The organism is Pseudomonas sp. AC239, from assembly GCF_979258545.1.
Genome location: NZ_OZ409864.1, coordinates 4,698,676 through 4,753,219 on the forward strand (window position 1 = coordinate 4,698,676; position 54,544 = coordinate 4,753,219).

Consider the following 54,544-nt stretch of genomic DNA (forward strand, 5'->3'; position numbering starts at 1 on the left):
TGAAGCTCAATGGCTCACCGGCGTTGTTGACGAGTTGATCGCCGTCCGGTTTCCAGCCGGCCTGCTCGAGCAAATCAAGCGCTTGCAATTGCTTGTCACGGATGATCCCGCTGCCATCGGTCTTCGGCGCTTCGAAGACTTGAGTGAACACTTCCTCAGGAATCTGATCGCGCAGCGGTTCGAGGATTTTCAGTTCCTGTGCGTCGGGCAACTGTCTAGCGGCGAGGTCGGTGTTGGAGAAGTAGCTCTGCTGGCGGATATACACGTTGCGCATCATCTGCCGGTTGCTCCACTCGAAATCCCAAAGCATCGCCAGTGCCTGGCGCACGCGACGGTCCTGGAACATCGGCTTTTGCAGATTGAACACGAAGCCCTGGGCGGATTGCGGCGCTTCAGTGGCGAGGTGGGCTTTCTGCAAACGGCCATCGCTGAGGGCCGGGCTGTCGTAGCCGATCGAATAGCCGGTCGCGGAAAACTCGCGGTTGTAGTCATAGGCACCGCCGCGCAGGACCTGACGAGCGACATCGGTGTCGCCGAAATACTCGATACTGAAATGGTCGAAGTTGTACAGACCGCGACTGACCGGCAGGTCCTTGCCCCACCAGTCGCCATTGCGTTCGAAGGTGATGCTGCGCCCGGAGTCGACCTTGCCGACCCGATACGGCCCGCTGCCCAGCGGCGGTTCATAACCACCGCCGCCGGCGAAATCGCGACTCTTCCACCAGTGTTCGGGAAACACCGGCAGGGTCGCGATATCCAGCGGCAAGGTGCGGTTTTCGTTGCTTTTGAAGTCGAAGCGCACGGTCAGTGGGCCTTCGATTTCAACGCCTTTGACGTCGGCGAACTGGGTGCGATAGCGCAGGCTGCCCTGGGTCATCAAGAGATTGTAGGTGTAGCGCACGTCTTCAGCGGTGATCGGTTTGCCATCGGCAAAGCGCGCCTTCGGATTGATGAAGAAACGCAGCGAAAGACCGTCGTCCGAGCGCTCCATCTGTTGTGCGACCAGACCATAGACGGTGTATGGCTCGTCCAGTGAGCGCTGCGCCAGTGGAGAGTAAAGGAGCCCGTCGATCTGTGTTACACCGATGCCTTTGTCTATATAGGGCAGCAAATGGTCGAAGTGTCCGATTTCGATCGCCGAGCGACGCATTGTCCCGCCCTTCGGCGCTTGCGGATTGGTGTAGTCGAAATGGCTGAAGCCGGCGGGGTACTTCGCCGGTTCGCCGTAAACGGTCAGTGCGTGTTGCGGCGCAGCGACTACACCGGCGGCACCCGTGAGAAGGGCGAGGGCGGTGAGCATCAGTGTGGGAAAAACCAGTCGCATCGTCAGCCTTGGAACGGAAAATCGATAAGCGCAAGTTGTACGCGAGCCGCGCGCCACTCGCCAGCCGTATATGTAACTGAAACACAACGGCCCACCAGAAGGCGGGCCGTTGTAGCAATCGGACGACGAATCAGTCCTGACGGCTGGTGACTTCCAGCAGGTGATAACCGAACTGGGTTTTCACCGGGCCTTGCACGACGTTGATCGGCGCGCTGAAGACCACGGTGTCGAATTCCTTGACCATCTGGCCTGGACCGAACGAACCCAGATCACCGCCCTGACGGCTGGACGGGCAGCTGGAGTTGGCTTTGGCGACTTCAGCGAAATCGGCGCCGCCTTCGATCTGGGCCTTGAGTTCGTTGCACTTGTCTTCGCTGGAAACCAGGATGTGGCGGGCAGTGGCTTTAGCCATGGGAAATTCTCCGAACTGTTTCAATAAAATGTGGAGCCTACCGGAATCAGTGGGCGAATTCTCGGCAAAGTTCCATTCTGCGTCCCTGACTCTATTCAAAGATCCGCCGCACGCAGGCGCCGGGCATGCTCGACGTACAGTTCGATCGGATCGGGTGAAGAGATCTTCGTGCCCGCAGTTTTTCGCAGGCTGGCCAAGTGATCCATCGGATAATCGGAGCGGATCACATGGCCGAGGTGAGCGCTGAAGCGTCCGACAAAACCGTCATTTTGCTGGGGTTCGGTGGTGAAGTATTGCGACAGGACCCGGCATATGCCTTGGACCGGATCCAGTGCTGGCTGCGTCGATTGCGGAACAACTCCACTCCACGAGTAATAACGCACGCCGTTGACTTGCTCGGCACCGTGGCCTCCCCAGGTTTGCGGCAGACCCTGTGGGAACTTGTCATTGAATTGGCCAACGCCAACGGTAGTCAGCGCATTGAGTGCGGCGAGCGCATTCTGCGGTAACGCCACGCTGCCGCTAAGCAAGCACAGAAGATCGGCAAATTGCGTCGCAACATTTTGCGCAACCACTTCCGGCAGCTTGCCGGGGACCAGCGCCTTGCGCAGAAAGTCGGCGAGCTCCGAACCATGATTCGGGCCGCTGACGGAGGTAACTGAAGCGACGAGGTCTGGTGCAAGCGCTGCAGCATAGCGTGCAGCCAAGGCGCCCTGACTGTGTCCTATAAGGTTGACTTTCCTGGCGCCTGTGCCTCGCAGCACGCAGGCAATCTGTGACAGCAATTGCTCACCCCTCATTTCGTTGTCGTGAGTGGCGCAAAGGTGTGGAACAAACACTCGACAGCCGGCCGCTTTCACCGCGGACTTGACGTCATGGAACAGCTCGAAATGACCGATACGCTCGAACCCGAACAGACCGTGGACCAACAGGATGGGATAACGAGTTGTAGCATTCCGTTGCATGTTCTTACCTTTTTCGTAGAAGTTCATCGGGAAATCACCGGGCCACTCTAAAACACTCATCCCGTTGAAGAAGTACGAAGAAGCTTCACTTCGTGTTTGAAAATGGACTACGAGGTGTACGAAATTTCGGAGACCTGTGAAATCCGAATCGGAAGTTCGCCGGGTCGTTTGTCGTCATAACTGCGCGAACTCCTCAGTTGCCTACTTTGCTGGTAGCGGTTACGCCGTCGTCGCGGTGTATTCGGCTGACATCCAGAACATCCAAAGAAGTCCTCAATGTAGATGTCAGTGTCGTCGTTCGGAACGGCACGCTTTCCAGGGAGTGGAGACGAAAATGAACAGCCATGAAGTCGAGTTTTGCTGGCGGATGCGTCAGCCGGCAGTTGCCAAAATGTCTATCGAGCCTCTGATGGCGCCAACGATTGATGGGTTGGAGGGCAGCGTTCTGGAGCCTTCGTTGGCCAGGGCCGTTGTTCGCATTTCTCCTTATGCCAACATGCATTGTGGTGATCAGTTGACGTTGAGCTGGGAGGGGCTCGATATCGAAGGCTTCGCCTATCAATACGAGAAGGTTCGATTTGTCAGCCAGGCTCAGGTTGGCAGAGAAGTCATCTTCGTCATCAAGGGCATGCATGTGGCTGCGCTGGATGGTGGTTCGCTCGAGGTTTACTGGACACTTCAAAGTGCGTCCGCACCCAACGCAGTGGAGTCTGTTCGCCTGCAACTGTCTGTGGGAGATGTCCGCGCGCAACTGTTGGCACCGCAGATAGAAGGCTCGGTAAGCGGAGCGCTGGAGCCGTCGCGAGTGACCGAGGGCACATTGGTTACGTTGCAGCCCTACGCGAGAATGTCGGCGGGGGACCGGGTGATGTTGTCCTGGCACGGTGATACCTCGCCCGAGATCTTTACCGACACGTTGAACGTGGAGGCCTACGTCGTTGCACAAAATCTGTCGTTCTGGGTACCGGGCTGCTATATCGAAGCGCATCGCGGCGGTGAGGTCGTCGTCGCCTACCGTGTCGAACAACCCTGTGGAACGGTTCGCACCTCGGAGCCAGCGAAAGTTTTCATCGGGCCGGCGGTGCGTGCTCGGCTGGCTGCGCCGGATGTCGTTGAAGCGATTGAAAATGTGTTGTCAGTGAAGGATTCGGTAGACGGGGTTTCCATTCTCATTGAGGACGCGCAAGTGCAGGAGGATGAGCTGGTCTATCTCAAGCTTGACGGCGAATTTTTCAGTCACCGCGATGATCTTGAAATCACTTCGGAGCTGGCCGGGCAACCGCTGAGTTTCATTGTCCCTCACCGCTTCTGGCGGGAACATCATGGGACAACGGTCGAGATTGCTTACACCGTAGAACGTCTGGATGACGTCAGTCAGCAATCTGCGGTGAGACGGATCAGCGTAATGGCATAGCGTGGGAACGTCAGCCCTCCGCGCTCTGAATGGAGCAGGAGGGCGACTTGCGATTACCTCCTGGTCTGTGCGAGACGGTGTGCGGCGTCGGTCAGCAGTTGTTCGGTTGCGCCGAAGCCGAGGCAGCCATCGGTAATCGATACGCCATAGCGCAAAGAAGTGCTCAGCGGCTGGCAGCCTTCGAAAAGGTGTGATTCGAGCATCATGCCGATTAGCGAATGGTTACCGCGCAAGCGTTGCTCAAGCACGTCGTTGAACACCCCTGGCTGACGCAGTGGGTCCTTGCCGCTATTGGCGTGGCTGCAATCGACCATGATTCGACTGGGGATCTTCAGTCGGCTGAGTTCGGCGCTGATTTTGGCGACGCTGGTTGCGTCGTAGTTTGGCCCATGATGGCCGCCGCGCAGCACCATGTGGGTGTCCGCATTGCCAGCGGTTTGCACGATCGCCGGATGCCCTTGGCTGTCCACGCCGAAATGCCGATGCGGATGAGCTGCCGAGCGCATGGCGTCGACGGCAACGGCGGCGCCGCCGTCGGTGCCGTTTTTGAAGCCGACCGGCATGTTCAGGCCGCTTGCCATCTCTCGGTGAATTTGCGATTCGGTGGTGCGGGCACCAATGGCCACCCAGCTCAGCAGGTCATCGAAGTAATTGGCAGCCATGGGTTGGAGCAGTTCGGTGGCAACCGGTAGTCCGAGCCGGATCATTTCCAGCATCAGTTCGCGGGAAAGTATCAGGCCGGCGGCCATGTCATCAGTGCCATCCAGATGCGGATCGTAGGCCAGGCCTTTCCAGCCGATCGTGGTACGTGGCTTTTCAACGTAGGCGCGCATGACCAAGAGCATTTCACCGCTGACATCCTCAGCCAGACGAGCGAGCTTGCTGGCGTATTCGATTGCCGATTGCGGGTCGTGAATAGAACAGGGACCCACGATGACCAGCAGGCGTGGATCTTCACCGTTGAGGATGGCACGCACCGCCTGACGGTGAGTATTGACTTGTTGTTGCAGGGAATGACTGAGCGGGAACTGCTGTTTGAGCTGCAATGAACTGGGCAGACGCAGGGTCAGCGCTTCGTTGGCAGAGTCGAGAGTGGACAGCGGCAAAGCGGAAACTGAAGAGTTCATGTTCGGTCTTCCTGGGCGGATGGCGGGTTTTTCCCGCGCACTCGGCCCTACTGGGGTGTTCGACAAATGGCCGTACGGGCTAGGCGTGTGTGTTTGCCACCGGTAGGTGACCGATCGGAGGCGGCAGGCTGTCCCGAGCGGAGGCTGGTAAATCGCCAGGCGCTAAAGCTGTCGTAACGGTAATAAGTGGCGTAGTTCATGGTGGAATCCTCGAAGTGTGGTGTGTCGCTGAAAGTGATGGGCCTGAAAAAACAAAACCCCCGGTCGGGAGGCCGACCGGGGGTTGAGAAATCTCTGGTAGGCGACCCGTTATCATGGGCGCCGTTTGGGTATCAGGCGCGCCAGTGGCTAAACCAATACCCAAAATAAAAGTTGTCTGGAGCGCAGGCGTCGTTGACCCACGCAGCCGCAATCGAGCGCGAGGCGCTGGCGATGCAAGACTGTGAAGAGGCGTTGAACATGGTCTGTCTCCGATGAATACGCCGAGCTTACTCGACGCTGATACGCGTCAGCAATCAGAAAATGCTATTGCGTGCCGAGCGAAACGGCTATCACTGGTAAACGATCTGGTTAAAGTACATTTTTACGATTGGAGAGAGCTGAATGAGTTATCGAATTCGGCATGCCACCCATGATGATCTTGCGTTTGCGCGGGATCTGACCTGTCGCAACATGCTGCGCTATTACATTGACCACGATCTGTTGTGGCAGGACGAGGCATTCGACGCAGGCTGGCAGTATCGTGAGAACTGGATGATCCTCCAGGATGAACTGCTGATCGGCTTTGTCAGTCTGAGCGAGGATGCCCGAGCGCTGTACATACGCGAATTGCAGATTGATCATCCGTGGCAAGGGCAGGGCGCCGGTTCCTGGGCCATTGATCAGGTGATCGAGATGGCTCGGCAGGCAAGGCGACCGGCACTGCGGCTGACAGTGTTTGACAATAACCCGGCGCAAAAACTGTATGCATCTAAAGGACTGCACATCGTGGGCAGGGATGAGTGTTTCCTCAGAATGCAGCTCGATTTGAGTACAGCTGTGCTCTGAAACCCACAGCCGGCAAGCCCTGAATGACGAATTGAAACTTTTTAAATGCGGCTTTCCGCTAGGTCTGTCTGGCACTTTTTGCTAAGGTGTCCGGCATCCCAATAAGACCATATCGCGAGGTGTCTGCTTGATTAGGGTGCTAGTGGTCGACGACCATGATCTCGTTCGTACAGGCATTACACGGATGCTGGCCGATATCGATGGCCTGCAGGTGGTGGGTCAGGCCGAGTCAGGTGAAGAGTCCCTGATCAAAGCCCGTGAATTGAAGCCTGACGTAGTGCTCATGGACGTCAAGATGCCCGGCATCGGCGGCCTCGAGGCCACACGGAAACTGCTGCGCAGCCACCCGGACATCAAGGTGGTTGCCGTTACGGTGTGCGAGGAAGACCCTTTCCCGACGCGTTTGCTGCAGGCCGGCGCCGCCGGTTACCTGACCAAGGGGGCGGGTCTCCCGGAAATGGTTCAGGCCATTCGGCTGGTTTTCGCCGGGCAGCGTTACATCAGTCCCCAGATCGCTCAGCAGTTGGCGATCAAATCATTCCAGCCAACCAATGATTCGCCGTTCGATGCCTTGTCGGAGCGGGAAATCCAGATTGCCTTGATGATTGTCGGCTGCCAGAAGGTCCAGATCATTTCCGACAAGTTGTGCCTGTCGCCGAAAACCGTGAACACCTACCGCTACCGCATTTTCGAGAAGCTTTCGATCAGCAGCGACGTCGAGCTGACGCTGCTCGCGGTGCGTCACGGCATGGTGGATGCCAGCGCCTGACCATGACCGAGACATTTGATTCCAGTGCTTTCCTGTCGACCGTCAGCGGTCGCCCGGGCGTCTATCGCATGTTCGACAGCGAGGCGCGCCTGCTGTATGTCGGCAAGGCGAAAAACCTGAAGAAACGTCTGGCGAGCTACTTTCGCAAGACCGGACTGGCGCCGAAAACGGCTGCACTGGTCGGGCGTATCGCTCAGGTCGAGACGACCATCACCGCCAACGAAACCGAAGCGCTGCTGCTGGAACAGACGCTGATCAAGGAGTGGCGCCCGCCGTACAACATCCTGCTGCGCGACGATAAATCCTATCCGTACGTGTTTCTCTCCGACGGACAGTTTCCGCGCCTGAGCATCCATCGCGGCGCAAAAAAGGCCAAGGGCAAGTATTTCGGCCCCTATCCGAGTGCCGGCGCCATTCGCGAAAGCCTGAGCATCCTGCAAAAAACCTTTTTCGTCCGTCAGTGTGAAGACAGCTATTACAAGAACCGCACCCGTCCGTGCCTGCAATACCAGATCAAACGCTGCAAGGCACCATGCGTGGGTTTGGTCGAGCCTGACGTCTACGCCGAAGACGTGCGCCACTCGGTGATGTTCCTCGAAGGTCGCAGCCACGCGCTGACCAACGAGCTGTCCACCGCGATGGAAGAGGCAGCGATCAATCTCGAATTCGAACGCGCGGCCGAATTGCGTGACCAGATCGCCTTGCTGCGCCGGGTGCAGGACCAGCAAAGCATGGAAGGCGGAACCGGCGATATCGACGTTATTGCCGCATTCGTCAACCCAGGCGGCGCCTGTGTCCACCTGATCAGCGTGCGCGGCGGGCGAGTGCTGGGTAGCAAGAATTTTTTCCCGCAGGTCGGCATCGAGGAAGACGTTTCCGAAGTCATGGCGGCGTTTCTCGGCCAGTACTACATCAGCAGCCCCGAGCGCGATTTGCCGAGCGAGTTGATCGTGAATGTGGTTCACGAAGATTTTCCAGCGCTGATCGAAGGGATTCATACCTTGCGCGGCCGCGAATTGGCCATCAGTCACCGGGTGCGCGGTACCCGTGCGCGCTGGCAGCAACTGGCAGTGACCAACGCTGAGCAAGCCTTGGGCGCGCGTCTGGCCAACCGTCAGCACACCGCCGCGCGATTCGACGCGCTGGCCGAAGTGCTGAATCTGGATGAGCCGCCGCAACGTTTGGAATGCTACGACATCAGTCATTCCAGCGGCGAAGCTACGGTTGCCTCCTGCGTGGTGTTCGGGCCGGAAGGTGCGATCAAGTCGGATTACCGCCGCTACAACATCGAAGGCGTCACCGCCGGCGACGATTATGCGGCCATGCACCAGGCGCTGACCCGCCGGTTCAGCAAACTCAAGGACGGCGAAGGCAAGTTGCCGGACATCCTGCTGGTCGACGGTGGCAAGGGTCAATTGTCGATGGCCCGTGATGTGCTCAACGAATTGGCCGTGCCGGATCTGATCCTGTTGGGCGTCGCCAAAGGCGCCACGCGCAAGGCCGGTTTCGAAACGTTGTATCTGAATGATGCAGCCCACGAGTTCACCTTGCGCGGCGATTCACCCGCCTTGCACCTGATTCAGCAGATCCGCGATGAGGCGCACCGCTTCGCAATTACGGGGCATCGCGCTCGTCGCGGCAAGACCCGCCGAACCTCAACGCTGGAAGGCGTGGCAGGGGTAGGGCCGACCCGCCGCCGTGACCTGTTGAAACATTTTGGTGGATTGCAGGAGCTGTCTCGTGCAAGCATCGAAGAGATCGCCAAAGCCCCGGGGATCAGTAAAAAGCTCGCTGAGTCGATTTATGCGAACCTGCATAGTGAGTAGAATGCCCCTTCACCTCGTAGCCAGTTGTGCCGATGAATATCCCTAATCTGATTACCGTTCTACGCGTCCTGCTCATCCCGATCTTTATTTTGCTGTTCTATCTGCCCTACGAGTGGAGTTACATGGCCTCCGCTTCGGTGTTCGCCTTCGCGGCTGCAACCGACTGGCTCGATGGTTATCTGGCGCGCCGATTGGAGCAAAGCACACCGTTCGGTGCCTTCCTCGATCCGGTCGCCGACAAGCTGATGGTCGCTGTTGCCCTGGTCCTGCTGGTGCAGGAACACGGCAATCTTTGGCTGACGCTGCCAGCGGCGGTCATCATCGGTCGCGAGATCGTGATTTCGGCCCTGCGCGAATGGATGGCCGAACTCGGCGCACGAGCGCAGGTGGCCGTTTCCAATCTGGGCAAATGGAAAACCGCTGCGCAGATGCTCGCGCTGGTGATTCTGCTGGCTCATCCAAAGGCATTCAGCTTCTGGGTCGTGCTCGGTTATACGCTGCTGATCGTATCGGCAGGGCTTACCCTGTGGTCGATGGTTCAATACCTTCGCGCTGCCTGGCCGCACCTGAAGACCGACGTCGAAAAGAAATAAAAGTTTTTTGAATCAAGGGGTTGACGGGGCATCTTAATTCTATAGAATGCGCCACACCAAGCGGGAATAGCTCAGTTGGTAGAGCACGACCTTGCCAAGGTCGGGGTCGCGAGTTCGAGTCTCGTTTCCCGCTCCAATTTGTACAGTGTTTGTTGTTGTGCTACTGACAGCAAAGACTTTGAGGCCGAGTAGCAAAATGGTTATGCAGTGGATTGCAAATCCACCTACGCCGGTTCGATTCCGACCTCGGCCTCCACTATCAAAAACCCCGTAGATCAATGATCTACGGGGTTTTTTATTGTCTGCAAAAAACGTGGTGTTCACATGTTTGCGGAGGGTCAATCAGCGAAGCACGATCCGGTCTGAATGTGGCTGGCACCTTCCACCGTCAGATTCGAGAAAAAGATGCAGCCAATGAGCCGCGCGAACAGCGTCAATGTCTCTGCAAGATCGGGGTTGTCAAACAGAACAGCCCTTGAGTCCAGAGCACATAAGGCCCCCCAGAGTCTCCCGTCCGGCAGGAAAACAGGCGCGCCTGCGTAGCTTTCAATTGAATACTGCTTCACCACAGGACGTGACGACAGTCGTCCATCCTTGCTGATTTGTGGAAGGAAGAGGGCTTGGGGATTTCGTCGAAACTCACTGCAAAGGGTGGTTTCCAGATCCAGCGTATCGCCGACATTTATTCCCAGTTCAATCGGATCGTACGCCGAACATACAATCCATTCCGTTTCCGTGAATTTTGCGATTCCGGCAAAGCGTGTACCGGTCAGACGGGTGACGAGCTGCAGGATATTGGTGGTCGCTTCGATCTCGGCGATCGCCGAGCGCTCCTCTTGGCTTAAAGACGCTTTTAGAACGGTGTCACTCATTTGCATGGAATCAAATCTCCTGATTGCTTGTACATCCCTGAGCTCTGCTCTGGTGACGTTCTGTGAGGCGTGATCGTGGTGAAGGGGGCGTGCTAATTACCTTTCATCGCTTTCGAGGCCATCCTTTAGCGTAGACATCCCGTCCAGTCTTGGGTTGCCTGCTCATAATCTCAATCGATGAAACATCTGTCACCCGTGCAGCTAACGTGATCGTGAGCATCTGAATCTTTTGAGTCTATCGGCCCAATTTCCAGTCGGGTTGCTGCGATTTGCCAGTAACCTCGGCGTCGACTTCAAACAAACTCCGTAGCTCCCTGATTTCTTGAGCTTTTTGATTTTTCGCGGTCAGCGATATTTAGTTCTCAAATCGCGCGCTCCAAACTTGCTTCACCGGGACGTGATGTATATATTCCCCGCTCGGCTTTTCAAGCGGCCATCCTGTCAGGACCGCAACCGCAAGGCTGAACAAAGCAACACCGCGCTACCGCCCGAATGGCGAAACTGGTAGACGCATGGGACTTAAAATCCCCCGCTCGTAAGGGCGTGCCGGTTCGATTCCGGCTTCGGGCACCATCTTAAATCAAGGGTTTGCGGGCGAAAGCTGATGCAAACCCTTGTTTGTTTCTGGTCCGCTATTTTGGAGTTGGTCCGCAATTCACTTGGTAGGCATGACCTTTTTGCCTTTTCGATTGCGGATGTACTGCTCGGTCATAACCACCGTCGTATGCCCAAGTTGATCTCTGGCTTGCAAGATGTCGCCACTGGATTCAGCCTTATCGGTACCCGCCTTGGCGCGCAAGTCGCGCATCTGAAATTCAGCTTTGGCCACGCCGGCCGCCTCCCTAGCCAAGTCGAATCTCCTGCGCAACATCGCCACCGTCATCGGTGTGCCGTCCTCTGTAACGATCAGCCGCGTCGAGCGGACCTTGTGTTCTGACTTGCGGGACATGATCCGATCAATCAAAACCTTAAGCTCTCCCGTTATCTCGATCCGACGCTTAGCCTTTGTCTTGCCCTGCAGCACCCAAATCTGCCCGTCGCGTACGTCGCGCTCGTCCATCAGCCGGGTATCGGTCACCCGCTGCCCGGTGAGATAGGCGAGGTCCATTGCGTCCTGTAGGCCCACGTCTGCCTTGTCGTGCACACGCTTGAACAGCGCATCTTCGACATACGTGTCCCGCCCGGTTTCCTTGTTGCCCTTGATGCCAGCGCACGGGTTGGCAAGGGAGGTGTAGCCTTTCTCCCTGGCGTAATTCCAGATGGCGCTGAGCAGTGCCTTCTCCCGGTTCGCGCGCACTGGCGCGGCCTTGCGCCATGTCAGGTACTGGCGTACGTGCAACAGCTCGATCGTTTCCAGCGGCGCGGGTGGGTCATCAAAGAAAGCGATCAGGTTTTTTAGCTCGCGCTTGTTGTCAGCCTGGGTCGCCGTGCCTTTGGTGGGGACGACGTCGACCATGTATTTTTCGGCGACGTAGCGGAACGTGATGACCTTGGCGACCAGATCGGTTGCGGTGCGATCACGCTCAAGCTTCGCGTACTCCATGATCGCCAAGCCGTAGTCGCTACCCAGCGGAATTTCCCTGCGGTCCTTGCCGCCCGTATCGTAGTAGTAAAACACCCGGCCGCTGGCTTTCTTGCGTTCCCGCAGCCTGGCGATCGAGCCGGGTTTACTTGGTCGTCTTCCCATGTCAGCTGGCCTTACGTGATTTCCATACGGGCTTTTCAGATTCAAATGCGCCGATGGCGGTGACCGCCATCGCGGTGACGCTCGGCCAGCCGTTCACTTTAATCGTATGGCGGACGCCGTTCTTTTTCAGGTTGAGGATCTGTCCTGCCTTGGTCCGCGCGCCGGTGAGCTCGCAAACCTCCTCGTGAGATAGAAACTGGATGGTCATGTGATGCTCCATGCCGCGCGTGGCGGCAGAAGGTGGTGAAGGGTTATGCGCCGGCCTTCGCCAGCACCGCGTCGGCAACAGCCATTGCGGCCTGCGCATCGTCGACATATGCGGGGTCGAACCCGCCTGCTAGGTGGATGGTGGCTTGACAGGCGCGCAGGTTCTCGCGGTTGAGTTTCAGCGCGGCGACCAACTCTTCGTGCAGTCCGCGCTCTTCGCGACCGATATCCCAGAAGCGCTGACCCCAATGTCCGGCCGGTGGCGGGTTGCTGTTCTGCGCGCCGAGGGCCAGCGCTCCGACCACAGCATCCAGCAGGTCACGCTTGTAGGCGTTGTCGCCGTCGATGCTCAGCCCGTTTCGGCGCAGCGCGTCCAGGGCATTGTTCAGGTTCGACTCGGGCGACGGCAGCACGAGGTCAAAGTCTTTCTTGCCGGGGCGGCAGGCCACCACCAGCAGCTCGAAATCAAGCGGCAGGTGCTGAGCCATATCCGAGATGGCTTCGATAGCAGCCTCGCGGAATGCATTCTTTTCTTCGGACATTGGGATACCTCGCCCGCCGTACACCGGCAGGCTGTTGAGTTGGGGGAGGGGTAAGGCTGAGAGTCGCTCTATCGGATAGCTGACTGCTATCATTTGAGGCTTTCTAATTAGGGAGTTTCATGGATGCGTTTGTATGCTGTCGGCTTTGCTGTACTAATTGGTTCTCTCTTTGGATGCGGAAGCCACTTGCCGGATACACGGCGTGACGACATAGAGACTGCTGCGACCGCTTCCGAAGCGGAGTGGAAGAGCATTAAGGAAAAAGTGCATGAGGTACATAGCGCGTATGGCGGCACCCCAGAGAGCTTCGGGACGGTACTCAAACAGGTACACATAAAGATGTGTATTGCAGGGCTTCTAACCGATGGGAACGTTCAACTACTGACGAACACGTTGAAATTCAAGGCAAATGCTTTGGGGGCGACTGGTATCACTAAAGTTGATTTGCACATCATTCCTTGGAGAGAAGCCGCACCCGCTGGTAACCGCTGCGTAAACGGTTACATGGAGGGGACCGCTATAGCTCTTATCTTGGATAAGAAACTTTTCCCTTACTTGTACCCCGAAGATCAAGACACATCTGTAAGAAAGCTGCGAAATTGACATCCTAAATTTAAAAGCAAAACGATGGCTCGACAAAGTGAACTGCACATTGATTAAGTGAGTCTGCACGAACATCTCTTTAGATGTAGGGACACACTCCGACCTCTTGAAGGTGGGCTCATCACTTCGGTCTCTTGTAGCAGTACACGTAGGCGAACCAGCCGAGTGCGATCATGGCGCCACCCGCTTGAACTCGACGACCCAGACCCAGGGGTTGGCGTCCCAGTCTCCGCCGGTTGTGTTCCACAGGTTGCCGAAGACGTTGCGCGCAGAGCCAAGGCATTGTTCATGACTGGTCGTGCTGTCCCACATCCAGCCGTCGCGCTGCGGGTGATGTTCCTTCGGCGCCGGGCAGTCGCCGACCTCCCTCCATCCATTGCCGCCATGGCCACACTTTCGGCCGTAGTCAGTGAAGAAACAGCCCTCGGCCTGGGCCTGGTCTTCGCTGATGTTCTGCAACCGCTCGACACGGACGTCGGTGATTTCCAGCAGAACGCGGCTGTCGGCGCGAAACATGTGGATGCTTGGCTTCCAGCGGACGTCGCTCGCCGGTGGGACGTTTTCCAGGTCCTGAGGTAGACAGGCTGGGTAGGTCGCCCGGTAAGTCAGATATCCCGGATCATCATTGCCAGCGCGAGCCCAGGTCTCGCGCACCCAAAGCCGGTCGCCGGGCTTGCCATAGGGGCAGCAGTCTTTGATGAAGTGCTTGGTCACAGGTTTGCCGTAACCGTCCTGGCCGTAGTTGGAGCGTCCTACACAGAAATTGCCACTGGCGTCGATATGCGGCTGAACCTTGACCGTTCGCCGCGTGACCGTCTTCCGTCCTTCCAGAATGGCGCGCACCATCGGCGCCGAGAACAGGATCGGCCGTTCCTTTGTTTGAGACATAGCTTCGCCTTGGCCAAATATCGTGGCTGTGAACAGAGGTGGGGTTATGTTGAGGGGTAGTGGCTTTACGGCATCACAGATATTGCGTAGAGTGCGCGAACCCTGAGTCTCCTCAGTCAAGTCAAAAGATCAAGCTTTACGGGGCATATCCGTAATTTCATCTGCCGAATAGGCAGTTGCATGAATTACAAAGCGGTTACCCGTTGCGTGGTTCTATTTTGACTCAACCCAGGAGGTTCTTATGCAAATTGAGATTACTATCAGGCTAGACCTGAAGTTCTTGATCGTGCTGCTGAAATGCGCATTATCTTGATCTGACGGTCGCCCCGGGTTGTAGAGCCGCACCCGGGTTTCCCTTTCCTCTCCAAATAGTTTTTGAAGAGCGTCAAGCAGCCACAGATTCCCGCTCAGTCACACTCCACGGATTGTTTGCCCTCGCCAATGCAGCCATCGGCGGCGGGCTGACGCTGTTGCCACACATGTGCACCTGCTGAGTCTTGGTGAATGGCTTGCCGTCGGCGCCATGGCTGATGATGTAGTCGGCGGGGAAGCCCTGGGCCTTGTACAGCTCGGCCGGTTGCAGCATCCGCAGGCAGATATCGACGATCACGTACCGCGTACCCTTGATGGTGACGGTTACCAGGCCCAGCCGATCCTTGGTGGTGATGGTTGGCGCTGGCGCGTCGGCGGCGCTCATGTTCTCCGTGCCGTAGTAGCTGATCAGGAATGCCGCAACCCGCAGCGCGCCCGCTTCAACTTCCGGCGATAGCTGCAACTCGACCAGCGAGCTCTTCCCGCCACCTCCTGCTGTGATGGTCGGCGCCGGTTCGTCTACACCTTGGCCGACGCTGGCGCCGAATTGGCGCTCCATGAATGCGGTGACCAGTCCATGGTGAGTGCCGCCGGCGCTGATGGTGTGCAGCGGATCGGCGGTGTCCCGCGCATCGCAGTTGCCGCGCAGGTGCACCAGGTTCGCTGTCACCAGCTGCTGCTGGCTTCCGGTATTGGTCACCGCGGTCATCGGATCGTCGACGCTCTTGGCGTCGGTGGTGTTGAACCCGCCGTTCATCTGGGCCATGAACACGGTTGAGATACCCATGGCGTGAGCGGCACCGGCCGGGCGCTTGTAGTCGCCGCCGCTGGTGATGGTCGGCATCGGCTCGTCGAGCGCCTTGCCTTCGTCCGCAAACCGGAACTTGATCAGGTGAGCAGCGGCGAGCGCGCGGTGACCACGCGTCATCAAGGTTCCGAGAGGCTTATCCGCAGCTACCGGATTTCCGGCATATGCCGGGCCACCGGCGCCTACCAGCACCGGACTGATCAGCGTCAACTCGCCGCGATTCGCGCAGGTCACCGTCGGCAGCGGGGCGTGGGGGGCGTTGATCCGGTCGCTACCCTGATGGGTTGCTGGCGCAATGATTGGGCTCGCCATGGCGAACGATCCGCCGCGCGGCCAAGACGTCACGGTGCGCAGTGGATCATGCGCAGACTGGACACTTTCCCCGGACCAGTTCGCGATCGGCACGATGAACGGGTCAGCCGCATCGATTACGAACTTCTTCATGCCCTTGGCGATTCGGCGCAGGGTGGCAGGTGCCAGCGGTTTTGCCCGGTCGAAAATGCTTTTGCTCGGGATGGTCCAGTCGATGCACTCGGCCGCGGTACGCCACTTCTGCTGGCCCTTGGCTGGGTTCTTCGCGTGGGTTGGTTCCGGCCACACAATCGGCTGGCCGTCGCAACGGGCGATCATGAACAGTCGCTCGCGGCTTGTTGGTGCACCGAAGTCGCAGGCCTTGATCACCCGCCACTCGACTGCGTAGCCCAGGTGCTGCAACTCAGCGACGAACACTGCCCACGTTTGCCCGCGACGTTTCGGGTCAGGTACTAGGAACTGCTGATGGACCGGTACGACTTCACCAGGTTCGGCAATGGCACCGCCCAGCTTCATCACTCGACCAGTCGACTTGCAGCGCTTGGCGATCAACGGCCCCCACTGGAGAATCTGTTTCACGTTCTCCAAGCTGATAACCCGGGGCTTCTTCTTGCCGGCCCACTTCAGCCCGATCCACGACAGGTTTCGAATCTCGCGCTTGCGCGGCTGGCCACCGGCGGCCTGGCTGTGATGCGTGCAGTCCGGCGACATGTGGAACCAGCCAACGGCTTTGCCGCCGCACTCGGTGTCCGGATCACCCTCGAACACGTCGGTGGTGTAATGCACGGCGCCCGGATGATTCACAGTGTGCATGCTGATTGCTTGCGGGCTGTGGTTCTTGGCGACATTCACCGCGCGGCCCAGTCCCATCTCCAGCCCGGTACCGGCGCCGCCGCCACCGCAGAAGAAGTCGACAACGATCTCATCGTCCTGAGTGCTGAAGCCGAGTCCGTATTGAGTTTTGAAATCGAAGGGGTGTTTCTTCTGTTGTGCGGACATAGGGGATCCTCGCCGGAAGCCTTTGGCTTCGGCATAATCTTCGTTAAGTGAAATTTGGCGGGAGATTTTTTTGAAAAAAGACTGGGTGATCTGGGTTGGCTGTATTTCGTTGTTTTGTACAGGGGCGATTTGGGGGATGATTCCAATTAAGACAGGTTTTTTCGTGGTGGATAATGTCCACGATCTTTTTGAAATATTCGGGGCTGCTGCCACCGTTATCACCGCAGTTGCGGCATTGATTGCTTTAAGTGCTTGGAGGAAGCAGTTTCTTTTTGCTGAAAAATACAGAGCTATTCGAGATTTCCACCAAGCGTGTCAAAGCGCGGGTGAGGGATATTGGTACGTCTCACTAGGCTTTAGCCTGCTCGACGATGTGTGGGATAACAGAGAAGTCGACGGTTGGTTCTCGATTAAAACGGAAGCTGCTAGAAAAGCTTGGACTAATGCTGATGCGGCGCTCTACGGCGCTTACATTATTCTCCAGCACCATTTGAGTTCAGAAGAACAAGCCGAACTTAGTACCTCTTATTGGCAGTTTGTTGAACAAGTCAGAAGTGGTGGTTCACAAATTATTGCATTCTCTACTCGGATCTCCGCACTCCGTGAAAAGCCTACTGATTTGTGGCAAGACTATTTTTTGAAAGGGCAGACCCGCCTTCATCTGATTAGTGACGTGCAATCTAAAATCTGCAAAAAAGCCGATGATCTACTTGCAAAATACTCTAGGCCGAAATGAGTGGGAGTGTTAATCGGCAGAATAGGGAACGCATCACCTACCTCAATCTCACTATGACTGGTACCAGTCAGGAACCCTGTGATCAGTTAGGGATTCATAACTGCTCCAGACAGCCGATTGCCTCGCCGGCTGGCGTGATTCGTAGAAGTGGGGTACCCGCTGCTTGTCTTGGACTTCAAAGCGACCATATTGGCGATCGGCATGCGGGCGATGCGCGAGATCGCCTTTGTTGCTCGTATCAAGCGGGCCGTTGGCAATCTCTTCGATGAAGTCGGCCAGTTTGAGGTGCATCTTCTTGTCGTTCGGCAGGGTGAGCGTGTGGCGTTCGCTGCCCAGTTCGATGACAAAAGTGCTTTCCTCTGTGCCGCGTTCAGCCTTGAGACGGAATGCTAGGCACTCGCGCTTCGGCGCTGTGCGCAAGATGTGGTTGAAGGTTTCGGTCAGGTTGACCTGAGCGCTGAGCAACTGGAGGGTGACCGCGATGGCCGACGCGGATGTCGCCATCGGCTTGTACGAACGCTGGGTCGCCAAACGGCTGGACCTGAGCGAGGCCGAGCCGAAGGCATGAGCCGGACAGGCCAGGTAGGGCGCCGATTTTTACGGGTCCTCCCCGAGGGCCGCCCCCTACACGGGTTATCGAACTCGCGGAATCTCTCTAGCTGAAACCTTCGCCGGGATGTCCGTCTTTCCAAAGGGATGGGGCAGGACATGTCACTCGCATGCTGGCTCGACCGACCGTACCGGGCGAAAACCGCCGGGGACCCTGGGGACTTTCAAAGGACACGGGGTCGGAAACCCGCGGGATCGCGTTAGCGGCAGGCCCGCCAGCTTACTGAAATTTCAACCCATTGAAATCTTGAAAGGATTCATTGAAAGCCGCTGAAAAGGAGGGCTTATGAACGCAGTCACGTACCTATCCAAGAGCGCCTTCGCCGCACACATCGGCCGCTCACCGAGTTACATCACCTGGCTGAAGGAAAACGGTCGACTGGTCCTGTCCCCCAATGGCAAGCAGGTCGACGTTCTGGCCACCGAAGCATTGATCCGCGATACCGCTGACCCGAGCAAGGCTGCCGTCGCTGCTCGCCACCAACAGAAGCGGCTTCAGCGTAATGTGTACAGCCACGTCGCTACACAATCCGAACCGACCAACATGGCTGCGCCGCCGCCCGTTGATCCCGCGCAAGGGCAGTCCCCGGACTTTCAGAAAGCGCGTGCACATCGCGAGCACTACTTGGCGCGGATGGCTGAGATGGAGTTTCGCAAGGCGCAGGGGGAGCTGGTGGAAATCAGCTTTGTGCAGAAAGCCGCTTTTGAAACGGCGCGATCGCTTAATCATTCGCTAATGAGCCTGTCGCCGCAATTGGCGCCACAACTCGCCGCGCTGTCGGATCCGTGGGTGGTGGAGAGGCAGCTAACGGCTGCGCTGCGCCAACGACTTAACGAAGCGGCACAAGTGTCAAGCGATGACTTTGGATTTGCGTTTAGCGAGTGCTAAGGATATCCGCTGATAGGCATTTTTCTGCTCGCATCGGAATTGATTGGCGCCTGCTTCCAGTCAGTATTAGCCGTCGGCGTAAAGTGTTATCACGCGCCTACCGATGCAGCAGGCAAGTGTAATTTTGAATCTACCACCGCATGCGTAGTCACCCATTTTAAGACCTGGATATGCAGGTTCTTGTCAGAGGGTTATCGCTCTACTGCGACGCACTTGATCTCCACGAGAAGGCCAGGTCGAGCTAATTCACTGACACCAATGCAGGTCCATGCACAAGTGCTTCTCGGAAATACTTTATCCTTTACGCGTCTGAAAATTGGCATGTGACGGTGCATGTCGACGTGGTAAGTTGTCATTTCTACGACATCTTCAAATTTACAGCCACCTGCCTCCAAGACGATCCGGAGATTGTCCCATGCAGCTAAAAACTGCTGCTCAGGTTCTTCAATGACGGATAATTCCGGCGTCCTGCCTACCTGACCCGCGCAGTAGAGAGTTTTTCCTACCTTTACTGCTGGTGCATAACCCGCGCGCTCGTAGATCAATCTCATGCCATCTGGAACAATGATCTGACGGTCAGTCATGATTGCGGAGCCCCAAGTTAGAACGGTTACGAAAGCCAACTCAGGGGCCAGAGCCGCGTCCACTCAGTTCACTTCTCATCTATTAATCAACCCCACAGGTGCTTTTAGCCGCTGCTGAGTCTTTTTGAACTCATTACCTAATGTGGCTACCTCGATCGATGCAAAAGGCGCGAGCCGGTAGCGTTACTGATCAGAAGCATTTCGATGGTTGGTTCGCTGCTAGGCTGGCTCGTCAGTTCGTGTCGTCATCACCTTGAAATATATCTGCGTAAAGTCGCGCGACTGTAGGGGTAAGGTTATGACCGGCAGGAATGAGAAAGTCGGCGTGTGGTGCGAGCCGTTTTACGTAGATGACTTCGTAAACCCTGCGCACGATTCCAGGTGCTGTTTCTTCCCGGTCCAGGCCAGGCATTATCCCTACCGCTTTGTAACCGGCTTGCTCCAGTGCTTGTTGCATATACGGCGTGCGGGTTGTTGCCATGCCATAGATCAGCCCCGCGCCCATGAACGTGCCGATTTTTTCTCCCAGGTCCTGGGCCGCAACGGCCAGTCTGGCTTGTCTGTGCGGTTTGGCTACCGCGCCGACCCGCCCGAAAATAACGTCAGCACCGTCAATTTTTTCCCACGTGGCGATAGCGACAATCTCATCGTTCTGGCGGACGACGGTAGCGAATATGCCTCGATCCGGATCGTCTTCGAGCACCACGTTGTCTGCGTAGAACTGCTGGTCCAGAAACGGGCTTGCCAACCCCACCGAAATGGAGGGAAACCATGTCCGGAAAAAATCTGTCGCGACATTGATCTCCTCACGTTTCAGGTAATCCCAACTGTAGCCATAGGGTAAATCGGTGAAGCTGCGAATTTGCTCGATCGTTGGCCATTTCATGCGGTTCTGCTCGTTTGTCTGATTGCTTCGATAAGTGGCGCCGGGGTCAGGCCCGAGGGTCAGGGTTATTGGCGGGTGCCGGGGCATGCCTGGCGGCGATCTGCCTGTGGCGCTCGACCACTTCGCCAATGACCAACTGCATCAGCCTCTGCACGATGGCCGTATCCAGCTCGGCCTCCTGAGCAAGTGCTGCCAGACGCTGGTATTGCTGCTGCTCTCTGGCCTCGTCTACCGCAGGCAACTGATATCGGGCCTTGAGCAATCCGACCTCATCGGTACAGCGAAACCGTTCCGCGAGCAGGTGGATGAGGGCGGCGTCGATATTGTCGATGGTTTTCCTGAATGTTGAGAGTTGACGCGCGATGTCGGAGTTTTCCATGAATGACCTCGTGACAGGTGTTCGAAAGAGCTTCTCAATGATTCGTCTGCTGAGCAAAAACCGACCAGTCCTTGTCGCCATCTCCCCTGGCTACCGCCGACGTCATTTTCAATCGCACGGCATCCGCCGCTGGCAACTCCAGCCCCTTGAGACGACCCGCATCGATCGCCAGATTCATATCCTTGAGGCCAAGCGACAGTTTGAATCCCGGTTCAAAATTGCTGCTGACGATGTTCTGCCCATAACGTTGATAACTGGGGCAGGCGAACAGGGTCTGGGTCATGAGCTTGATGAAAATCGAAGGGCTCAGTCCGTGGCGTTGAACGAGTCCGCTGGCTTCGCCCAGCGACTGGATGGCTTGGGTGATCATCATGTTGCCGGCGATTTTCGCGATACAGGCCTGTTCAGGTTGGTCGCCCAGATACCAGGTTTTTTTCCCGAGCAGGTCGAACAGCGGTTGGACGGTCGAGACAGCGGCCTGCGATCCGGCCGCCAGGATATTCAACTCGCCCTTGGCCGCCACGGCGGGCACGCCGAAGACCGGCGCCGCGATCAATGGCATGCCGACGGCTTCATGTTCGCGCTGCAACTCCAACATCAGCGAAGGCGACAAGGTCGACATCACGACATGCACGCAAGCTTTGTCTGCAGTTTCCAGAACAGCGCTGGAGAGCAGCACTTGCCTGACGGCGGCATCATCGGCGAGAAGAGTGATGACTACCTCTTGCTGGAACGCCGAGGCCGGCGTTTCGATAACGCTGATGCCTTCGAGATCCTTGATCGCCGCGTGACTGCGGTTCCATGCCGAGACGTGATGGCCTGCGCGGACGAGCAGCGGAATGATCGCTCTGCCCATGCTTCCAACTCCGATAAAACCAATCTTCATTTGCAGTCTCCGGTTGGTATTCGACGACGGTGAATGCAGACAAGTATGTCGGGCACGGGATTGCTACGGCACTGCCATTGCTGCACTCTCACTGTTCATTTTTGTACGGGGGCAGAGCATGGACTGGAGTGATGTGCGGGTCTTTCTCGCGATTGCCCGCAGCGGGTCATTGGGCGCTGCCGCCAAGCTGTTGGGGGTCAGCCATCCGACCGTGGGGCGGCGCTTGCAGGTGCTGGAACAGTTCAGTGGCCAACCCGTTTTCCTGCGTACCAACCAAGGTCTCGTGTTGACCGACAGCGGCGAGAAGCTCCTCAGCCTCGCGCAGGAAATGGAGCAAAGTGCGTTGGCCATCGAAAGGCGCCTCGCGGGGGACAGCGCACAGCCCGAAGGTGTGCTGCGCATTTCCTGCGCTGACTGGTTCGCCTGTTATGTGCTGGCCCCGGTGCTGAGTGAACTGGGCCGGCGTTATCCATTGATCGTGCCCGAGGTCATTGCCGGGCATCGATTGTTTGATCTGGCTCGCCGCGACGCCGACATCGCGTTTCGAATCGTTCCGTTCACCGAACCCGATATCGTGCACCGCAAGCTGATCTCCCTGACTTACGGGTTATACGCAGCCGTTGGATCTGCTGACCCTGAGCCACAGGGCGCCGGGCTGGGTCTGATCACCATGAGTGTTGCCCAGTCTCATTATCCCGATGTGCAGTGGCTGCAGCAGCGTTACCCTCTGGCGCGTACCGTGTTTACCAGTAGCAGCCGCACAGTCCAGGCGCAAATGTGTGCGCAGGGGCAGGGCGTCGCGGTATTGCCCCGCGCTTTGGGCGACCAGTTGACGGCGCTGCGTCTGATCGATTCAGATGAACCGCCACCAGGCCGCGACATTTGGATGGGCTACCACCAGGACATGCGCCAGATGGACAGCCTGCGCGCGCTTGCCGACCTGGCCTCCGTCATGATCGGCACTCAGGCAGGCGTTTGATTCACTCTGCCGAGTGCATGGCCGCCGTTTGCAGCTCTGCAGCAGGTTGGCGCGCCAGACTCAGGCTCAGTCCTGCGCCTACGGCCAGACAGGCAGCGATGCACAGTACGGCGACGGTGAAGGCGTGGGTGATGGCCGCCGCGTCCGTGTCCTTGCCCAGAAGCGTGTAAAAAATGCCACCGATGATCGCCACGCTCAGTGCCGTGCTGATTTGCAGGGTGGAACTGGTGATGCCCGCAATCATGCCGGAATACGCCGGTGCCACGCGTCCTGTGATCATGCGCATCAATGTCGGAAGGGCCAGTCCTTGTCCGAAGCCGATCAGAAAGAGAATCACGGCAAGGGACAGCGCAGAGGGCGTGACGGCCGTCGGTGTGTGCGCCACGAGCCAGGCCAACAGTACAAAACCCAGCACTTCCAGTGCCATGCCAAAGGGATTCACATAAGACCCCAGCAAACGCCGGAACAGATGGGTGGCGAGCGGCCCCAGCAAGAAACCAGCGCCGAATGGCAGAAAGACCAGACCTGCACTGAGCGGGCTCGTATGCAGCGCTCCCTGTAAATAGATGGAAAACAGCAGGAAGAACACGCCGATCGCGTAAAAAGTCAGCGCCACCAGCAATGCCCGGCCCAGCCCGGGCGCACGCAGTGCAGCAGGGTTCAGCAACGGCGCGCCTTGCGCTTGATACAAGCGGGCTTCGTAGCGCCAGAACAGCCAGGCCAGCAGTGGCACCGCCGCCAGCGACAGCCAGGCCCACCACGGCCAGCCCGCTTCACGTCCCTCGATCAGTGGAACGATCAGCGCCGCAAGCGTCACCATCGACAACAGCGTTCCACCCAGATCCAGCTTGCTGGTCTGGGGTGCGCGGGTTTCCTTGACCACGGGGATGGCGATCAGAATGACCAGCAACGCAATCGGTAGATTCACCAGAAATATCGACCGCCAGCCCAGGTTCATCAGGTTGAGCGAGATCAGAATCCCGCCAAGTGCCTGGCCGACTACCGACGCCAAACCAAACACCGCACCGTACAGGCTCAACGCCAAGGGTTTTTCCGACTCAGGGAATATCGCCTGCACTGAAGCGAGTGCCTGCGGCGCCATGACAGCGGCCGTCACGCCTTGCAGCGAGCGTCCGGCGATCAACACCCAGGGTGACTCGGCGACACCGCAGATCAGTGAGGCGACGGCAAAGCCAATCAGGCCAACGAAGAACATTCTCATGCGGCCAAAGATGTCGCCAAGCCTTCCGCCGGTGATCAGTGTCACGGCATACAGCGCCGCGTAAGAAGAGATGATCAACTGTTCGGCAGAGGAGGCCGTGCCCAGCGATTGCTGAATCGAAGGCAGCGCTACGTTCACGATGAAGAAATCCAGCGGCGGCAAGAATGCACCGACCAACAGGATGGCGAACATCAGCCAGCGCCGCTGTTCCGGAAGGGCTACTATTTTCTCAGGCATAAGGTCTCCTTTCTGAAACCCTTCGGCTCCAGAATATTTTCGATTGCGAGTCATGCTTTGAATAAGCTGACTTCAATCTAAACGATCAAACCCTGGCTGACGCCTCACATAAATGAACGGCCAATGTTCATTTATGGCAGTGCCGCTGCGCCCCTGCCTCCTCGCAAAATGGCCGCACTGTGGTTCCAGTCGAGCCACACAACCGAAATCGAGGAGTCAGTTATGTCAGGTAAATTCGCTGATCAGGTCGCAGTCGTCACCGGCGCGTCCACCGGGATCGGATTTGCGATTGCACAGGGTTTGATTGCCGAGGGCGCCAGGCGCGTTTACATCACCGGGCGTTCTGCAGCCACGCTGGAGGCTGCGGTGGCCAAGCTTGGCGACAGGGCGGTCGCGGTCATTTCCGATGTCGCGCGCCAGGTTGATCTGGACGAGCTCAAGGCGACGATTGAGGCGCACGGCGATCAACTGGACTCAGTGTTTGCCAATGCGGGTATTTGTGAAAAGAACCCGCTGGGCGAGACCACCGAGGCCGCCTATTTCAACATGTTCGACATCAACGTAAAGGGAGTCTTTTTTACTGTACAGACGTTGATGCCATTGTTGAAAAATGGCGCTTCGATCGTGCTGACGGCCTCTATCTGTTCCAGCAATGGCATGGAAGGACTGAGCCTCTACAACGCCTCCAAAGCCGCGGTACGTTCCTTTGCCAGGACGTGGGCCAACGAACTCAAAGGTCGCAAGATCAGAGCGAATGTCCTGAGCCCTGGCTTCACCCGCACACCGCTGATGGATAACGGCTTGAAGATGAGCGAAACCGACGTCGCCGCGCTGCGTCAGCACGTCGAGCAGATCACGCCATTGGGGTATATGGCCGAGCCTGAGGAAATCGCCTCGTCGGCGCTGTTTCTTGCGTCTGCCGATGCGAAATATGTCAACGGTGTGGAGTTGATGGTCGACGGCGGCCTGTCGCAGATCTGACCACGTGCTCAACCGTAGCGCAGCCCTTGCGCAGGGCTGCCTTCCTCGCTTATGCGCAGCCCCTGCAGGAAACCTCATCATGAACAATGAACAACTGACAGCCCGACTGGACGCCCTGGAAAGTCGCGCCGCCATCGAGTCGCTGATCAGCGCCTACGCCAATGCTTTCGACCGCATCGACGCCTCGCTTCTTAGCTCAATCTGGCACGAAGAGTCCACATTGGATCTACCGGGTTTTGGCCAGGCTGGAAACCGTGACGAAATCCTGGCGATGGCGCAAAACAGCTGGCGCCAGATGCCCCATATGCACCACTGGATGGCCAACCCGCTGATTGAAATCGAGGGTGACAGCGCAGTGGGCACGGTAGCTGCGGATTGCCTGTTTCATGACATTGAAAAAGGCCCGGTGCAAGTCAGCGGTCTTTACCACGACAGGTTTGAACGTCGGGACGGAAAGTGGGCGTTCCTGTCACGTCGTTTTGAAATGCATTTCCTGACGCCGTTAAAAGATTGGGTACCCGCAGCGGGCGAAGAACAGTTTGCACCGTTCGAGCAGCTCAAGGGAACGACAGCGAAAAACGAATAGTCCCGGCCCTTGGCTGTTCGACACCCACGTGGCCGTCATGCAGTTGCATGATGGCCACGACAATGGCGAGGCCAAGCCCGTAGGAGTCGGAATTCTGGTGCCGAGACGCATCGCCACGGTAAAAGCGGTCGAAGAGTTTGCCCAGGGTTTCGTCGCCCAGCACCGGCCCTTGGTTCTCCACCTCAATCCGGGCACCTCCGTGGGTTTCCAATACCCGTATCAGAATCTCGGTGCCCTCGTAAGCGTAGCGAACAGCGTTCGCCACCAGGTTGCTCAACGCTCTGCGCAGCAGCAAGGGGTCAGCGAGCACGATACCATCGCCCGTTATTTGGAAGCTCATTCGCCGCTCTTCAGCCAAACCCTCAAAATACTCAGCGATGCGCTGTGATTCGTCATGCAGCGACAGTTGCTGGCGCTCCACTACGGCTTGCGCTTCATCGGCGCGCGCCAGAAATAGAATGCTTTCGACGATGCGCGAGATCCGTTCGAGTTCTTCAAGGTTCGAAGCGATCAGCGCCTGATATTCGTCCTCGCTACGGCGTTGGCGAAGGGCAACCTGACAATGTCCCATCAACGACCCGACCGGCGTGCGGATTTCATGGGCAAGGTCGGCGGAAAATTGCGTCAGTCGCTGATAACCCTGAGCAAGACGATCAAGCATCGCGTTATAGGCGTCACTCAGCTGTTGCAATTCAACCGGCGTATCGGCGCTGTCCATGCGGCTGTGCAGACGCTCAGGCGTTATGGCTGCGGCATGGGCGGCCATTTTGCGCAGCGGACGCAGCCCGCGACGCAATAACAGATAACCCAGCAACGCGGTTGCCAGAAAGGCAAGGGCCACGGCCAGGTAGATGCGCTCGCGATACGCTGCAAGCATCGCCATTTCCTTGCCCATAAGGTGGGCGGCCGTCAATCGGACTGCACGGCCACCCGACGTCGTGACTACGGAGGCGGCGCGCAGCCTTGTTCCCGAGTCGGTCACGCCGCTGCGCAGATCACTGACACTCAGCTTTGTGTCCTGGCCGATCACCGGCAGTTCAGGCAACGTGACGTTGAGTGGATTGACCTGGATGACCGGTGGCTGCCCCGGCTCTTCAATGATGAAGATGTCGTCTTCGCTGTCGAGCATGTTCTTGAAAATCTGCGGGCCGTCGCGCAGCTTTTCGATGGCGAGTTCGTAATGCAGGAGCTTGCGGAAATGCTCCAGACGGCCCATCACCGCGTGATCGCTGTAGATCAATACCGAGGCTTTCATCGTCTGATACAGATAGAAGCCCGCGCCGGCCACGGCCAGCATCGCGACCATGGCAAACGCCACGGTCGATCGCAGCGTCAGCGAGGGTTGGCGTCGGGACCGCATGGCCTCACCTCGCAGACATAGCCGATACCGCGAATGGTATGGATCAGCTTGATCGGGTAGGGCTGGTCGACCTTGTTGCGCAGGCGCTTGACAGCGACGTCCACCACGTTGGTATCGCTGTCGAAATTCATGTCCCAGACTTCCGAAGCGATTTGTGTCCTGGACAACACATCGCCGGCTCGACGGAGAAACAGATGGAGCAGGGCGAACTCCTTGTTGGTCAGCACGATCACCTGTTGTTGGCGGGTCACGCGGCGCCGGACCAGATCCAGTTCGAGATCGGCAAGGTGGAAATGGTCGGCTTCGCGCACGACACCGCGGCGCAGAATAGTGCGGATGCGCAACAGCAGTTCGGTAAACGAAAAAGGTTTGATCAGGTAATCATCGGCGCCCAGTTCCAGACCGCGAATGCGGTCTTGCAACTGGTCGCGCGCGGTAAGGAACAGCACGGGTACGTCTTGTCTGGCGCGCAACAGCTCGATGATCTGAAACCCGTCAATCCCGGGCAACATCACGTCCAGCACGATCAGGTCATAGGTCGTATGCAAGGCCATGTGCAGACCGTCGGCGCCGTGCTGGGTCCAGTCGACGTTGTAACCGGACTCGCCGAGCCCCTTTTTCAGGTACTCACCTGTTTTGGTGTCATCTTCGATCAGCAGGATATGCATCGTGAGGCGCGCTCGGGTCTCTTCATGACGGGATTCAGCCCGCGACATCGGTATCTCGGCTGTGCAGTGTAGCGGGATGAACGGGCGCAGTCGGTTACATTTCTGTCATTCACCGGCAGGGCTGACGAATGACAAAAATGTCATTCGGCGGTCATCGTGACGTCCCGGTCTGCGGTCGAGGATGGCGACACATCAACCCATGAGGAATCGTCGCCATGCAACTCAAAAACGCCCTGTCTACCACGTTCGGTTTGGTGATGCTCAGCGCTGCCGTCATTGCCACCGCCGCCGACATGCCGGTCATCAAACCACTGCGCGGTACGGTGGAAAGCGTCAGCAACAACACGCTGACCTTCACTGTCCGCTCTGGCGCCCAGCAGATGATCGGACTGACTGACAAGACCGGTATCAGCCGGGTATCGAAGGCCAATATCGACTCGATCAAATCCGACAGTTTCATCGGCTCGGCGGCCATCCCGCAGGCCAACGGAACCTTGAAGGCGCTTGAGGTCACGGTATTCGACGCCAGGCTCAAGGGCAGCGGCGAAGGTCATTACGGCTGGCAGAACGCGGACGGCAGCACTGGCACCATGACCAACGGCACCGTTGGCAAACTGTCCAAAACCGACGGCCGCACGTTGACCGTCAACTACCAGGGCGGTGAGAAACAAATCGTCGTGCCGGATGACGTGCCTATCGCCTACGTCGAGCCAGGCAAAGCCGATGAGCTGGTCAAAGGAACGAAAATTGTCGTGTTCCCCGCTGCAGATGGCACCGCACGCGGCATTGCAGTCGGCAAGGATGGCTTCCAGCCACCGATGTAATCATCTGAGAAAGCTTGAGCGTTGCCTTCTGGCAACGCTCCGCTACACGGAAGGCTTGCAAGGGGAACCACGTGAGACAGAAGAAACTGCATCCCTGGCCGGTTCGCCTCACCCATTGGCTCAATGCGGCCTGCATGGTCTGCATGTTCATGAGCGGTTGGGCTATCTACAACGCCTCGCCACTGTTCAGTTTCAGGTTTCCGGTGTCATTGACCGTGGGCGGTTGGCTGGGCGGGGCACTTGCCTGGCATTTTGCGTTCATGTGGCTGCTGCTGATCAACGGCGCAATCTATGTGCTGTACGGGTTGGCCAGTCGTCATTTCAAACGTGAGCTGCTGCCCATCGGCATTGCCGCATTGAAGCATGATCTGACCGATGCCTTGCGCTTTCGGCTGGTGCATGAAAAGGGTGTCTATAACGCAGTACAGCGCCTGATGTACTGGATCGTGCTGGCGGCAGGTGTACTGATCGTGATCTCGGGTGTAGCGATCTGGAAACCGGTTCAACTTCAAGAGCTGGTCGCGTTACTGGGCGGCTATGACGTTGCTCGTTACGTACATTTTGCGGCCATGGCGATGATTGCAGCGTTTGTGGTGATTCACCTGGTCTTGGTGATTCTGGTACCAAAAACCCTGGTGCCAATGATCACGGGTGGAGTGCGGACGCCTGATAACGAGAAAAATGGGTCATGACTGAATTTAAAATAACAACGCGTCAGCGCGTCAGGATTGAACCTGCGCAACAGCTTGAACTGGAAAACATTCAGCGCCGGCATTTTCTTCGGGCCGGCCTGACGGTTGGCGCGATGTCGATGCTGACCGGTTGCAACCTGCAGGACGGCGATCAGGTCGACAAAGTGCTTTGGGCCATGTCGCGTTGGAACGACCGGGTCCAGGCGTGGCTGTTCAGTGGACGGAAACTGGCGCCGACCTTCGCCCGCGCGCAGATCACCAAGCCGTTTCCGTTCAACGCTTTCTATGGTCAGGACGATATCCCTGAAGTAGACCTGACCAGTTACTCGCTCGCCGTCTCCGGCCGGATCAGGGACAAGGCGCCGTGGACACTCGAAAGCTTGCGCAAGCTGCCGCAACGCAGCGATATCACTCGGCTGATCTGTGTTGAGGGCTGGAGCGCGATCGGTCAATGGGGAGGTGTACCGCTGAAAACCTTCCTGGAACACATCGGCGCCGACACCACAGCGAAATTTGTCGGTTTCAAATGTGCCGATCGTTACTACTCCAGTCTGGACATGCCGACTGCCTTGCACCCGCAGACGCTGTTGGCACTGAATTACGCTGACGTGGCGCTGCCGCCCGAGTACGGCTATCCGCTGAGGGTTCGGGTCCCCACCAAACTGGGATTCAAAAACCCCAAGCATGTTGTCGAGATTTTCGTCAGCAACGACAACCCGGGCGGGTATTGGGAAGACCAGGGCTACAACTGGTTCAGCGGGATCTGATGAAGCAAAGAACGGAACTGTCACGCCAGGAACACTGGCGAGATTCATGACACCAAGCGTGATATGAGGCATGCCGATGACCGGTATTTCTGCAGTACCGCCAGCACCATCCGACTGGCCAACATCAGAACCCAGGATGCGGGCAACGAGTGATGGAGCAGATTTCCAATCTCTCTTGCAGGCTCAGTCCAAGCCGCCTTTACAACAGTCAGATAAAGCTCGCACTCGGATGCTCTTTGATAATCTTGCCGCATGTACCTTCAATGGCGAAAAAAGGGCTATCTGCTCTGATGTTATCGGCACAGGGGGACTGAATGCGTTCGCCATTGCGGTGGCTCTTTCGCCGCTAACCGTCACCTGGGTACCGACCGAGATTGTTCGAGCGCCACTGCGTTCGCCTGGGATACCGACTTTTCGCCGTCGCAATCCCTCTTCAGCCGAGAGCTCCTTCCTCAACCGGTCAAGCTCGGAGGATAGGGGTTATGATTAGACGTGTCTCGAGAGCTTGCTCGCCGTAGGCCAGTATTATTAAGGGAGAAGCACATACCGCCAATTCTCACCTGTAGCGTTGAATGGTCTTTCGTTCGCCTGAAGTAGAAAGCCCGATGGCTTCTCTACCGTGGCGAAGGTGGTGTTATGAGGCAGCGTCGACTTACAGCCTATTTTTCCACCCCGCTGTCATCCCCCGCTTATTCTGAGCATCAGAGAGTTATAGCCCGCGATCAGGGCTACTTTTGGCCGAAGGTAGTCGATCGTGAACGGCCGCTTTCGGCCCAGAGTGTGTAAAAACACCTTCGCGAACCCTTGCTATGATTTCTGAGGATTTCATCGCAGGGATCGCCCATGAAGCGCTTTATCCAAGGTGAACATCGAGGCCAAGGCACCTTACTTCCCGAGAGCCTCGACGACTACGTCAGCGATACCAATCCGGTGCGCGTAGTCGACGTTTTTGTCGACGAACTCGACCTGGTCAATCTGGGTTTTGAAGGTGCCATTCCAGCCGATACTGGCCGGCCGGCTTACCACCCCGCGATCCTGTTGAAGATCTACATCTACGGCTATCTCAACCGCATTCAGTCGAGCCGACGCCTGGAGCGAGAAGCTCAACGCAACGTCGAGCTGATGTGGTTGACCGGGCGTGTGATGCCGGACTTTAAGACCATCGCCAACTTCCGAAAAGACAACAGCAAGGCCATCCGAGGCGTCTGTCGCCAGTTCGTTGTGCTGTGTCAGCAGTTGGGACTGTTTGGAGAACATCTGGTCGCCATCGATGGCAGTAAATTCAAAGCAGTCAACAACCGCGACCGCAATTTCACCAGCGCCAAACTGAAGCGGCGCATGGAAGAGATTGAATCGAGTATCAGCCGTTACCTGGCGGCACTCGATGCTGCCGATCGGCAAGAACCCACAGCTTCCGAGCCCAGTGCCGTGCGGCTGGAGGAGGTCGATCAAACCAAGTCGCGTTCAGGGGACACGCTCTCAGGCACTTACCGCAACGCTGCGCTGCACATAATCGGCGCAGGCGCGACCTGGCGCTTTTGACGTGAGCCATACATCGTCTGCAAGAACGGGCTGCTCATATCCCACACGATTCTGCCGGCCATCGATCGGCACGGTCTCGCGGCGTTGGTGATATCACTCAAAGCTTGTTCTTTTCATCCAGACAACCGACTGAAGTTGGCTGGATACTCGGTGCCGGCCTGGCGATCCTGATCTCAAAATGGCTGGACCCATGGCATCTTGGCGAATCACCTCTGGGAGCTGGATGGAAGCCCGCCGGCTGACAGGGACAAGGTCAACCAGACGTTCCTGCAACCGTTCCTCTCCTATACCAACAGCACGCTGACGACCTGGGGCGTGAATACCGAGTCGACCTATAACTGGCAATCGTCATGGCGAGGCAATGGTCCGAGTCCGGAACTGCCAGCCCTCGCCGATGCCGAAATAACAACGACAACGAGGGCAGTGCCATGACTGACGAAAAAACCGAACTACCAGAAGAAGAACCGGATCAATCAACCCCGGCGCATTCCACTGAAGAAGAGCGCGAGCGCTTGAAGGACTTCAACAAGGACGGCATCCCGCCGGGCAGTTGCTGATCCACACGGAGTCAGGCGTCCTTCCGACGTCTGACTCTTCAGTTGCCCGCGGTACTGGTCTCAGCCTGCGCCACCAACTCCCCGCTGATCGCATCGACCATGGCCGGATGTTCCTCAGCGGCCACGCGCAAGTCCTCGGTAACCCGCAACTCCGCACCCGTCGGCGAAAAGGTCGCGGCGGCGGTGAACGGTGCGGGATTCGCCGGCACCGGGCGTTTGCCGCGGCGCCAGAAGAAAAAGCTGACCATGCTCAGGTTGACCACTGCGAATACCCAGAACAGGCCGTTGGCGCCGAACGAGTTCATCACCGGCGAAATCATCATCGGGCTGATGGCCGAGCCCAGTGAATTGATCAGCAGCAAGCCCTGGATCATCGGCACCAGCGCTTCGGCGGGCGCGCGGTCGGCTGCGTGGCTGACGGCAACCGGATACAGCGCGAATACGCCGCCACCGAGCAGAAACAGCATCGCGGCGAGCATTGTCGAGGACAGCGGCACAAGCACAATCACCAGTGACAAAACTGTGCACGCCACCGTCAGCAGGGTCAGTACCTGCAAGCGATCGGTGCGGTCGGACCAGCGTCCGACCGGATATTGCAGCAGCATCGCGCCGAGGATCGTCCAGGCCATCATGCTGCCGACTTCACCGACGTCCAGCCCGCTGCGTTGCAGATACAGCGGCAACAAGGTGTAGATTGCGGCGATGGTCACCCCCGAGCCGAAACAGCCGACCAGCCCGGTCGGCGTCACGCCCAGCAGCTGCCGGGGCTTGAGCGGCTCGACCTGATCGAGCAGCGGCGACACTCGCGGCAGGATCACGATCGGCAGCACCGACAACGCAGCGAGCATGCCGGCGACCATGAACGGCGCGCTGTCGCTCATGCCGGTGATGGTCCCCAGCGTGGCCTGGCCCAAAACACCAGCGCCATAAAGGACGATCATGTACAGCGCGAGCAAGCGCCCGCGAATCTTTTCGTCACCCGCCAAGAGCAGCCAGCTCTCGATTACCAGAAACACACCGACCGTGGCCCAGCCGTTGATCAGGCGCAGGACCAGCCAGCCCCAAGTGTCATAGAACAGACCCTGCAACAGGATCGTCACGGCGATCAGCGAGGCGAAGCTGCCGTAGGCACGAATGTGGCCGATGCGCAAAATCAGCCGGTCATTGAACACCGCGCCCAGCGTCAGCCCCATGAAATACGCCGATGAAACAACCCCGATCATCGTCGCCGAGGCACCGGCGGCGTCCAGACGAAGGGTGGTCAGGGAGGAAAGAAAACCATTGCCCAGAGCAATAATGAACAGCCCGAGCAGGGGCGCCAGCGCCATGGCCAGCAAACGCGGAGACATAAAAACCTCAAGAAATCGAACAGCGCAACGTGCGCCTCTGCGCGTGCGGTTGCCAGGCTGGAACAGGTGTTGTGCAAGTGTCTGCCGGTCGGGCAGGGTGGTGGCATCGGCCGTACGTCAATGAGGCATGGCCAGTCTAGGATAGGCTTGTCTATGACCAGACCGGACCTCTGCAAGAGCGCGCGGGATTCTAAGGCTTGCGCAGGATTTGCCAATAGCCGAAGGCTGCGACGTTAGGACGCAGGCTGTTTTGAGGTTCCAAGGGAGGCTGGAAACCAATCATCGGGCTGAGCTCCGAAAAAGGGCCATGCATGCGAAAACTACGCAGGCCCTTGTTCATTTCAGCCCCTAGGTATGCGAAATCAACAAATCACTAATGATGCAGATCGAACCATCCTCAGGCGGCGTGGCGTCGGTGTAGTCGATCTGGTTGTAGACCCCGCCATGGAAGTTGAACACCTGCGAATTCCACGAGGCATCCAGCTGCAAGTCACCCGATGTGCCGATGTTGCCGTTGTAGTCGACGGTGACTCGAGCCACGCCGGCAGAGTTCGCTCGAATGGTCACCTTGAACTTCGCACCCAGCGGCACGCCTTTGAGCACCGTGGTGTTGATCGGAGTGGTCTGATTGAAGCTCTGGCGGAAGCCCATGGTGATGTTGCCTTTTTGCCAGAACACCTTGATGGCCGGGCTGTCGTCGTTTTTCACATGCATTTGCGAGATCACCACTTTCTGCGCTGAGTTGACCTTGGTCACGGTCATCTCCTGATAGTTGAGGTGGTCAGCGGCGCTGGCCAGCGACCAGTAGGTCGCTTCCTTCCATTCGCAGCGGGTGCGGTGAGTGCTCTTGCTCGAGGCGCCTTTGGTGGGGGCGGACAGTTGCAGTGATCCGTCCGGCAGGATCGTGACGATACTGGGGAATTGCGCGATCGCCTGGGCTCCGTTGAGCTCCAGTGCCACCGGATTGGTCGCCGAGACGGGAACCGGAGTGGAGAGGGTGAGATTGCTGATGTTTACGGCCATGGTTTCTACTCCTGACGATAAAAATCATTGGCGCTCCAAGCCTCAGGCCATTCCTGATCCGCACATTAGCCTGCGCGGATTATCACCACCTCGGGGGCTCAGCAGCATGGCGACGCAGGCGGCCGCCGCAAAAACACACAGGGCAACGGTCACACCTGTCGCCTCCAGCACTGCTCCGAAAATCGGTGTGCCGGCGGTCTGACCGAGTGCCAGCACCAGAAACGGGATGCCCAATCCCAAGTCCGGGCGATCCGGGAACAAGCGGATGCCTTGCAACAGATAAACGCCTGAAGAAACGATGTAGGCCGCGCCAAACAGGCTCATCGCGGCGAGGCCGTAAATGGCAGAAGCGCCAGTGGCGACAAGTCCCAGCGTGCCGGCCGCGATCCCTGCGAGCGCCAGATGTTGCATGCGTGCGACACCAAAGCGGTCTGTAAGCACACCGGTTGCGCAACCACTGATGCCCGCGGCGCCCAACACGATCCAGGCCCAGGCAATCGACTGATCGGAAAATCCAGCCTCGCTGCGCAGAATGTCGGCACCGAATGTCCAGATCGCCGTGCTCGCCAACCCCATCAGAAAGGCACTGACGCACAGCGGCAGTACGCCCGGCCGACGCAACATTGGTAGAGAAAAATTCTGCGCGACGTCATGGGCCACCCGGCGCGGTATTGCGAACCAGAGCCACACCGTTACACCGACGCCGATCAAGCCGAACAGCGCATAGAGCTGGCGCCATTGTCCTGCAGCCACTATCGCTGCCAGGCCGGAAAAAACGATCCCGGCCGCCGTCCCGGCATTGATGAAACCATTGGCCCGCGGACGGTCCGCATCATCAAGACGCGCCGCCACTGCGCTGGCCAATGGCGGCGAGGTCAGACCGGTGCTCAATCCCGCCAGCGCCACGCCGCAGCCCAACGCCAATCCGGACGCCGCGAGCACAATCAACCCCATCCCGAGCGCCGCCGCCGCGCCGGCCATGACCGTCAACCCGCGTGGGCTGACTTTGCCACTGCACACAAACGTCGCGACGATGCCCACGCAATACGCCGCAAACGCACTGCCGCCGATCCATCCGGCAGCGGACACACTCAAGGCCAGATCCTGACGAATCTGCGGCAGCAGCGGTCCATAGGCGAAGCGCGCCAGACCGTAGGACAACGCCGTCAGCGCGAACGCCGCCAGCACCAGATTGATGCCGCGCTTCACGAGCCCGTTCCTCCCGCCAGCACGCGGCTTTGAAGGTCGATCATTTGGCAGCAGACGTGGTTTTCTTGCGCGTCCTGGTTGCAGGAGCAGCGCTGGCTGCCTTGGCCTTTGTCCGTGGTGCCGGCGGCGCTACGCTGCTGGCGACCGAACCCGGCAAGCCATCGGAATCGAACGCATCCAATTCGGCGCGCGCCTGCAACCAGTGCTCGAAATCATTACCGTGCGGCCGACCTTGTTCTTCCCAAAGCCTGTAGGCGATTTTGCGGATGGTTTCCTCGTCCATTTCGTTGTCTCCTGCTGATGTAAAAAAGTGCCTCGAAGGCGAGCAACCGGGGCGGATCAAGGTGAAATCGGATCGCTGGCGGGGAAGGTTTCTTCAACCGCTTGATCCAGTTTCGAGTCACTCACATTGCGCTCATCGGCCCCAAGGTTCTGCTCGCAATGGCAAGCCGAAGAGGGGCAGGGTTGGCCCTTTGGGTGCAGATCCGCGCAGGCCTGACTGCAAAACTGCTTGCCGTCACGCTCGAAAGTTTGCTCGCCGCTGCACTTGCAGGTGCAGCCCGGGCAGGCGCAAGCGGATGTTGAAGGATCGTTAGCCATGGGTTTCCTCCAGATAGTCTGTAAACGCGGTCGTTACCGAGTCTGATAACCCGCCCCGCACCTGCGTTTGATGATTTTCCTCCACGCCCGATGAGCGGTAGAGCGCAGAGGGCGAGGGCAGTACGGCGTTCAACGCCAGGGAAAGATTCAGCGCCAGGATCAGCAGGATCGATACGCTGAAGATGCGCCGCGCCCAGACTTTCGCATTGACATTTCGCACTGGTCGCAACGTTAGATAAAACCAGTAGCCGCCCAGCCCGAGCACCACCAGCGGATAGGAAACATTGATAGCCGCCACCCAGCCCAATATCGCCGCGCTGATCAGGAAGGCGACCATGTAGAGGTTGATCTCGCGTCGGGCCTGGCTGAGCGTCAAGGTCGGTAACCCGGCGGCGCGAAAGTCTTCGTGGCGCATGACGGTGATCGCGTGGGAGTGTGGCATCTGCCAGCAGCAAAACACCACGATCAGCATCAGCGCCGTGGCATCGAAGCTGCCGGTGACCGCGCAATAACCGACCACCGGCGGCATGGCCCCGGACAGGCTGCCGACCAGCGTGCCCCAATGCGAACGGCGTTTCATCAGGCAGGTATAAACGCCCGCATAAACCATCAGACCGACTGCCGCCATGGCGCAGGCCAAGGCTGTCGTGCCGACCCACAACAAGCCGAAGCCGATCACACCCAGCACCGCCGCGTAGCAAAACGCACTGGGCAACGACACAGCGCGAACCGCCAAGGCCCGATGACAGGTGCGCACCATGCGCCGATCGATGTCGCGGTCGACGCAGTTGTTGATCACGCAACCGCAAGCGATGACCAGCGCGGTACCGAGCAGGGCGGCCAATAAATGCGCCGGGGACACCGGGCGGCCACCGGCGGCAAGCAGATAGCCGCCGAACACCGAAGCCAGGTTGCCGACGATGATGCCGGGCTTGGTCAGTTCCAGCCCGACATTCAGCGACAGCCGCCATTGCTTCAGTGCGCCAGCATGTTGTGGTGAATGCTGTCCATGATCCATAGCGAAAGCCCAACCAGCAGAAGAATGATCACCACCGAGAAGATCAGCGCTCTGAGGTTCCAGCGTTGCTCCTTGGCGGTGTCCAGATGCAGGAAATATTTCAGGTGGGCGAAGACCTGCACTACGCCAAGTGCGACCACCACCCAAGCGGTGACGCTGCGTGGCAACGTCGGGTACATGACCAAACCAAAGGGAATCACCGTCAGAATCACCGAAATGATGAAACCGACCATGTATGAACGACTGGTGCCATGGCTGGTGCCGGCACTGCTATGAATCGGGCTCTGGTTATACATGTCACACCACCCCCAGCAGATAAACCACGGTAAATACGCAGATCCACACCACATCGAGGAAATGCCAGAACAGACTCAGGCAACTCAAGCGCGTGGTGTTGGTATTGGTCAGGCCCCGGCTGCGCACTTGCAGCATCAACACCGCCATCCACACCAACCCGCTGAGCACGTGCGCGCCATGGGTGCCGACGAGGGTGAAGAACGCGGTGAGGAAACCGCTGCGATCCGGCCCGTAGCCTTCTGCGATCAGATGATGGAATTCATTGATCTCCATGGCGATGAAGCCGCAACCCAGCACGAAGGTGACGCCGAGCCAACGCAGCACGTGGGCTTTGTCATTGCGGTTCATCGCCAGCATGGCGTAGCCGTAGGTGATGCTGCTCAACAGCAGCAAAGCGGTTTCGGCAAGGACGTAGGGCAGTTCGAAAATGTCGACTGTCGAGGGGCCGCCAGCCACGCTGTCACGCAGGACCGCATAGCCTGCGAACAGCGTCGCAAACAGGATGCAGTCGGTCATCAGGTAGATCCAGAAACCGAAAATGCGCATCGAGCCCGCGTCTTCATGGCCATGTTCATGGCTGTGCGCGATGTCTTTATCCAGAACGATATTGGACATGTTCAAGCCTCCGCCAAGTCTTTGAGACGCGCTTTTTCAATCCGCGCCACTTCCTGCGCCGGGACGAAATAGTCGATGTCTTCGTCATAGCTGCGCACGATCATCGCCACCACCGAAGCGACCAGGCCGAAGATCGCCAGCCACCAGATATGCCACACCAGGGCGAAGCTGCAGATCAGCGCGAAGACGCTGATCACCAGGCCGGCGGAGGTGTTGCGCGGCATATGGATGGCGCGGTAGTCGGTGTGACTGAGGGTGCTGACGCCGCGCTCCTTCATGCCCCAATAGGCGTCGAGATCGTTGACTTTCGGTTGCTCGGCGAAGTTGTAGAACGGTGGCGGCGAGGCCGTGGCCCATTCCAGCGTACGGCCGTCCCACGGGTCGCCGGTGAGGTCGCGCAGTTTCGCGCGGTTGCGGATGCTCACGTAGAGCTGCAGCGCCTGCGCGGACACACCGCAGAGAATAATGCCGACGCCAAACAGTTCCAGCAGCAGCCACGGTTGCCAGGCCGGGTTGTCGAAATGGTTGAGGCGCCGGGTCATGCCCATGAAACCGAGCACGTAAGACGGCATGAACGCGAAGTAGAAACCCACCAGCCAGCACCAGAACGCAATGCGCCCGAGGCGGTCGTTGAGGCGGAAACCGAAGGCTTTCGGGAACCAGTAGGTCAGCCCGGCCATGTAGCCGAACACTGCGCCACCGATGATCACATTATGGAAGTGCGCGATCAGAAACAGGCTGTTGTGCAACAGGAAGTCGGCACCGGGCACCGCCAGCAGCACGCCGGTCATGCCACCGATACTGAACGTGACGATAAAGCCCAGCGTCCACAGCATCGGCGTTTCGAAGCGCACGCGGCCGCGATACATGGTGAACAGCCAAGTGAAGATTTTCACCCCGGTCGGCACTGCAATGATCATCGTCATGATGCCGAAGAACGCGTTGACGTTGGCCCCCGCGCCCATGGTGAAGAAGTGGTGCAGCCAGACGATGAACGACAGGATCGTGATCGCAATCGTCGCCCACACCAGCGAGACATAGCCGAACAGGCGCTTGCTGCTGAAGGTCGCGGCGATCTCCGAGAAAATCCCGAACGCCGGCAGGATGAGGATGTACACCTCCGGATGCCCCCAGGCCCAGATGAGGTTGACGTACATCATCGGATTGCCGCCGGCCTCGTTGGTGAAGAAGTGCATGCCCAGATAACGATCGAGGGTCAGCATGAGCAGGGTCGCGGTCAGAATCGGGAACGCAGCGAGAATCAGGATCGAGGTGCACAGTGCATTCCAGGTGAACACCGGCATCTTGAACAGGGTCATGCCTTCGGTGCGCATCTTCAGGATGGTCACGAAGAAGTTGACCCCGGTTAACAGCGTCCCTATCCCGGATATCTGTAATGACCAGATGTAGTAATCCACCCCGACGCCGGGGCTGTAGCCAAGTTCGGACAGGGGCGGGTAGGCGACCCAGCCGGTGCGGGCAAATTCACCGACGCCCAGGGAAATATTCACCAGTGCCGCGCCAACCACGAACAGCCAGAAGCTCAGCGCGTTGAGGAATGGATAGGCGACATCGCGGGCGCCGATCTGCAGCGGTACGACGATGTTCATCAGGCCGACCACGAACGGCATGGCCATGAAGAAAATCATGATCACGCCGTGGGCGGTGAAGATCTGGTCGTAGTGTTCCGGCGGCAGATAACCCGGCCCACCACTGGATGCCATGGCCTGCTGGGTGCGCATCATGATCGCGTCGGAGAAACCGCGCAGCAGCATCACCAGCGCGACGATGATGTACATGCAGCCGATTTTCTTGTGGTCGACCGAAGTGAACCACTCGCGCCACAGGTAGCCCCATTTGCGCTTCCAGGTGACGGTACCGACCAGGGCAAAACCCATCAGGCCGACGATAGCCAGGGTGTACATGACAATCGGCTCGTGCAATGGAACCGCGTCCCATGAAAGTTTCCCGAACATGATTAACGCTCCTCGGCCAGCAGACTCGGTTGTTGATTGACGCGCACATCGTCGCTGTTGCGTTGCACTTGGGTTTGCTTCTTGCGCGGTGCTTTGTTCATACCCTCATACTTGTCGACGATGTCGAGAAACAGTCGCTCCTGCACAGCCGAGTAATAAGTAATCTTGTGCGCGACAGAGGGCTTGGCCAACTCGGCGTAACTGGCCTGATCAAGTTGCCCGGGCGCCGCTTTGACTTTGTTGACCCACGCTTCGTAATCCGCGCCGCTGAGTGCCAGGGTGCTGAAGTGCATGTCGGAGAAACCGTGGCCGTTATAGTTCGCGGCAATCCCGCGGTACTGACCGATTTCATTGGCGATCAAGTGCAACTTGGTCTGCATGCCGGCCATGGCATATATCTGCCCACCGAGTGCAGGAATAAAGAATGAAGTCATGGCAGCGTCAGAAGTGACGGTGAAACTTACCGGCGTATTCACCGGTATCGCCAGTTCATTGACCGAGGCAATGCCCAGATCGGGGTAAATGAACAGCCATTTCCAGTCCGTTGCCACTACTTGCACATTGAGGTGCGGCACGTCGGAATCCAGCGGGCGGTAGGGATCGAGTGAATGGGTGGTTTCCCAGGTCACCCAACCGAGTACGCAAATAATCAGGAACGGCACGCCCCAGACAACCGCTTCGATCTTGTGCGAACTGGCCCAGCGCGGCGAATAACGGGCCTTCTTGTTGGTCGCGCGGTAGCGATAGGCGAACAGGAAGGTCATGACGATGACCGGGATCACCACCAACAGCATCAGGCCCGTGGCGAGGATGATCAGGTCGCGTTCATCTCGGGCGACATCGCCCTTGGGGTTGAACACCACCAGGTTGCAACCGGCGAGCAGAACGCTGGTAGCGAGATAGACCAGGCAATAGCTGAGTATTCGCTTCATACATCCCCCTGTTTCTTTATCGATCCCTGTTTGTTCAGGCAACAGTTCGTCATGGACAGAAAACACTGTTTCTGTACCGGCTTATCACCTACGGCTGAATAACGAGTTGTATCTGCGCTCGCCTGGGCCTCGAACTTTTTGAATAAGCATTCCGGCGTTGGTTTTACAGAATGTTACCCAAGCTGACGAACGGTTGAACTAGCGAAACGGCAAGCGGGAGCGGGCGGGCTATGCTGAACATGCCTCTCGGTAAACGCGGTGTTTTTGCGTGAGAGGACAATTCATTTGAAATGAGCGAGTTGAGTCCAGGAGTACGACATGTTCATACGCGGTGAGATCTACAACAAATGGAAGGCGACGGAAAAGGCTGAGAAGTGCCATACCGAAGAAGTGGAAAACGGCTGCCATATCGAAGTGCGGGCACGGGAGGCCAATGATGGCGACGTGGAAATGTTCATCAGCGTGTATACCGCAACCGGCGAATGCGCTTACGAACGCATCAGGAAATTGCCCGGCATCGAATGGGAAGTCGAAGACGCGCTCAAGCGTGGCATCGATCAGGCAGAACGAATCGCCGGCGGTGAGTCCGGGCGATTGTCCTGTGCCGACGCGCACGGCCACGATAATGAGTGACCGTGCGCAACGTTCAATTGGCCTGGCGAACGTCAACCTGCCCGAGCTGATTGCACTGCCAGCGCCAGGCATCGGCGAGCATGCGCTGCAGTGAGCGGCTCGCCTGCCAGCCCAGTTCTTCGATAGCTTTTTGCGGATCCGCCCAGCAGCGCGCAATGTCGCCGGGGCGCCGCGCTTCAATACTCAACGGGATCTTGATGCCGGTGACCTGTTCGAAGGCGCTGATCACCTCCAGCACCGAATAGCCGCGCCCGGTGCCGAGGTTCCAGATGCTCACACCATGGCGATCGCGCAAGGCGTCGAGCGCGCAGACATGCCCCAGCGCAAGGTCGACGACGTGCAGATAATCGCGAATGCCGGTGCCGTCCGGGGTCGGGTAATCGTTGCCGAACACTGACAGCTGCGCCTGCTGGCCACTGGCGACTTGCAACAGGTAGGGCAACAGATTGTTCGGCGTGCTGGTGGGTGCCTCACCGAGCAGGCCGGAAGGGTGCGCACCGATCGGGTTGAAATAGCGCAGCAAACCGATCGACCAGCGCGGGTCGGAACTGGCGACACTCTTCATGATGTTCTCAGTCATCAGCTTCGACATGCCGTACGGATTGGTCGGTTGGCCGGTGGCACAGTCTTCGTTGATCGGCAGGGTAGCGCAGTCGCCGTAAACGGTCGCCGAAGAGCTGAATACCAGATGGAATACACCGGCCTGCGCCATCGCCTGGCACAGCGTCAGGCTGCCGCCGACATTGGTGTCGAAGTAGCGCAGGGGTTCACGCACGCTTTCGCCGACGGCTTTCAAACCGGCGCAATGCACCACGGCATCAATTGGGTAATCGTGCAGAAGATTGTCGAGCAGTCGTCGATTGCGCACATCGCCCTGGATGAACTCCGGTCGTTTGCCGGCCAGCGTACTGATGCGCTCGATTGCCGCGCGCTGGCTGTTGCACAAATTATCGAGGATCACCACATCCTCGCCGTTGCCCAGCCATTGCAATGCGACATGCGCACCAATGTATCCCGTACCACCCGTAATCAAGATCATGCGCCCGCCCTCACCAGTGACGCCATCGGCCGATGGCTTTGTGCATGGTTTCGAGGCGCCTGTGCGGCGGCAAAAACCATGTTGTCCTGGACGGTAGGGGATGGATTGTGCGGCGAGTTCAACCTTGTTTGCCAGCCGGTATGTGCAGTTCATCGGCTGCGTTCAAGGTTGGGCTGAACGTCGCGTGAACACCGCGATTCCAACCTTCAAGAGCCTTACGGCCTCATCGAGAAATGCCCTGCACTTGCAGTGTCGACAAGTGTGACGGCCCGGAGGCTCGTCACTGAGTCTTCTTTTATTCCTTGATGAGGATCTGGCCATGAACCTTGCAGAACAAACCGAGGCGCTCGCACGGGCGAGCGCGCAAAGCGCAGTTGAGGCATCGCTGCAGGTGCGCCCAACGTTGGTGTGCCTGTCGCATCTGCGCTGGGGATTTGTCTATCAACGGCCGCAGCACGTCATGTCGCGATTGGCCAAACACTACGACGTGGTGTTTTTCGAAGAGCCGGTATTTGTCGAAGACGCTATGCCCGGACTCGAGCTTTCGAATCCGGCGGCGGGAATAGAAGTGGCGGTGCCGCAATTGCCGATCGGCATGAGTGGCGAGGCGATCGAGCAGGCGCAGAGACAATTGCTCGATGAACACCTCGCCGGGCGCGTTCAGGGCGATCTGCTCCTTTGGTATTTCACGCCGATGAGCCTGCTGTTTACCGAGCACCTCGACGCTCGGGTTACCGTCTATGACTGCATGGATGAACTGTCGGCGTTCATGGGCGCACCGGCGCGCTTGATCGACATGGAGCAGCAACTGCTCGCCCGAGCTGATGTGGTGTTTACCGGCGGCTTCAGTCTGTGGGAGGTCAAGCAGCGCCAGCACGGTAATGCCTATCCGGTACCGAGCAGCGTCGACATCGCGCATTTCGCGGCGGCGCGGCAGGTACTGCCGGAACCGCCCGATCAAGCATCCATAGCGCGGCCACGCCTGGGCTTTTTCGGCGTGATCGATGAACGCTTCGATATCGAATTGATTGACCGCGTGGCGGCGATGCGTCCCGACTGGCAGATCGTGCTGATCGGTCCGGTGGTGAAGATCGATCCGCAGACGCTGCCGCAACGGCCGAACATTCATTATCTAGGCGGCAAGCGATATGCCGAGCTGCCGGACTACCTCGCTGGCTGGGACGTGGCACTGATGCCGTTCGCCCTCAACGCCTCCACGCGTTACATCAGCCCGACCAAGACTCCCGAATACCTCGCTGGCGGTTGTCCAGTGGTGTCGACGCCGATTCACGATGTGATCAGCGGCTACGGCGAGAGCGGCGCGGTGTTCATCGCCGACACTGCCGAGGCCTTCGTCGAGGCGATCGAAACAGCTTTGCCACTCAAAGGCACCCTCGAATTTCTGCAGCGCGCCGATGCCGCGATCGCCGGCATGTCGTGGGACAACACCAGCCGCTTCATGCAGGAGCAGATCGAATGCCTACGATAAGCCTTGAGCGCGCAAAGTCCGGCCAATTCTACGATTACCTGATCATCGGTGCCGGGTTTGCCGGCAGTGTCATCGCCGAGCGTCTGGCCGAAGGATTGGGACGCCGAGTGTTGCTGATTGACCGGCGCCCGCATATCGCCGGCAATGCCTACGACCATTACGATGAGGCCGGGGTGCTGGTGCATCGTTATGGCCCGCATATTTTCCACACCAACGCGCAACGGATCGTCGACTACCTGTCACGCTTCACGGAATGGCGGCCCTACGAGCACCGCGTGCTGGCGCATGTGGACGGCAAGCTGGTGCCGATCCCGATCAATCTGACCACGCTGAATTCGCTGTACGGTCTGTCGATGTCCTCAGCGGAAGCCGAAGTGTTCCTCGCCGAACGCGCCGAACCGGTGGCGACCATTCGCACTTCCGAAGACGTCGTGGTCAATCAGATCGGTCGCGAGCTCTACGAGAAATTTTTCCGCGGCTACACGCGCAAGCAATGGGGGCTGGATCCGTCGGCCCTGGATAAATCGGTGACTTCGCGTATCCCGACGCGGACCAGCGAAGACGACCGCTATTTCGGTGACACTTTCCAGATCATGCCCACGGGCGGCTACACACAAATGTTCGAACGCATGCTCGATCACCCGAACATCGATCTGTTGCTCAGTACCGATTTCAAGGCGGTGCGCGACGAGGTGAAGTACGCGCATTTGATCTACTGCGGCCCGATCGACGAATACTTCGATTTCCAGTTGGGCCGATTGCCGTATCGGTCCTTGCGCTTCGAACACCAGACCCTCGAGCAGGAACACTATCAGCCAGTGGCGGTGGTGAATTATCCGCACCCGGATGTGCCGTATACGCGCATCACTGAATACAAACACCTGACCGGGCAAACGCACCCGTGCACCAGCATCACTTACGAATATCCGTGTGACGATGGCGACCCGTATTACCCGGTGCCGCGCGCAGAAAATGCCGAGCTGTACAAACGCTATCGAGCGCTCGCCGAGCAGACGCCGAACGTGACGTTTCTCGGCCGACTGGGTACCTACAAGTACTACAACATGGATCAGGTGGTGGGGCAGGCGCTGGCCTTGTATCGAGATATCCAGGCAGCGCAGGTGCTGACCACGGCTGCAACCGAGATCGATGCTTCATGACCGCGCAGCCGAAAGGCGACGAGCCCGGCGCGGATGCGTCTTCGATCTTCAGCAGCTTCGTCATGGCGGGTTTCGAATGTTCCAGCCAGCGCCGCCAGGACGGTCGGCGCCTGGATCTGCTGGCCGACACCGGGCATGCGCGCTGGGTCGACAAGGACTACCTGCGACTCAGCGGATTGAACATACGCTGCGCCCGCGACGGCTTGCGCTGGCACCTGATCGAGCGCAGCCCCGGGCGCTATGACTGGAGCAGTTTTCTGCCGATGCTCAAAGCGGCACAAGCGCAGCAAGTGCAGGTGGTCTGGGATCTGTGCCATTACGGCTACCCGGATGATCTGGACATCTGGCGCCCGGCATTTGTCGAGCGTTTCGCCCGCTTCGCCGCTGCTGCAGCGAAGCTGATGGCCGACGAGGGCGTGAGCGTTCCGTTCTACTCGCCGATCAACGAGATTTCCTTCTGGAGTTGGGCGGGAGGCGAGGTGGCGTATTTCAATCCGAACGCACGCGGGCGCGCGCAGGAACTCAAACATCAACTGGTGCGGGCGAGCATTGCTGCGATCGAAGCGATACGCGAACAGGCGCCTAATGCGCGGTTTGTCCAGTGCGATCCGTTGATCCATGTGATCGCCGGTTCCCGGCGCAGTGACGATATCGAAGCCGCTGAGGCCTATCGGCTGTCGCAATTTCAGGCGTGGGATCTGCTCACCGGCCGCGAATGGCCGGGTCTGGGTGGGCAGGAGCATTACCTGGATATCGTCGGCGCCAATTTCTATGCGCATAACCAGTGGTATTTCCACGGCCGGCGGATCCTTCGCGGCGAGCGCGACTTCCGTCCCTTGTCGGGCATGCTCAAGGAACTGCACCAGCGTTATCAGCGGCCAGTGCTGATCGCTGAAACCGGTGCCGAAGATGAAGAACGCCTGCCGTGGCTGGCATATATCGTCGAGCAGACACTGCTGGCGCTCGAACGCGGTGTGCCGGTGCAGGGGATTTGCTGGTACCCGTTTCTCGATTATCCGGGTTGGGATAACGGCCGATATTGCCCCACAGGTGTGTTTGGCTATCCCGATGGCGAGGGTGAGCGCGCGGCGTTTCACCCGCTGCACGTCGAGCTGGCGCAGGTGCCAGAACGGGTTGCCGACTGTTTGCCCAGGATCAATGGCAGGACCATTGAGGGGCGGGGGAGATGAACTTCCAGCGCATGCGTGATGAACCGTTGCCGGCGTCAGCCGCCGCGTTTCTATGGCGCTACATAAGAATTCGCCCGGCGCACTTCGTCGCCATGGTCGCACTGGTGATCGGCGCGGCTTGCTGTGCGGTAGTGGTGCAATACGGCATGAAACTGCTGGTCGATGCCATGGCCGCCGGGTCGGCGGCGGAACAGGTCTGGCACGCGTTCGGCCTGTTCATGGCGTTGATCGTGATGGAAAACCTGCTGTGGCGCCTCGGCGGTTGGGTCGGTTGCCACACCATCGTCGGCAGTTGTGCGGATCTGCGCGTCGACCTGTTCCATCATCTGACCGGCCACCCGATGCGTTATTTCCGGCGGCATTTCTCCGGCTCGCTGGCCAATCGCGTCTCGGCGATCGGCGCCGCTGCCGACAAAGTGTATGGCGGGCTGACCTGGCGTATCGTGCCGCCATGCGTGGATTTCATCGGTGCCGTGGCCTTGCTGTTGGCGGTGCACAGTGCGATGGCGCTGGCGTTGGTCGGTTGCGTGATAGTCGTCGCCGCGCTGATTACCATATTCGGCGTGCGCGGTCGCAGCCGGCACATCGCGTTCGCGTCGCAGTCGGCGCGGGTCGGTGGCGAGATTGTCGATCTGGTTTCCAACGTATGGACGATCAAGGCTTTTTCCGGGCGGGAACGCGAGCGCTTGCGCCTGGAGCGCGAGATCGGCATCGAGGCCGATTCGCACCGCAGCAGCTGGATGTACATGGAAAAAGCCCGGGTACTGCACGACATCTGCCTGACCGTTATGGCCGGCGGCATGCTCGGCTGGGCGATTCTGCTCTGGCGAGCGGGACAGGTGACGGCGGGGGATGTGGTGATGGTCAGCGCGTTGACCTTCCGCATCCTGCACGGTTCGCGCGAACTGGCGCTGGCACTGGTGGAAACCAGCCAGCAGATGGGCGTCATCAGCGAAACCCTGGGCATCGTCGCCCAGCCCCACGAGCTCAGCGACGCCCTGGAGGAACTGGCGCCGACGCGCGGGCACATCAAAATGCTCGACGTCAGTTACGCCTACCCGGACGGGCGCAAGGTCTTCGAGCATTTCTTTCTCGATATTCCGGCCGGGCAAAGCGTCGGCATTGCCGGCACCTCGGGCTCGGGAAAATCGACCTTGCTCGGTTTGCTGCAACGCCTGGATGACGTGCGCAGCGGGGTGATCCTGATCGACGACCGCGACATCCGCTCGGTCAGCCAGGACAGCCTGCGCCGGCAGATCGCCGTGGTGCCGCAGGAACCGGCGCTGTTCAATCGCAGCATTCTGGAAAACATCGGCTATGGCCAACCGCACGCTACCGAGCAGCAGATCATCGATGCGGCGCGCCAGGCGTTTTGCGATGAATTCATCCAGGCGTTGCCGCAGGGTTATCACACCCTGGTGGGTGAACGGGGAGTGACGTTGTCGGGCGGGCAACGCCAGCGTCTGGGCTTGGCGCGAGCGTTTTTGAAAGACGCACCGATCCTGATTCTCGACGAGGCGACGTCGGCACTGGATTCCGATTCCGAAGCGATCATCCAGCGTGCGCTGAGTAATCTCATGCGCGGCCGCACGGTGCTTGCCGTGGCCCACCGGCTCTCGACCATCGCCAACTTCGATCGGGTGCTGGTGCTGGAGGACGGCGAGATTGTGCAGGACGGCACACCCGAAGACCTGCGCGAGAGCCAGGGACGGTTCCGCACGCTGTGGCAGATGCAGGCGATGGTGCACAACCGTTGAACGCGCTGCTATTGCGCTGAGCGCGTCCAGACCCTGACGTAGTCGATGCGAAACACCGACGGCAGGTCAGCATCGTCGACCACGCCGAACCAGTCCCACATCGCTTCGCTGTCGAAGACGATCTGCATCGGGAAATGCCAATAGTTGTTCTTCGCTTCCCGGACCAATACGCCGTCGACGTACCAGCGCAAGGTTTCGGGTTGCCAGTCAAAGCCGTAAACATGAAAAGTATTCGCCAGCCGCCACGGTGCGATCCAGGTACTGCCGGAACTCAGGTGTTGATCATTCTGCGGTCTGGCCCAGACATGCGCATTCATGTTGTAGCGACGATCAAACGCTTCGTTGCGGGTCTTGCCACCGATTTCAAAAATGTCGATTTCCGTGGCATTGTCCGGCAGCCCGGTCCAGGCCAGCCAGAAGGCACTGGAGCCGGCGGAATTCATCGGTTTCGCCCGCGCTTCGTAATAGCCGTAAAGCCCCCGTTCGTTGGTGCGGACCATCGCCGAGCTGTAATCCTTGTAGCCTAGCGCTACGTATTTTTCCGGGAGGGTCTGCTTGCGGAAGGTGATGTTCAGGTTGCCGCTGCCGACCTTGGCGTTCTCCGGCAGAAACAGCGCCGGTTTGCGCCCGAGGGAATCGGTGCCGGTGGCGTTGTTGACGTGCCAGCGTTCGGCATCGAGAGCGCTGCCGTTGAACTCATCGGACAGGCGCGTATCGAGCTTCCAGCCGCCGGCATTGGCCTGATCCGATAACGGCAGATCGGGCGTAACGGGTGTCGGAGTCGGGCCTAGCGGGCCGACGCGGGTCCAGGCATCAGCCTGTTGAGGAACGCTGACCGCCCATTTCTGCGCCAGATAATCGAACACATTGCGACGTTCGTCCTGGTTGCTGAATGGGCGGTCATACACCAGCACTTCGGCGATGTCGCCACGCAGGATTTCCGAGGTGCCCACCACGTTGCGCGCCACCGCGAACGGGCCGATCGGCACGTCACTGGTTTCCAGCAATGCCAGTGCCGGCTCGTACGCGCTGGTCTGCTGCACGCTGATGCCGAAATTCGGCGCGACGTTATCGTTATCCGCCAGTTGCGGCCGCGAGCTGAACAGGCGCTGCCAGGCCTTGCCGCCGGCCTGCTCGGGCAAGCGCCTCGAGACGACGAAGACTGTCACCGGCCCCTTGCTGGTGCGAATCGCCTGACCCATGAACGCCGCCGTGCCGCTGAAACGCACCACACCGTGGCCGTTGAGGGCGTTATCGACGTGCGTCGGTAAAGTCGTCGCCGCGCGGTTGTCGACGGTGACGTCGTTGCCCTTGCCGGATTTATCCAGCCAGCGCACGACCTGATTTTGCCCCTCCAGAGTCATCGAGGCGCGATCATTGCCGTCGAGCCACAGCACCAGTCCTTCAGTGACCGGTCCTGGAATGTTGGCGTTGGCGCCAGCGCTCAGCAGCAGCAAAACCAACAGCAAGCAGCGTGATCTGTTCATGAGTCGTCCCTAACTTGGATTGCGCCGTTACTACGTGCCTACCGCCAGCAACGGCGTCGGTTGCGGGCGATAGCCCCAGGGGTTGTGGGTCTGCCAGCGCCAGCTGTCGACGAGCATTTGCGTCAGCTCGCGCTTTGCTCGCCAGCCCAGCTCGCGCCCGGCCTTGCTCGCATCCGCCCGGCACTCGGCGACATCACCGGCGCGGCGCGGGGCGAAGCGGTAGGGAATGCGCAGGCCGGTGACGTCCTCGAAGGCGCTGATGATCTGCAACACGCTATAGCCGCTGCCGGTGCCGAGATTCCACACGTGCAGGCCATGTTCATCGCCCTGCAAAACATGCAGCGCCTTGAGATGACCTTCAGCCAGATCCAGCACATGGATGTAATCGCGAACGCAGGTGCCATCGACGGTCGGATAGTCGTTGCCATAGACGGTCAACGCAGCGCGCTGGCCGCTGGCGACTTCGCTCAGGCACGGCAGCAGGTTGTTCGGCCGACCGTTGGGCGCTTCGCCGATCAGCCCGCTCTCGTGTGCGCCGATCGGATTGAAGTAGCGCAGCACAGCGATGTTCCAGCGCGAATCGGCGAGGGCGAGGTCGCTGAGCAGTTCTTCGATGACCAGCTTCGAGCGCCCGTACGGATTGGCCGGTTTGCCGGTGCCGTGCGATTCCACGATCGGCATCACGCTCGGCTCGCCATAGACGGTGGCCGAGGAACTGAACACCAGATTGAACACGTGGGCGCGGGCCATCGCCTGACACAGGCTCAGGGTGCCAACGACATTGTTGGCGTAGTAATCCAGCGGCCGGCGCACGCTCTGCGCAACGGCTTTGAGGCCGGCGAAATGCAGCACTGCATCAATCGCGTAGGTGCTGAAAATCTCGTCCAGCAGCGCCGCGTCGCGGATATCGCCCTCGATGAAATCGATGTTCGAGTGACTCAACAGCTCCAGCCGTGCGACTGCTTCGCGGCTGCTGTTGCACAGATTGTCGAGGATCAGAACCGAGTGTCCAGACTCGATCAATTGCAGTGCCGTGTGCGAACCGATGTAGCCGGCACCGCCCGTGATCAACGTGGTTTTGCGCATGACGACGTGCTCCATTGCGAGGAAATCCGGCTCAGCGGGCGGTGAACACCAACTTGAATTCTTGCGGCCAGCGCGGGTGCAGCAGGCTGTAGGCCAGGGCGTAGGTCAGCGCGCCGATGGCGATGTCACCGGCCAGGTGGGCGTAGCCGGACAGGCCGGCCTGCCGCGACGTCCACGTCACCACGGCGACCATCACCAGCGAGGCGAACAGGCTGCGGTAGCTGGACTGAAAGAAGCAGCGCCATTGATAGCCGATGGCAGCGTGCAGGCCGCGCACCTGCAGCGGCGTGATCAGCAGCATGCGCAGCAGCAATGCCAGCGCCGCCGCCATGCCGCCGTAGCTCGCGCCGAGCTGATAGACCAGCGCCAGCGCGAGCAGGGTGGTGGCGACTTCCGCCTTGAGGGTCAAGTGCGTGCGATTGACCGCCACCAGCGCGGTGGTCGCGTACAGCGCCAGATTGCCCAGCGCTGCCGTGCAGGCCAGCACTTGCAGCAAGGGAATCGCTTCGGCCCATTTCGCACCGAAGATCAGCAGGATGATGTCTTCGGCGGTCAGGGCGATGCCGAAGAACAGCGGTGTCAGCACGAAGCCGCTGATCGCCGTGGAATCGCCAATCACCCCGATCAGCCGCGCCGGTTCGGCACTACGCCGAGCGAACACCGGCAGGGCGTAGCTCATCAAGCCGTTGTAGATCGCCGAGCGGGGCAAGTCGATGATGCGCATGGCGAGGTTGAACATGCCCACCGCATGCGCCCCGGCAGTCAGGCCGAGAATCAGATTGACGCCACGTTGCAGGGTTTGCGAACTCATCACGTTGACGCAGACCGGGAGGCCGGCGCGCAGCAGTTCGCCCAGCACCTGACGGTCGATAAGAAAGGGAATGCGCCGACGCTCGCTGCGCATCAGTACCAGTGTGGAGATGCCGTCCATGATCAACGCCTGAGCGACCACCGCCCACGGGCCGAAACCCAGCAACGCCACGGCCACGCCGCCAACCCCGCCAGCGACTTTGCCGAGCAGCGTGCGCGAGGCCAGCAGCTTGAAATTGCCGGACCGGCGCATCTGCGCCACGTACACTCGCGCCATCAGGGTGAAGAGGATTTTCACCGACGCCACGGCAGTCATCCAGCGCAGCGCGGTGGACGGCGTATACAGCACCACCGCCAGTGAAATCAACGCAATCGACAGCAGACTGACCAGCACGGCAGACCAGAACACGCTGCTGATGTGTTTGTCCTCGACACGTTGCAGGCGCACCAGCGGGTCTTCGAGCATCGACGAGAACAGAATGCCGATCACTTCGACCACGGCGATGATCAGCGTGCCGATGCCCAGCTCCGTTGGCGTCAGCAAATGCGCGTAGACGACAAAGGTGATCATCGACAGGAAAATCAGGCCGAACTTCTCGGTGAAAATCCATACGAGGGTCATCAGGCGACGGTTGGCCATGGCGCGATCCCTGAAATTCAGCGGCTATTGCCCAGGCTTTTCAAGCAGGCGTAGAGGTAGCGCAGGGTCGGTTTGCCCTGAAAGAAAAACAGCGTCTGCCACGAATGCCCGAGCATCTGCCGGAACACCTCGATAACCCGTCGATGATCGCCGCGCCGGGAAAACGCATTGAGAAATTCGGCGTGGTTGGCGAGGACGAAGTAGATCCGCTGCTGTTTGTTCAGCCGGGTGCCGTAACGCGCCAGGTACAGCTGGATGAAGCGCAGTTTGTGCGGGTAATACTTGTGCGGTTGCGCAGTGATGTTGGCGGCGTTGACGGCGCGCCAGTGCAGGATCTGCGGCACGCTGTGGATCTCGCTGATTTCGGCGATGCGCGTCCACAGCAGGCGATCCTCGGCAAAGCGCAGGCTCTGATCGAAGCCGCCAATGGCGACGATGATCTCGCGCACGGCGAGCACGCCGGAGGTGCCGTTGATGATGTTCTCGCGCATGAAATCGGCAAAGTGCTCGCCGTGTTTGCAGCGGTCCTCCAACTGGCGTTTGCCGTCACTGAATTCACTCATCTGAAAGCAATCGATCAAACCGACCTTGCGTCCCTGCTGCGTCAAATCGGCATGCAGCGCCAATTGCCTTTGCAGTTTCTCCGGATGCCAGCGGTCATCGGCATCGAGGAAGGCGATAAAGGTTTCTTCGGCACTGAACACGCCGCGATTGCGCGCACTCGCCGGGCCTTGATTGGGCTGCGGCAACAGCACGATGGGGAAGGGCGCGGCGTAGTGCTTGACGATCTCTGGTCCGGCATCGCTGGAGCCGTCATCGACGACAATGACTTTGTCCGGCAGGCGAGTCTGTGCAGACACCGAATCCAGTGTGCGCTGAATGCTGGCGGCGGCGTTGTACAGCGGAATCACCACACACACGGTGACGGCCGAGGGATCATTCAGCATGGGCGTTGCTCCCGGAAAGTGGTGCGCATAGGCCGAGGTTTAACGACTGGAAGCGGCTGGGTACGGGTGACGAGGTGATGGCGGAAGGTCAGGCTGAGCACGCAGAAAATCAGAAACTCGCCCGAGCGATAGTTGGGGATCACGTAGGCGACGTAATTGGTCACCACAAACAGGCCGATGACCACCAGCGCACAGGCCTGATAACGCGCCGACTGATCGGCGGTGATTGCCCGGTAGCGCTTGCTCAGGGTCTGGGCAGACATCAGCAGTAGCGCGATCAACTGAATCAAGCCGCCATTGAGCAGGGTTTCGACGTAGCCGCTGTGCGCATTGCCGATGTAGCCCCAGCGCGTAATGAACGCATCGGCATCGGCACTGGCCCAGAACGCGCCGAAGCCGTAGCCCTTGAGAAATTGCGCATCGATCAGCGGCTGCAACAGCTCCCAGATCAGCGTGCGGTCGGTCAGCGACGGGTCACGGCCCACCAGTTCCAGCAGCATGGCGTAGTTGGCGTAGAGCACGCCACACAGGAGGAAGAACACCAGCGTCGCCGCCATGAACGCCAACAGTGAGCGGTTGATGCGCAAGCGGATCAGGGTGATGAAGTACGCGTAACTGGCGGTTCCGGCGACGATCAAGGCAATCGCCGTGGCCGACTGCGCCAGGCCGATGGCGATCAGCGCGAACAGGCCGTAGAGCATGGCCATTGGGTTGCGCTGGCGGATCATCGGCAGCAGCAACAGGATCGCAATGGCGTTAAGGCGTGCGCCGGCATTCTTTTCTGCAAACACCCCGCGAAACGCACCATCGCGAATGCCCCCGGAAATGAAGGCGATGTCCGGGCGAATCAGGGCGAAGATCAACCCGACCAACGCCGCCGCGCCGATCACACAGCCGAACAGAAAAGCGATGCGTTCCAGGCTGTAGCGCCAGGCAATGAAACCGGCGAAGAACACCACGCTGAGCAGCGCGACGAAACGCTTAAAGCTGAGCATCGGCTCGCTCGACCAACTGATCGAGGCCGCCACGCAGCCGAGAAACAGCAGCAGAAACAGGTTCTGCCGGTAGAAGCTCTTGCTGAGGAACACCTTGTGCCGGATGAAGAAAAACAGCGGCACCAGCAAGGTCAGCAAGCCACAGACCTGATTGGCCAGATTGCCTTCCAGGTCCTGCTGGGCATCGTCCAGCGTACTGAC

53 protein-coding genes, 3 tRNA genes and 4 pseudogenes (2 of these 60 running past the window's edge) are annotated in these 54,544 nt (G+C 58.8%); 26 read left to right on the top strand and 34 right to left on the bottom strand.

Annotated features, from left to right (window positions below):
- The 3 genes from ACZ0AZ_RS21465 to ACZ0AZ_RS21475 form a co-directional block, all read right to left on the bottom strand.
- Positions 1-1,324: the 5' portion of an extracellular solute-binding protein gene (locus ACZ0AZ_RS21465; protein ID WP_310404951.1), read on the bottom strand. It extends 545 nt beyond the left edge of the window; 1,324 of the gene's 1,869 nt are visible here — the first part of the coding sequence; the start codon lies at positions 1,322-1,324; its stop codon lies off the left edge, out of view.
- A 130-nt stretch (positions 1,325-1,454) separates the two neighbouring features.
- Positions 1,455-1,736 carry a peptidylprolyl isomerase gene (locus ACZ0AZ_RS21470; protein ID WP_039758565.1) on the bottom strand — a complete coding sequence of 94 codons (282 nt, stop codon included), beginning with the start codon at positions 1,734-1,736 and terminating at the stop codon, positions 1,455-1,457.
- A 95-nt stretch (positions 1,737-1,831) separates the two neighbouring features.
- Positions 1,832-2,701, bottom strand: coding sequence for an esterase/lipase family protein (locus ACZ0AZ_RS21475; RefSeq protein ID WP_039758976.1), 870 nt, complete (start codon positions 2,699-2,701; stop codon positions 1,832-1,834).
- Between the two features lie 334 nt (positions 2,702-3,035).
- Here ACZ0AZ_RS21475 and ACZ0AZ_RS21480 point away from each other — a divergent pair, with 334 nt between their 5' ends.
- On the top strand, positions 3,036-4,115 hold the full coding sequence (locus ACZ0AZ_RS21480; protein ID WP_039758563.1) for a hypothetical protein: 1,080 nt from the start codon (positions 3,036-3,038) through the stop codon (positions 4,113-4,115).
- 53 nt (positions 4,116-4,168) lie between these two features.
- Here ACZ0AZ_RS21480 and ACZ0AZ_RS21485 read toward each other — a convergent pair whose 3' ends face one another.
- Positions 4,169-5,242: a 3-deoxy-7-phosphoheptulonate synthase gene (locus ACZ0AZ_RS21485; protein ID WP_463538086.1), complete on the bottom strand. Its 1,074-nt coding sequence runs from the start codon at positions 5,240-5,242 to the stop codon at positions 4,169-4,171.
- A gap of 603 nt (positions 5,243-5,845) precedes the next feature.
- Here ACZ0AZ_RS21485 and ACZ0AZ_RS21490 point away from each other — a divergent pair.
- The 6 genes from ACZ0AZ_RS21490 to ACZ0AZ_RS21515 all read left to right on the top strand — a co-directional run bounded on the left by ACZ0AZ_RS21490 (position 5,846) and on the right by ACZ0AZ_RS21515 (position 9,733).
- Positions 5,846-6,289, top strand: a complete 444-nt coding sequence (locus ACZ0AZ_RS21490) for a GNAT family N-acetyltransferase (RefSeq protein ID WP_016774511.1) — start codon at positions 5,846-5,848, stop codon at positions 6,287-6,289.
- Positions 6,290-6,416: 127 nt separating this feature from the next.
- A complete protein-coding gene (gene gacA / locus ACZ0AZ_RS21495) occupies positions 6,417-7,058 on the top strand; it encodes a response regulator transcription factor GacA (protein ID WP_024012761.1) in 642 nt (213 codons plus the stop codon).
- A 2-nt stretch (positions 7,059-7,060) separates the two neighbouring features.
- On the top strand, positions 7,061-8,884 hold the full coding sequence (gene uvrC, locus ACZ0AZ_RS21500) for an excinuclease ABC subunit UvrC (protein WP_024012762.1): 1,824 nt from the start codon (positions 7,061-7,063) through the stop codon (positions 8,882-8,884).
- Between the two features lie 32 nt (positions 8,885-8,916).
- Positions 8,917-9,477: a CDP-diacylglycerol--glycerol-3-phosphate 3-phosphatidyltransferase gene (gene pgsA, locus ACZ0AZ_RS21505; protein ID WP_016774513.1), complete on the top strand. Its 561-nt coding sequence runs from the start codon at positions 8,917-8,919 to the stop codon at positions 9,475-9,477.
- Between the two features lie 60 nt (positions 9,478-9,537).
- A tRNA-Gly gene (locus ACZ0AZ_RS21510) sits at positions 9,538-9,613 on the top strand.
- A gap of 46 nt (positions 9,614-9,659) precedes the next feature.
- Positions 9,660-9,733, top strand: a tRNA-Cys gene (locus ACZ0AZ_RS21515).
- Between the two features lie 82 nt (positions 9,734-9,815).
- On the opposite strand, the gene ACZ0AZ_RS21520 is transcribed toward ACZ0AZ_RS21515, so the two are convergent.
- On the bottom strand, positions 9,816-10,349 hold the full coding sequence (locus tag ACZ0AZ_RS21520) for a GAF domain-containing protein (protein ID WP_165368406.1): 534 nt from the start codon (positions 10,347-10,349) through the stop codon (positions 9,816-9,818).
- 486 nt (positions 10,350-10,835) lie between these two features.
- On the opposite strand from ACZ0AZ_RS21520, the gene ACZ0AZ_RS21525 reads away from it, so the two are divergent.
- Positions 10,836-10,922 (top strand) — tRNA-Leu (locus ACZ0AZ_RS21525).
- Positions 10,923-11,004: 82 nt separating this feature from the next.
- Here ACZ0AZ_RS21525 and ACZ0AZ_RS21530 read toward each other — a convergent pair.
- Genes ACZ0AZ_RS21530 through ACZ0AZ_RS21540 form a run of 3 tightly spaced genes read right to left on the bottom strand, consistent with a single transcriptional unit; the run spans position 11,005 to position 12,785 of the window.
- Complete coding sequence (locus tag ACZ0AZ_RS21530; RefSeq protein ID WP_463538087.1) at positions 11,005-12,036, bottom strand: tyrosine-type recombinase/integrase; 1,032 nt, start codon at positions 12,034-12,036, stop codon at positions 11,005-11,007.
- A 1-nt stretch (position 12,037) separates the two neighbouring features.
- Positions 12,038-12,244: a DUF4224 domain-containing protein gene (locus ACZ0AZ_RS21535; protein WP_264365080.1), complete on the bottom strand. Its 207-nt coding sequence runs from the start codon at positions 12,242-12,244 to the stop codon at positions 12,038-12,040.
- Positions 12,245-12,287: 43 nt separating this feature from the next.
- Positions 12,288-12,785 carry a hypothetical protein gene (locus ACZ0AZ_RS21540; protein WP_463538088.1) on the bottom strand — a complete coding sequence of 166 codons (498 nt, stop codon included), beginning with the start codon at positions 12,783-12,785 and terminating at the stop codon, positions 12,288-12,290.
- Positions 12,786-12,908: 123 nt separating this feature from the next.
- Here ACZ0AZ_RS21540 and ACZ0AZ_RS21545 point away from each other — a divergent pair, with 123 nt between their 5' ends.
- On the top strand, positions 12,909-13,388 hold the full coding sequence (locus ACZ0AZ_RS21545; protein ID WP_463538089.1) for a hypothetical protein: 480 nt from the start codon (positions 12,909-12,911) through the stop codon (positions 13,386-13,388).
- A gap of 171 nt (positions 13,389-13,559) precedes the next feature.
- Here the strand turns inward: ACZ0AZ_RS21545 and ACZ0AZ_RS21550 are convergent, their stop codons facing one another.
- Complete coding sequence (locus tag ACZ0AZ_RS21550; RefSeq protein WP_463538090.1) at positions 13,560-14,276, bottom strand: hypothetical protein; 717 nt, start codon at positions 14,274-14,276, stop codon at positions 13,560-13,562.
- A 385-nt stretch (positions 14,277-14,661) separates the two neighbouring features.
- Entirely contained in the window at positions 14,662-16,707 is a 2,046-nt protein-coding gene (locus ACZ0AZ_RS21555) for a DNA cytosine methyltransferase (RefSeq protein WP_463538091.1), read from the bottom strand.
- A 70-nt stretch (positions 16,708-16,777) separates the two neighbouring features.
- Between ACZ0AZ_RS21555 and ACZ0AZ_RS21560 the strand changes: the two genes are divergently transcribed.
- The gene (locus ACZ0AZ_RS21560; protein WP_463538092.1) at positions 16,778-17,443 is read left to right on the top strand and encodes a hypothetical protein; all 666 of its coding nucleotides are present in this window, start codon (positions 16,778-16,780) and stop codon (positions 17,441-17,443) included.
- Between the two features lie 153 nt (positions 17,444-17,596).
- Here the strand turns inward: ACZ0AZ_RS21560 and ACZ0AZ_RS21565 are convergent.
- Positions 17,597-17,947, bottom strand: a pseudogene (locus ACZ0AZ_RS21565) (hypothetical protein); the annotation flags it as partial.
- Here ACZ0AZ_RS21565 and ACZ0AZ_RS21570 point away from each other — a divergent pair.
- Together ACZ0AZ_RS21570 and ACZ0AZ_RS21575 are read left to right on the top strand one after the other, a co-directional pair.
- Positions 17,916-18,011: pseudogene (locus tag ACZ0AZ_RS21570) on the top strand (phage holin family protein); the annotation flags it as partial. The pseudogenes ACZ0AZ_RS21565 and ACZ0AZ_RS21570 overlap by 32 nt on opposite strands.
- Positions 18,012-18,338: 327 nt before the next feature.
- On the top strand, positions 18,339-18,941 hold the full coding sequence (locus tag ACZ0AZ_RS21575) for a terminase small subunit (protein WP_463538093.1): 603 nt from the start codon (positions 18,339-18,341) through the stop codon (positions 18,939-18,941).
- Positions 18,942-19,132: 191 nt separating this feature from the next.
- On the opposite strand, the gene ACZ0AZ_RS21580 is transcribed toward ACZ0AZ_RS21575, so the two are convergent.
- The 4 genes from ACZ0AZ_RS21580 to ACZ0AZ_RS21595 form a co-directional block, all read right to left on the bottom strand.
- Positions 19,133-19,525, bottom strand: coding sequence for a RidA family protein (locus tag ACZ0AZ_RS21580; RefSeq protein ID WP_009049394.1), 393 nt, complete (start codon positions 19,523-19,525; stop codon positions 19,133-19,135).
- Positions 19,526-19,757: 232 nt separating this feature from the next.
- Positions 19,758-20,411 carry a hypothetical protein gene (locus tag ACZ0AZ_RS21585; RefSeq protein WP_110599395.1) on the bottom strand — a complete coding sequence of 218 codons (654 nt, stop codon included), beginning with the start codon at positions 20,409-20,411 and terminating at the stop codon, positions 19,758-19,760.
- A 46-nt stretch (positions 20,412-20,457) separates the two neighbouring features.
- Entirely contained in the window at positions 20,458-20,790 is a 333-nt protein-coding gene (locus ACZ0AZ_RS21590; protein WP_042609810.1) for a chorismate mutase, read from the bottom strand.
- A 34-nt stretch (positions 20,791-20,824) separates the two neighbouring features.
- On the bottom strand, positions 20,825-21,676 hold the full coding sequence (locus tag ACZ0AZ_RS21595; protein WP_310404937.1) for an NAD(P)-dependent oxidoreductase: 852 nt from the start codon (positions 21,674-21,676) through the stop codon (positions 20,825-20,827).
- Positions 21,677-21,794: 118 nt separating this feature from the next.
- On the opposite strand from ACZ0AZ_RS21595, the gene ACZ0AZ_RS21600 reads away from it, so the two are divergent.
- A complete protein-coding gene (locus tag ACZ0AZ_RS21600; RefSeq protein ID WP_463538096.1) occupies positions 21,795-22,655 on the top strand; it encodes a LysR family transcriptional regulator in 861 nt (286 codons plus the stop codon).
- A gap of 1 nt (position 22,656) precedes the next feature.
- Here ACZ0AZ_RS21600 and ACZ0AZ_RS21605 read toward each other — a convergent pair whose 3' ends face one another.
- On the bottom strand, positions 22,657-24,114 hold the full coding sequence (locus ACZ0AZ_RS21605; RefSeq protein WP_463570689.1) for an MFS transporter: 1,458 nt from the start codon (positions 24,112-24,114) through the stop codon (positions 22,657-22,659).
- A 222-nt stretch (positions 24,115-24,336) separates the two neighbouring features.
- Here ACZ0AZ_RS21605 and ACZ0AZ_RS21610 point away from each other — a divergent pair, with 222 nt between their 5' ends.
- Together ACZ0AZ_RS21610 and ACZ0AZ_RS21615 are read left to right on the top strand one after the other, a co-directional pair.
- Complete coding sequence (locus ACZ0AZ_RS21610; RefSeq protein ID WP_039760604.1) at positions 24,337-25,095, top strand: SDR family oxidoreductase; 759 nt, start codon at positions 24,337-24,339, stop codon at positions 25,093-25,095.
- Positions 25,096-25,174: 79 nt separating this feature from the next.
- Positions 25,175-25,681, top strand: a complete 507-nt coding sequence (locus tag ACZ0AZ_RS21615) for a nuclear transport factor 2 family protein (RefSeq protein ID WP_042609814.1) — start codon at positions 25,175-25,177, stop codon at positions 25,679-25,681.
- On the opposite strand, the gene ACZ0AZ_RS21620 is transcribed toward ACZ0AZ_RS21615, so the two are convergent.
- Together ACZ0AZ_RS21620 and ACZ0AZ_RS21625 are read right to left on the bottom strand one after the other, a co-directional pair.
- On the bottom strand, positions 25,653-27,041 hold the full coding sequence (locus ACZ0AZ_RS21620; protein WP_463538098.1) for a heavy metal sensor histidine kinase: 1,389 nt from the start codon (positions 27,039-27,041) through the stop codon (positions 25,653-25,655). The two genes, ACZ0AZ_RS21615 and ACZ0AZ_RS21620, sit on opposite strands and share 29 nt — an antisense overlap.
- On the bottom strand, positions 27,014-27,709 hold the full coding sequence (locus tag ACZ0AZ_RS21625; RefSeq protein ID WP_039760267.1) for a heavy metal response regulator transcription factor: 696 nt from the start codon (positions 27,707-27,709) through the stop codon (positions 27,014-27,016). The genes ACZ0AZ_RS21620 and ACZ0AZ_RS21625 overlap by 28 nt, the downstream gene beginning before the upstream one ends.
- A gap of 215 nt (positions 27,710-27,924) precedes the next feature.
- On the opposite strand from ACZ0AZ_RS21625, the gene ACZ0AZ_RS21630 reads away from it, so the two are divergent.
- The 6 genes and pseudogenes from ACZ0AZ_RS21630 to ACZ0AZ_RS21655 all read left to right on the top strand — a co-directional run bounded on the left by ACZ0AZ_RS21630 (position 27,925) and on the right by ACZ0AZ_RS21655 (position 32,091).
- Positions 27,925-28,533 carry a hypothetical protein gene (locus tag ACZ0AZ_RS21630; protein WP_463538099.1) on the top strand — a complete coding sequence of 203 codons (609 nt, stop codon included), beginning with the start codon at positions 27,925-27,927 and terminating at the stop codon, positions 28,531-28,533.
- 71 nt (positions 28,534-28,604) lie between these two features.
- Positions 28,605-29,225, top strand: coding sequence for a cytochrome b/b6 domain-containing protein (locus tag ACZ0AZ_RS21635; protein ID WP_039760270.1), 621 nt, complete (start codon positions 28,605-28,607; stop codon positions 29,223-29,225).
- Positions 29,222-29,992: a molybdopterin-dependent oxidoreductase gene (locus tag ACZ0AZ_RS21640; RefSeq protein WP_463538100.1), complete on the top strand. Its 771-nt coding sequence runs from the start codon at positions 29,222-29,224 to the stop codon at positions 29,990-29,992. The genes ACZ0AZ_RS21635 and ACZ0AZ_RS21640 overlap by 4 nt, the downstream gene beginning before the upstream one ends.
- A gap of 843 nt (positions 29,993-30,835) precedes the next feature.
- Positions 30,836-31,435, top strand: a pseudogene (locus ACZ0AZ_RS21645) (transposase); the annotation flags it as partial.
- A 105-nt stretch (positions 31,436-31,540) separates the two neighbouring features.
- A pseudogene (locus ACZ0AZ_RS21650) lies at positions 31,541-31,882 on the top strand (transporter); the annotation flags it as partial.
- A gap of 80 nt (positions 31,883-31,962) precedes the next feature.
- The gene (locus tag ACZ0AZ_RS21655; RefSeq protein WP_268747866.1) at positions 31,963-32,091 is read left to right on the top strand and encodes a hypothetical protein; all 129 of its coding nucleotides are present in this window, start codon (positions 31,963-31,965) and stop codon (positions 32,089-32,091) included.
- A gap of 38 nt (positions 32,092-32,129) precedes the next feature.
- On the opposite strand, the gene ACZ0AZ_RS21660 is transcribed toward ACZ0AZ_RS21655, so the two are convergent.
- From ACZ0AZ_RS21660 to cyoA, 10 genes are all read right to left on the bottom strand, one after another.
- Positions 32,130-33,506 (bottom strand): MFS transporter, encoded by a 1,377-nt coding sequence (locus tag ACZ0AZ_RS21660; protein WP_463538799.1) that lies wholly within the window; start codon positions 33,504-33,506, stop codon positions 32,130-32,132.
- A 282-nt stretch (positions 33,507-33,788) separates the two neighbouring features.
- Complete coding sequence (locus ACZ0AZ_RS21665; protein WP_129998610.1) at positions 33,789-34,463, bottom strand: polysaccharide lyase family 7 protein; 675 nt, start codon at positions 34,461-34,463, stop codon at positions 33,789-33,791.
- A 42-nt stretch (positions 34,464-34,505) separates the two neighbouring features.
- A complete protein-coding gene (locus ACZ0AZ_RS21670; RefSeq protein ID WP_463538101.1) occupies positions 34,506-35,672 on the bottom strand; it encodes an MFS transporter in 1,167 nt (388 codons plus the stop codon).
- Between the two features lie 40 nt (positions 35,673-35,712).
- Positions 35,713-35,955, bottom strand: a complete 243-nt coding sequence (locus ACZ0AZ_RS21675) for a DUF2934 domain-containing protein (protein ID WP_463538102.1) — start codon at positions 35,953-35,955, stop codon at positions 35,713-35,715.
- A gap of 56 nt (positions 35,956-36,011) precedes the next feature.
- Positions 36,012-36,272, bottom strand: coding sequence for a metallothionein (locus tag ACZ0AZ_RS21680; RefSeq protein ID WP_080769387.1), 261 nt, complete (start codon positions 36,270-36,272; stop codon positions 36,012-36,014).
- Positions 36,265-37,290 carry a heme o synthase gene (gene cyoE, locus ACZ0AZ_RS21685; RefSeq protein ID WP_463538103.1) on the bottom strand — a complete coding sequence of 342 codons (1,026 nt, stop codon included), beginning with the start codon at positions 37,288-37,290 and terminating at the stop codon, positions 36,265-36,267. The genes ACZ0AZ_RS21680 and cyoE overlap by 8 nt, the downstream gene beginning before the upstream one ends.
- Positions 37,248-37,586, bottom strand: a complete 339-nt coding sequence (gene cyoD / locus ACZ0AZ_RS21690) for a cytochrome o ubiquinol oxidase subunit IV (RefSeq protein WP_016774550.1) — start codon at positions 37,584-37,586, stop codon at positions 37,248-37,250. The genes cyoE and cyoD overlap by 43 nt, the downstream gene beginning before the upstream one ends.
- Position 37,587: 1 nt before the next feature.
- On the bottom strand, positions 37,588-38,202 hold the full coding sequence (locus tag ACZ0AZ_RS21695; protein WP_039760281.1) for a cytochrome o ubiquinol oxidase subunit III: 615 nt from the start codon (positions 38,200-38,202) through the stop codon (positions 37,588-37,590).
- A gap of 2 nt (positions 38,203-38,204) precedes the next feature.
- A complete protein-coding gene (gene cyoB / locus ACZ0AZ_RS21700; protein WP_039760284.1) occupies positions 38,205-40,178 on the bottom strand; it encodes a cytochrome o ubiquinol oxidase subunit I in 1,974 nt (657 codons plus the stop codon).
- A 2-nt stretch (positions 40,179-40,180) separates the two neighbouring features.
- Positions 40,181-41,110, bottom strand: coding sequence for a ubiquinol oxidase subunit II (gene cyoA, locus ACZ0AZ_RS21705; RefSeq protein WP_463538104.1), 930 nt, complete (start codon positions 41,108-41,110; stop codon positions 40,181-40,183).
- Positions 41,111-41,428: 318 nt separating this feature from the next.
- Here cyoA and ACZ0AZ_RS21710 point away from each other — a divergent pair, with 318 nt between their 5' ends.
- Positions 41,429-41,743 carry a hypothetical protein gene (locus ACZ0AZ_RS21710; protein ID WP_129998615.1) on the top strand — a complete coding sequence of 105 codons (315 nt, stop codon included), beginning with the start codon at positions 41,429-41,431 and terminating at the stop codon, positions 41,741-41,743.
- 13 nt (positions 41,744-41,756) lie between these two features.
- Here the strand turns inward: ACZ0AZ_RS21710 and galE (ACZ0AZ_RS21715) are convergent, their stop codons facing one another.
- The gene (galE, locus tag ACZ0AZ_RS21715) at positions 41,757-42,782 is read right to left on the bottom strand and encodes a UDP-glucose 4-epimerase GalE (protein WP_129998616.1); all 1,026 of its coding nucleotides are present in this window, start codon (positions 42,780-42,782) and stop codon (positions 41,757-41,759) included.
- 319 nt (positions 42,783-43,101) lie between these two features.
- Between galE (ACZ0AZ_RS21715) and ACZ0AZ_RS21720 the strand changes: the two genes are divergently transcribed.
- The 4 genes from ACZ0AZ_RS21720 to ACZ0AZ_RS21735 are packed head-to-tail and all read left to right on the top strand — an operon-like array spanning position 43,102 to position 48,378.
- Positions 43,102-44,271: a glycosyltransferase family 1 protein gene (locus ACZ0AZ_RS21720; protein WP_463538105.1), complete on the top strand. Its 1,170-nt coding sequence runs from the start codon at positions 43,102-43,104 to the stop codon at positions 44,269-44,271.
- Positions 44,259-45,431 (top strand): UDP-galactopyranose mutase, encoded by a 1,173-nt coding sequence (gene glf, locus ACZ0AZ_RS21725; protein ID WP_463538106.1) that lies wholly within the window; start codon positions 44,259-44,261, stop codon positions 45,429-45,431. Before ACZ0AZ_RS21720 ends, glf begins: the two co-directional genes overlap by 13 nt.
- Positions 45,428-46,621 carry a glycoside hydrolase family 1 protein gene (locus ACZ0AZ_RS21730; RefSeq protein ID WP_129998619.1) on the top strand — a complete coding sequence of 398 codons (1,194 nt, stop codon included), beginning with the start codon at positions 45,428-45,430 and terminating at the stop codon, positions 46,619-46,621. Before glf ends, ACZ0AZ_RS21730 begins: the two co-directional genes overlap by 4 nt.
- Complete coding sequence (locus ACZ0AZ_RS21735; RefSeq protein WP_463538108.1) at positions 46,618-48,378, top strand: ABC transporter ATP-binding protein; 1,761 nt, start codon at positions 46,618-46,620, stop codon at positions 48,376-48,378. The genes ACZ0AZ_RS21730 and ACZ0AZ_RS21735 overlap by 4 nt, the downstream gene beginning before the upstream one ends.
- 8 nt (positions 48,379-48,386) lie before the next feature.
- Here ACZ0AZ_RS21735 and ACZ0AZ_RS21740 read toward each other — a convergent pair whose 3' ends face one another.
- The 5 genes in view from ACZ0AZ_RS21740 to ACZ0AZ_RS21760 are tightly spaced (at most 31 nt apart) and all read right to left on the bottom strand, a layout consistent with a single transcriptional unit that may run on beyond the window.
- Positions 48,387-49,865: a family 16 glycosylhydrolase gene (locus tag ACZ0AZ_RS21740; RefSeq protein WP_129998621.1), complete on the bottom strand. Its 1,479-nt coding sequence runs from the start codon at positions 49,863-49,865 to the stop codon at positions 48,387-48,389.
- 30 nt (positions 49,866-49,895) lie between these two features.
- Positions 49,896-50,951, bottom strand: a complete 1,056-nt coding sequence (gene galE, locus ACZ0AZ_RS21745) for a UDP-glucose 4-epimerase GalE (protein WP_463538109.1) — start codon at positions 50,949-50,951, stop codon at positions 49,896-49,898.
- Positions 50,952-50,982: 31 nt separating this feature from the next.
- Positions 50,983-52,401, bottom strand: coding sequence for an oligosaccharide flippase family protein (locus ACZ0AZ_RS21750; protein ID WP_310404895.1), 1,419 nt, complete (start codon positions 52,399-52,401; stop codon positions 50,983-50,985).
- 17 nt (positions 52,402-52,418) lie between these two features.
- Positions 52,419-53,348: a glycosyltransferase family 2 protein gene (locus ACZ0AZ_RS21755; protein WP_129998624.1), complete on the bottom strand. Its 930-nt coding sequence runs from the start codon at positions 53,346-53,348 to the stop codon at positions 52,419-52,421.
- Positions 53,342-54,544: the 3' portion of an O-antigen ligase family protein gene (locus tag ACZ0AZ_RS21760; RefSeq protein ID WP_463538110.1), read on the bottom strand. Its footprint extends 105 nt past the window's final position; 1,203 of the gene's 1,308 nt are visible here — the last part of the coding sequence; its start codon lies beyond the right edge, outside the window; the stop codon is at positions 53,342-53,344. The genes ACZ0AZ_RS21755 and ACZ0AZ_RS21760 overlap by 7 nt, the downstream gene beginning before the upstream one ends.

What these genes read in the sequence shown, in the direction of transcription:
- ACZ0AZ_RS21470 (WP_039758565.1), bottom strand. Translation starts at nt 1,736, where the DNA reads ATGGCTAAAGCCACTGCCCGCCACATCCTGGTTTCCAGCGAAGACAAG.
- ACZ0AZ_RS21475 (WP_039758976.1), bottom strand. Translation starts at nt 2,701, where the DNA reads ATGCAACGGAATGCTACAACTCGTTATCCCATCCTGTTGGTCCACGGT.
- ACZ0AZ_RS21480 (WP_039758563.1), top strand. Translation starts at nt 3,036, where the DNA reads ATGAACAGCCATGAAGTCGAGTTTTGCTGGCGGATGCGTCAGCCGGCA.
- ACZ0AZ_RS21485 (WP_463538086.1), bottom strand. Translation starts at nt 5,242, where the DNA reads ATGAACTCTTCAGTTTCCGCTTTGCCGCTGTCCACTCTCGACTCTGCC.
- ACZ0AZ_RS21490 (WP_016774511.1), top strand. Translation starts at nt 5,846, where the DNA reads ATGAGTTATCGAATTCGGCATGCCACCCATGATGATCTTGCGTTTGCG.
- uvrC (WP_024012762.1), top strand. Translation starts at nt 7,061, where the DNA reads ATGACCGAGACATTTGATTCCAGTGCTTTCCTGTCGACCGTCAGCGGT.
- pgsA (WP_016774513.1), top strand. Translation starts at nt 8,917, where the DNA reads ATGAATATCCCTAATCTGATTACCGTTCTACGCGTCCTGCTCATCCCG.
- ACZ0AZ_RS21520 (WP_165368406.1), bottom strand. Translation starts at nt 10,349, where the DNA reads ATGAGTGACACCGTTCTAAAAGCGTCTTTAAGCCAAGAGGAGCGCTCG.
- ACZ0AZ_RS21530 (WP_463538087.1), bottom strand. Translation starts at nt 12,036, where the DNA reads ATGGGAAGACGACCAAGTAAACCCGGCTCGATCGCCAGGCTGCGGGAA.
- ACZ0AZ_RS21535 (WP_264365080.1), bottom strand. Translation starts at nt 12,244, where the DNA reads ATGACCATCCAGTTTCTATCTCACGAGGAGGTTTGCGAGCTCACCGGC.
- ACZ0AZ_RS21540 (WP_463538088.1), bottom strand. Translation starts at nt 12,785, where the DNA reads ATGTCCGAAGAAAAGAATGCATTCCGCGAGGCTGCTATCGAAGCCATC.
- ACZ0AZ_RS21545 (WP_463538089.1), top strand. Translation starts at nt 12,909, where the DNA reads ATGCGTTTGTATGCTGTCGGCTTTGCTGTACTAATTGGTTCTCTCTTT.
- ACZ0AZ_RS21550 (WP_463538090.1), bottom strand. Translation starts at nt 14,276, where the DNA reads ATGTCTCAAACAAAGGAACGGCCGATCCTGTTCTCGGCGCCGATGGTG.
- ACZ0AZ_RS21555 (WP_463538091.1), bottom strand. Translation starts at nt 16,707, where the DNA reads ATGTCCGCACAACAGAAGAAACACCCCTTCGATTTCAAAACTCAATAC.
- ACZ0AZ_RS21575 (WP_463538093.1), top strand. Translation starts at nt 18,339, where the DNA reads ATGAACGCAGTCACGTACCTATCCAAGAGCGCCTTCGCCGCACACATC.
- ACZ0AZ_RS21580 (WP_009049394.1), bottom strand. Translation starts at nt 19,525, where the DNA reads ATGACTGACCGTCAGATCATTGTTCCAGATGGCATGAGATTGATCTAC.
- ACZ0AZ_RS21585 (WP_110599395.1), bottom strand. Translation starts at nt 20,411, where the DNA reads ATGAAATGGCCAACGATCGAGCAAATTCGCAGCTTCACCGATTTACCC.
- ACZ0AZ_RS21590 (WP_042609810.1), bottom strand. Translation starts at nt 20,790, where the DNA reads ATGGAAAACTCCGACATCGCGCGTCAACTCTCAACATTCAGGAAAACC.
- ACZ0AZ_RS21595 (WP_310404937.1), bottom strand. Translation starts at nt 21,676, where the DNA reads ATGAAGATTGGTTTTATCGGAGTTGGAAGCATGGGCAGAGCGATCATT.
- ACZ0AZ_RS21600 (WP_463538096.1), top strand. Translation starts at nt 21,795, where the DNA reads ATGGACTGGAGTGATGTGCGGGTCTTTCTCGCGATTGCCCGCAGCGGG.
- ACZ0AZ_RS21605 (WP_463570689.1), bottom strand. Translation starts at nt 24,114, where the DNA reads ATGCCTGAGAAAATAGTAGCCCTTCCGGAACAGCGGCGCTGGCTGATG.
- ACZ0AZ_RS21610 (WP_039760604.1), top strand. Translation starts at nt 24,337, where the DNA reads ATGTCAGGTAAATTCGCTGATCAGGTCGCAGTCGTCACCGGCGCGTCC.
- ACZ0AZ_RS21615 (WP_042609814.1), top strand. Translation starts at nt 25,175, where the DNA reads ATGAACAATGAACAACTGACAGCCCGACTGGACGCCCTGGAAAGTCGC.
- ACZ0AZ_RS21620 (WP_463538098.1), bottom strand. Translation starts at nt 27,041, where the DNA reads ATGCGGTCCCGACGCCAACCCTCGCTGACGCTGCGATCGACCGTGGCG.
- ACZ0AZ_RS21625 (WP_039760267.1), bottom strand. Translation starts at nt 27,709, where the DNA reads ATGCATATCCTGCTGATCGAAGATGACACCAAAACAGGTGAGTACCTG.
- ACZ0AZ_RS21630 (WP_463538099.1), top strand. Translation starts at nt 27,925, where the DNA reads ATGCAACTCAAAAACGCCCTGTCTACCACGTTCGGTTTGGTGATGCTC.
- ACZ0AZ_RS21640 (WP_463538100.1), top strand. Translation starts at nt 29,222, where the DNA reads ATGACTGAATTTAAAATAACAACGCGTCAGCGCGTCAGGATTGAACCT.
- ACZ0AZ_RS21655 (WP_268747866.1), top strand. Translation starts at nt 31,963, where the DNA reads ATGACTGACGAAAAAACCGAACTACCAGAAGAAGAACCGGATCAATCA.
- ACZ0AZ_RS21665 (WP_129998610.1), bottom strand. Translation starts at nt 34,463, where the DNA reads ATGGCCGTAAACATCAGCAATCTCACCCTCTCCACTCCGGTTCCCGTC.
- ACZ0AZ_RS21675 (WP_463538102.1), bottom strand. Translation starts at nt 35,955, where the DNA reads ATGGACGAGGAAACCATCCGCAAAATCGCCTACAGGCTTTGGGAAGAA.
- ACZ0AZ_RS21680 (WP_080769387.1), bottom strand. Translation starts at nt 36,272, where the DNA reads ATGGCTAACGATCCTTCAACATCCGCTTGCGCCTGCCCGGGCTGCACC.
- cyoE (WP_463538103.1), bottom strand. Translation starts at nt 37,290, where the DNA reads ATGGATCATGGACAGCATTCACCACAACATGCTGGCGCACTGAAGCAA.
- cyoD (WP_016774550.1), bottom strand. Translation starts at nt 37,586, where the DNA reads ATGTATAACCAGAGCCCGATTCATAGCAGTGCCGGCACCAGCCATGGC.
- ACZ0AZ_RS21695 (WP_039760281.1), bottom strand. Translation starts at nt 38,202, where the DNA reads ATGTCCAATATCGTTCTGGATAAAGACATCGCGCACAGCCATGAACAT.
- cyoB (WP_039760284.1), bottom strand. Translation starts at nt 40,178, where the DNA reads ATGTTCGGGAAACTTTCATGGGACGCGGTTCCATTGCACGAGCCGATT.
- cyoA (WP_463538104.1), bottom strand. Translation starts at nt 41,110, where the DNA reads ATGAAGCGAATACTCAGCTATTGCCTGGTCTATCTCGCTACCAGCGTT.
- ACZ0AZ_RS21710 (WP_129998615.1), top strand. Translation starts at nt 41,429, where the DNA reads ATGTTCATACGCGGTGAGATCTACAACAAATGGAAGGCGACGGAAAAG.
- galE (WP_129998616.1), bottom strand. Translation starts at nt 42,782, where the DNA reads ATGATCTTGATTACGGGTGGTACGGGATACATTGGTGCGCATGTCGCA.
- ACZ0AZ_RS21720 (WP_463538105.1), top strand. Translation starts at nt 43,102, where the DNA reads ATGAACCTTGCAGAACAAACCGAGGCGCTCGCACGGGCGAGCGCGCAA.
- glf (WP_463538106.1), top strand. Translation starts at nt 44,259, where the DNA reads ATGCCTACGATAAGCCTTGAGCGCGCAAAGTCCGGCCAATTCTACGAT.
- ACZ0AZ_RS21730 (WP_129998619.1), top strand. Translation starts at nt 45,428, where the DNA reads ATGACCGCGCAGCCGAAAGGCGACGAGCCCGGCGCGGATGCGTCTTCG.
- ACZ0AZ_RS21735 (WP_463538108.1), top strand. Translation starts at nt 46,618, where the DNA reads ATGAACTTCCAGCGCATGCGTGATGAACCGTTGCCGGCGTCAGCCGCC.
- ACZ0AZ_RS21740 (WP_129998621.1), bottom strand. Translation starts at nt 49,865, where the DNA reads ATGAACAGATCACGCTGCTTGCTGTTGGTTTTGCTGCTGCTGAGCGCT.
- galE (WP_463538109.1), bottom strand. Translation starts at nt 50,951, where the DNA reads ATGCGCAAAACCACGTTGATCACGGGCGGTGCCGGCTACATCGGTTCG.
- ACZ0AZ_RS21750 (WP_310404895.1), bottom strand. Translation starts at nt 52,401, where the DNA reads ATGGCCAACCGTCGCCTGATGACCCTCGTATGGATTTTCACCGAGAAG.
- ACZ0AZ_RS21755 (WP_129998624.1), bottom strand. Translation starts at nt 53,348, where the DNA reads ATGCTGAATGATCCCTCGGCCGTCACCGTGTGTGTGGTGATTCCGCTG.